This window comes from Microbacterium sp. (genome assembly GCF_035687345.1).
In the GTDB taxonomy this organism is placed as follows: Bacteria; Actinomycetota; Actinomycetes; order Actinomycetales; family Microbacteriaceae; genus Microbacterium.
Genome location: NZ_DASRXZ010000141.1, coordinates 1 through 57,671, shown reverse-complemented (window position 1 = coordinate 57,671; position 57,671 = coordinate 1). Strand labels below are relative to the sequence as shown.

Here is a 57,671-nt window from a genome sequence, read left to right as displayed (position 1 = left end):
TCCGCGAACGCGATGATGTCGTCGAAGCGCCGCTCCACCTCCGCGCGCGACATGCCATGCAGCCCGGCGGTGAGGCGCACGTTCTCGCGCACGGTGAGATCACCCACGAAGCCACCCGTGATCTCGATGAGCGGTGCGACGCCGCCGTGCACGCGCACGCTCCCCTCGTCGGGCAAGAGGACACCTGCGACGAGCTTCAGCAGCGTCGACTTGCCCTGACCGTTGCGGCCGACGACGCCGATCGCCTCGCCGGCGCGCACGTCGAACGTCACGTCGCGAAGCGCCCAGAACTCACCCGGCCGGCTGCGCCGCGACGAGTCCGCGAACAGATCCTTGAAGTTCCGACGCCCGCGACGATTTCGACGGAACCGGATGCCGAGATCGCGCACCTGGATGGCGACGTCGGTCGTGAGAGTCGCGTCGGCCATCACAGCTCCTTCAGCACCGGACGCTCGAGGCGGCGGAACACGAACACGCCGAGGGCGAGGAACGCGAGCGACATCGCGGCGCCCACCACCACGGCGAGCGTGTCCCACACCTCCGGGAAGAGCCCCACCCGGTACAGGGTGAAGATCCCCGACAGCGGGTTGAAGACGGCGAGGGTCGGGAAGATCCCCGGCAGGTCGCCGATGCTGTAGATGACGGGCGATGCGTAGAAGAGCAGGCGCAGGATGAGCTTGGTCGCCCGCTCGAGGTCGGTGTAGAGGGTGCACAGCGGCGCCACGAGCAGTCCGAGGCCGACGAGGAGCGCCGTCTGCAGCAGGACCGCGACAGGGATCCACAGCAGGCCCCAGTTGAGCTCGGCCGGCGTCGCGGAGAACTGCGCGACGATCACGAACAGCGCGAGGACCGGCAGGGAGAAGACGAACTCGAGGCCCTTGCTCAACACGATGCGGTTCACCCAGATCGAGCGCGGGATCGCGGTGGACCGCACGAGGCGCGCGTCCTTGCTGAACGCACGCGTGAAGTCCGACACGGCGGAGTTGAACCACACCCACGGCAGCAGCGCCGTGATGAGGAACACGATGTAAGGCTCCTGGCCGACCGTGCGCTGGAAGACCTGCGTGAAGACGAACCAGTAGATCGCGCTCATCAGGAGCGGATCGAGCACCGACCACAAGTACCCGAGCGCGCTCGTCGCGTACCGGACGCGCAGATCCCTCGCCGACAGCAGCCACAGGGAATGCGCGTAGCGGCGCGGCGATCCGGGTGCGCCGACGGCAGCGGTGGTCACGCGAACGATCCTACGGGCGCGGAGTCACGCGAGCTGATTGTTCCACATCGACAGCGCCGAGCCGATCGCCATGTGCATGTCGAGGTACTGGTATGTGCCGAGGCGCCCGCCGAAGAACACATCCTTCTCGCCCTTCGCGAGCTCGCGGTACGCGAGGAGGCCCGCGCGGTCCTCCGGGGTGTTCACGGGGTAGTAGGGCTCTTCGCCGCGCTCCGCGAAGCGCGAGTACTCGCGCATGATCACGGTCTTGTCGGACGGGTACCGATCCGCGCGCTCGGGATGGAAGTGCTTGAACTCGTGGATGCGCGTGTACGGAACATCCGCATCCGCGTAGTTCATGACCGACGTGCCCTGGAAGTCGCCGACGTCGAGCACCTCGCGCTCGAAGTCGAGCGTGCGCCATGACAGGGCGCCTTCGGTGTAGTCGAAGTAGCGGTCGACAGGCCCCGTGTAGACGATCGGCACCTGCCCGACCGTCGCCTTCTTGCTGAGCGGCTGCGATTCGTCGAAGAAGTCGGTGTCGAGCTTCACCTCGATGTTCGGGTGGTCGGCCATGCGCTCGAGCCACGCCGTGTACCCGTCGGTGGGCAGTCCCTCCCACTTGTCGTTGAAGTACCGGTTGTCGTAGTTGTAGCGCACCGGAAGGCGGCTGATGACCTCGGCGGGAAGCTCCTTGGGGTCGGTCTGCCACTGCTTCGCGGTGTAATCGCGGATGAACGCCTCGTACAGCGGGCGGCCGATGAGGGCGATGCCCTTCTCCTCGAGGTTCGCTGCCTTCTTCGCGTCGAACTCCCCCGCCTGCTCGTGCACGAGCGCGCGGGCCTCGTCGGGCGAGTACGCCGCCTGGAAGAACTGGTTGATCGTTCCGAGGTTGATCGGCAGCGGATACACGACGCCCTTGTGGTTCGTGTACACACGGTGGACGTAGTTCGTGAACGTCGTGAAGCGGTTGACGTACTCCCACACGCTCGGGTTCGAGGTGTGGAACAGGTGGGCGCCGTACTTGTGGACCTCGATGCCGGTCGCCGGGTCGTCTTCGCTGTACGCGTTGCCGCCGATGTGCGGGCGGCGTTCGATCACGGTGACCTTGCGACCGGATGCCGCGGCCCGCTCTGCGATGGTGAGGCCGAAGAAGCCGGAGCCGACGATGAGGAGATCCATGCGGTTGGGGTGCTTTCTGATTCGCTCGGGCGCCCGTGCGGGTCCTAGACGCGGAGATGCGGCGGGCACGAGGGGCCGCCGCGTGACACAAGCTTACCGACGGACTCGGGGCATTCCTGGGAGCCCGCGGGGCGGATCCTCGGTCAGGGTCGGTCGTGTGCGGGAGCCTGGTCCTCGATGTCGGACTCCTCCTCGACTGCGACCATGCCCGACGGCGCCGCCCCCGCCTTGCGGAAGGAGAAGGTCTTGTGGAGCACGTAGGTGACGACGACGAGGAACGCCGTCACGATGAGCTGGCTGATGAGCTTCTCGGTCGCGCTGTCGAAGCCGAGCACCTGGGCCGAGAACCAGCTCAGGGCGAGGTTCGCGATGAAGGAGCCGAGCGTCACCGACGTGAACTTGATGAACTCGCCGATCGGATGCCCCGTGCCGCGGAACACGAAGTGGCGCTGGAGCAGGAACGACGTCAGGTTCGAGACGATCCAACTGAAGGTGATCGCGATCGCGAAGTCGCCGGGCACGCCCCAGGCATCGAGCACGAGCAGCGAGACGGCGTAGAGACCGTACGAGAACGCGGTGTTCAGGCCACCGAAGACGAGGTATCGGACCTCGGGGCGCCTCGAGATCGCCACGACCAGATTGCGCATCGGGGCAACGATACACGCGCTCCCACGGCGCTTCCTGTACGCCTCCCGGGCCGGTCGGAGAGGCGTGCGTTAGGCTCGACCGTTGGCATTCTGCCATCGCCCGCGGACCAGCTTCCCGCCTCTCGGAGCCGACGGCCGCGCGGAAGGAGCCTCGAATCGTGACCGTCCCCGTCCTCAGCGTCGTCGTTCCGGCCTACAACAACGGACGCACCCTCGCCGAGACGCTCGAGTCGGTGCTGGAGCAGCGTGTGGACGGGCTCGAGCTGATCGTCGCCGACCACGCGTCATCCGACGACACCGCAGAGGTCATGCGCGGCTTCGCCGACGATCCGCGCGTCACGCTGCTCGACACTCCGGCCGGCGGCGGCGCCGGGCGCAACTGGAATCGCGTCACCGAGGCCGCGACCGGCGAGTACATCAAGCTGGTGTGCGGAGACGACGTCCTGCGACCCGGTGTGCTCGCACGACAGCTCGAAATCCTCCGATCGACCGGCGCGGTGCTGACCGCGTGCCGTCGCGACGTGGTCGACGCGGACGGCCGCACGCTGATGGCGGGGTGGGGACTGAGAGGTCTCGACGAGCGGATGCCGGGGCGCGACGCCGTCCGCAAGGCTGTGCGCGCCGGGTCGAATCTGTTCGGCGAGCCCGCGTCGGTCATGATGCGCCGGGAAGCGCTGGCCGAGACCGGCGGATGGTTCGACCGCTTCCCCTATCTGATCGACCAGGCGACCTACTCGCGCGTGCTCCTTCGCGGGGACTTCGTCCCCGACCCCGAGGTCGGCGCGACCTTCCGGATGAGCGCCACCCAGTGGAGCGTGGCGCTGGTGCGCGAGCAGTCCGGTCAGGCGCGGGCGTTCCACGCGTGGCTGCGGGCGGAGCATCCGGAGGTCCTGTCGGCGACGGATGTGCGAGTCGGCGACCTGCGGGCCGCGGCGATGGCTCGTGCCCGCCGCCTGTCGTATCGTCTGCTCGAGAGGAGAATGCGGTGACCGACGGAGAGGCGTACGTCCACCGGATCAGCATCGTGATCCCGGTGTACCAGGGTGAGCGCACCCTGCGCGGCGTCATCGACGAGATCCGCCCGCTCACGTCGCCCTTCGTCACCTCGGCCGGTCACACCGCACGTGTGGACGAGGTGGTGCTCGCATACGACCGCGGTCCCGACGACTCGGCCCGCGTCATCCGCGAGCTCGCCGCCGAGAACGCGTGGATCAAGCCCGTCTGGCTCAGCCGCAACTTCGGTCAGCACGCCGCGACGCTCGCGGGCATGGCGAGCTCGGGCGGTGAGTGGATCGCCACGATCGACGAGGACGGTCAGCACGACCCGGGACAGATCCAGGTGCTGCTCGACCAGGCTCTCGCCGACCGTGCCGACCTCGTCTACGCGGACCCCGTGAACCGGGCTCCCCACGGCTTCGTGCGCAACACCGCGTCGAAAGCGTCCAAGCGCACGCTCGAGTCGCTTCTGGGCGGCGGCCCGGCCTCGCACTTCAACAGCTTCCGCCTCGTGCTCGGTGAGATCGGGCGCAGCGTCGCCGCGTACGCGGGCACGGGCGTCTACCTCGACGTCGCCCTGTCGTGGGTCGCGAGCCGCGTCGTGACAGCGCCGATCACGCTGCGCGCCGAGGGCGACCGCCCGTCCGGGTACTCCTACCGCCGTCTGTTCGGCCACTTCTGGCGCATGGTGCTCACGTCGGGAACCCGCGGCCTGCGCCTGGTCACCGCCGTCGGCGTGCTCTTCTTCGTGGGCGGCATCCTGTTCGCGATCTACCTCACGTTCGCGCGGTTCGTCTCGGGCGACATCCCCGAGGGCTGGACGTCGCAGATGGTGCTCACCGCGGTGGGGACGGGCGTGATCCTCGTGTCGCTCGGGATCATCGCCGAGTACCTCGGCGTGGCGGTCAGCACCGCACTCGGCAAGCCCGCGTACCTCATCGTCCGCGATCCGGCGAGTGGACCGCTCGGGCACGCCGACCCGCCTGAGCGCCCGGCGGTCGACCGGGAATGACCCGGGCGCGGCGCTGGATCATCGGCCGAGGCCTCCTCGGGCGGGCGGTGGAGCGAGCGCGACCCGACGAGGCGTTCGCCGTTCGGCTCCCCTGGAACGACCCCGACCGCACCGTCGAGGCGATCGCGGTCGCGTTGCCGGAGTTCGCGGCATCCGATTCGCGCCTCGAGGTCTACTGGTGCGCGGGCCGCGGCGTGACCTCGACCCCGCGCGAACAGCTGGCGGTCGAGGCATCCGTTTTCGATCGCGTCCTCGAGGTGTTCCTCGCGGCGCCGTCCGACGTGAGGTCGCGCCTCGCGTTCTTCCTCGCGTCGTCGGTCGGCGGCGCCTACGCGGGCTCGGGCACGCCGCCGTTCACGGAATCGACGCCGGTCGCGCCGCTGAGCGCGTACGGCGACACGAAGCTGCACATGGAGGCGGCTCTGCGCGAGGCCACAGCGGACGGGCAGTGGCGATCGTTCATCGGCCGCATCACGAACCTGTACGGCGCGGGCCAGGACCTCTCCAAGCCGCAGGGCCTCATCTCGGCCCTCGTGAGGGGTCACCTCAGCGGACAGCCGACGTCGGTGTACGTGCCGCTCGACACGCTGCGCGACTACATCTACGAGGATGACTGCGCCGCCGTCGTCGACGCCGGCATGCGCCGCGTCGCGGCCCAACCCCCCGGGACGACCGTCACGAAGCTCATCGGCGCGATGCGGGCGGTGTCGATCGGTGCGCTGCTGTCGGAGCTCACGCGGCTTCGGCGACGACGGGGGCCGATCGTGTTGGGCGGAGGCGACGCGCGGGGCCAGGCGCTGGATCTCCGCATCCGCTCGGAGGTGTGGACCGACCTCGACGGGCTCGTCCGCACGACGCTGCCCGAGGGCCTCAGTCGCGTGTATCAGGCCCAGTTGCTGGGACGGGCAGCTCCTCACTGAGCCCGAGTCCGTCGGGCGCCGTCTCAGCCCGTCGGCGCCACCGGTGCTGCAAAATCGGCCAGGCCACCAGGATCACGGCGCACAGTGCCGAGGCCGCGATCATGAGCGGCAGCCCGGGCGGACGGAACGAGACCGTGATGACGTCGCCCGGCCGGGCGTCCGACGCGTCGACCGTGAGAAGCCATTCCCGGACGGGATCCGCGTGCTCGGCGCCGTCGATCGTGTAGCCCGGGTAGTCGAGCCGGGCCAGCACGACGCGAGCGTCGTCGCCGATCTCGTCCACACGGAACGAGACCGCGGTCTCGGAGACGTCGACGACGGTGACGGATGTGCCACGCCCCGTCCACGCGACCCCGCCTGCTCCGGGAACCGGCTCGTCGCGCTCGAAGAGCCACGTGAACTCCCCCTCCGAAACGAGGCGCCATCCGTCGGGCGGGACGGGAGCCTCGGGGAAGGTGTCCTTGATGGCGAGGATCGTGCTCACGCCCATGAGATCGGCGACCGGGAGCCCGGTCTCGGCGTCGCGGGTCCACAGTGTGTCGAGGGCATCCGCGCACGTCGCACCGCGCAGGTCCATGCACAGGTCCTTCGAGAAGGTCGAATACGGCAGGACCGTGTAGAGGCTGCTCACGCGCGTGGGGCTCAGGTACCAGAGGTTGCCCATGAGGCGTTCGTCGAAGCTCGCGTCCAGACCGCCGTGCGCGTAGATGTCGCCCACGACGATCGCGTCGTCGGGCGAGTCGGGAAGGATCGACTGCATGCGCGCGACGCTGTCGGGCACCCCGAACTTGGGCAGCGGCGTGTACGGGAAGACCGCCAGCTGCGGGATGATCAGCAGCCCCGACACCGCGACGGCCGCCGCGGCGGCGAGGCCGGTGCGCTGTCCGTCGCGCCGGATGCGCCGGGTGAGCGCGATGTACCCGATCGCGACGATCGCGATCGCCTGCACGACCATCACGAGCGCGAGCCAACGCCATTGGCCCGGCGTGTTGGCGTAGGTGATGCCGGTGGCGATGACCAGGACCAGCAGCGACCACCACACACGACGGCGTGTGACGCGGGCGGGGAAGGCGTGGGTCGCCATGACGGCCAGCAGGACTCCCGCGGTGAGGCACACGTACGGCATGAAGCGGACCGGCCAGCGGATCGCACCGATCTCGCTCGGCCCGATGACGACGACGGTCACGAGCGCGAGGAGCACGAAGAGCGGGATGCACCGACGCACCACGTCGCGCGGCATCGGCAAGAAGAGGGGGATGATCGGCAGCAGCCACGCGACATACACGAGTGGGGCCGCGGTCTCAGGGCCCCACCACGACCCCACGGATGCCGTGGCCGTCGGCGACGCGGCCGACATGAGGTCGCTCAGATCGGCGTTGAGGAACCTCGTGTTGATGACGTGGAATCCCGCACGCTCGGTGACGGGCGCCGTGAGCACACCGGGCAGGTAGACCGCGATCGTGAGGAGGGCTCCCCACGCGGACGCGAGGAGCGTCCGGATCGCGCGCCCGCCGTCGCGCGCGACGATCGCGCGCACGAGACTCTCGACGAGGATCACGACGAGGATGAGGACTCCGAACACGTATCCGAACGTGATGAGCGCGTAGCTCGCGATCAGGTACGGAAGCGGCGAGCGCAGGGATTCGACGGATCGCCGAAGACCCCACCACACCCACGGCAGGACGGCCGCGTTGAACAGGCCGGTCGCCCACGAGGCCGCGTCCATGTAGACCGTGAACCCGCCGAGAGGCACCAGCACGCCCGCGACCGCGGCCCAGGGAGCGCTCGCGCCGAACGAGCGCGCGAGCAGGCAGACGCCGCCAGCCATGAGCATGAGGAACGCGATCTTCACGATCGTGACGTGGACGACCGGGTTCTCGGCCCAGCGGGCGGTCACCGCGATGAGCCAGGTCACGGGGTTGAGCAGTCCCCATTGGCCTTCGGCGAAGTAGTTGCCCGCCTGCCACGCGTGCGGATCCAGGATCGGCAGGCGCCCGCTGAGCAGCCTGTCTCCGAGCTGCCACCACTGCCCGAACGAGCCGACCTCGGAGTCGTCGGCGAAGTAGAAGCGCGGCGTGACGAGCACGCGGGCGGCGCCGAACAGACCGGTGAGCACGACCGAGAGCGCGGCCCAGACGGCGGGCGCCCACCGTGTGCGGGTGCGGGAGGACTGGTCGGTCACGTGGCGGTGCCAATCGGCGTGCGGGCGGGAGGGCTCGACAATGCTAGCAACGGGCACCCGCGCGGCCCGCGCGAAGCCGCACGCCGCGCGGCAACGAGCGCCTGTGAAACGATTGGGGTGTGAAGGGCATCATCCTCGCCGGCGGATCGGGCACGCGGCTGCATCCGATCACCCTCGGCGTCTCCAAGCAGCTCGTCCCCGTGTACGACAAGCCGATGGTCTACTACCCGCTGTCGACGCTCATGCTCGCCGGCATCCGGGACATCCTCGTCATCACCACGCCGCACGACGCGACGCACTTCGAGCGACTCCTCGGCGACGGCTCGCAGTTCGGCGTCTCGATCTCGTTCGCCCAGCAGCCCTCCCCCGACGGTCTCGCGCAGGCGTTCACGATCGGGGCCGACTTCATCGGCGACGACAAGGTCGCCCTCGTGCTCGGAGACAACCTCCTCTACGGCCCCGGACTCGGCACGAAGCTCGCGCGGTTCTCGGACATCGACGGCGGCGCCGTCTTCGCCTACTGGGTCTCCGACCCGCAGGCGTACGGCGTCGTCGAGTTCGACGCCGAAGGTCGGGCGATCTCGCTCGAGGAGAAGCCCGCCAACCCGCGCAGCAGCTATGCCGTCCCCGGCCTCTACTTCTACGACAACGACGTCGTCGAGATCGCGCGCGGGCTCTCCCCCAGCGCGCGCGGCGAGTACGAGATCACCGACGTGAACCGCACGTACCTCGAGCGCGGCAAGCTTCAGGTCGAGGTGCTGCCACGAGGGACCGCGTGGCTCGACACCGGGACCTTCGACCAGATGACGGATGCCGCGGAATACGTCCGCACGATGGAGCGCCGAACGGGCATGAAGATCGGCGCCCCCGAAGAGGTCGCGTGGCGGCAGGGCTTCCTCACCGACGACGAGCTGCGCGCGCGTGCCGAGAAGCTCCTCAAGTCGGGCTATGGTGCATACCTGCTGGCTCTGCTGGAAAGGGGTCGTTGATGGCTCGGCTGCTCGTGACCGGAGGGGCCGGCTTCATCGGCTCGAACTTCGTCCACCACGTGATCGAGCACACCGATCATCACGTCACGGTGCTCGACAAGCTCACGTACGCCGGAAATCTCGCGTCGCTCGCGGGGCTCCCCGAGAACCGGTTCCGGTTCGTCAAGGGCGACATCGCGGATGCGGAGCTCGTCGACGCCCTGTTCGACGAAGTCGACGCCGTCGTGCACTACGCGGCCGAGTCGCACAACGACAACTCGCTCCACGACCCGCGCCCGTTCCTCGACACGAACCTCGTCGGCACGTTCACGCTCCTCGAGGCGGCGCGGCGCCACGACACGAGGTTCCACCACATCTCGACCGACGAGGTCTACGGCGATCTCGAGCTCGACGACCCCGCGCGGTTCACCGAGACGACCCCCTACAACCCGTCGAGCCCGTACTCGTCGACGAAGGCCGGCTCCGACCTGCTCGTGCGCGCGTGGGTGCGTTCGTTCGGCGTGCGCGCGACGATCTCGAACTGCTCGAACAACTACGGTCCGTATCAGCACGTCGAGAAGTTCATCCCCCGCCAGATCACGAACGTGCTTCGCGGCATCCGCCCCAAGCTCTACGGCAAGGGCGAGAACGTGCGCGACTGGATCCACGCCGACGACCACTCGGCCGCCGTGCTCACGATCCTCGACAAGGGGGTCATCGGCGAGACGTACCTCATCGGCGCCGACGGCGAGAAGAACAACAAGGAGGTCGTCGAGCTCATCCTCACGCTCATGGGGCAGCCGGTCGACGCGTACGACCACGTGACCGATCGTGCGGGGCACGACCTGCGGTACGCGATCGACTCGACCAAACTGCGCACCGAGCTCGGATGGACTCCGCAATACCGCGACTTCGAGTCCGGACTGGCTGCGACGATCGAGTGGTACCGCGACAACGAGGCGTGGTGGGCGCCCGCGAAGGACGCGACCGAGGCGTTCTACGCCGCCAAGGGCCAGTGATGACGGAGTTCGGCAAACGCCTGCGCGCCACCGAGACGCCCATCCCCGGGCTCGTGCTGTGGGACCTGACGGTCCACGGCGACAGCCGCGGCTGGTTCAAGGAGAACTGGCAGCGCGAGAAGATGATCGCCGCGGGTCTCCCCGACTTCGGCCCCGTCCAGAACAACATCTCCTTCAACGACGCTGTCGGAACGACGCGGGGCATCCACGCGGAGCCGTGGGACAAGTGGGTGTCGCTGGCGACGGGTCGCGTCTTCGGCGTGTGGGTCGACCTTCGCGAGGGTCCGACGTTCGGGATGGTCTTCACGGCGGAGCTCGACCCGTCGCGCGCGATCTTCGTCCCTCGCGGGGTCGGCAACGGCTACCAGACGCTCGACCCCGACACCGCCTACACGTATCTCGTCAACGACCACTGGTCGCCGGACGCGACGTACACGTTCCTGAACCTCGCGGACGAGAGCGTCGCGATCGACTGGCCCATCCCGCTCGATCGGGCCGAGATCTCCGAGAAGGACCACGCTCACCCGCGACTCGCCGACGTCGAGCCCGTCCCCGCACGCAAGATCCTCGTGACCGGCGCGAACGGGCAGCTCGGGCGCGCTCTCCGCGCGGAGCTGGGCGACGCCTCCCACATCGACTACGTGACGCGTGAAGACCTCGACCTCGCTTCGCCCGAGGTCTTCACGGCGCGGCACTGGCGCGACTACGACACGATCATCAACGCCGCGGCCTACACCGCGGTCGACCAGGCCGAGACGCCCGAGGGCCGCCGCGAGGCGTGGGCGGCCAATGCGACAGCGGTGTCCCACCTCGCACGGATCGCCCTCGAGCACCGACTCACGCTCGTGCACGTCTCGACGGATTACGTGTTCGACGGCACATCCGACCGTCCTTACCACGAGGACGACCCGCTGAGCCCGCTCGGCGTCTACGGGCAGACGAAGGCGGCGGCGGACGCGATCGTGGCGACGGTCCCCCGGCACTACATCGTCCGCACGTCGTGGGTCATCGGCGACGGCCGCAACTTCGTGCGCACGATGCGCGAGCTCGCCGACAGGGGCGTCGATCCTGCCGTCGTCGACGACCAGGTCGGCCGGTTGACGTTCACGGGCGATCTGGCCCGCGGCATCGTGCACCTCATGGCTGAGCGACCCGCACCGGGTGTCTACAACCTCACGGGCGGCGGGGATCCTATGTCGTGGGCGGATGTCGCCCGCGCGGTCTTCGTGTCGACCGGTCACGACCCGCAGCGCGTGCGCCCGGTGTCGACGGAGGAGTATTTCGCCTCTGCGAGCGCACCGGTCGCACCGCGCCCGCGCAACAGCGTGCTCGACCTGTCGAAGATCGAGGCGACCGGATTCGCGGTGCGCGCGGTCGAGGACGTGCTCCGGGAGTACCTGGCGCACTGAGGCTGCGGCACGGCCGCCCACGTTCGGCGGAGGCGGCTTGGGTAGGATCGCCGGGGCACACGAGACGGAGAGGCGTGCAGTGAAGGTTCTGATCACCGGCGGCGCCGGGTTCATCGGCAGCACGGTGGCCAGCGCGTGCGAGCAGGCCGGGCACGAGCCCGTGCTCCTCGACGATCTCTCGACGGGCCTCTCGGCGTTCGCCCTCGGGCGACCGCTGTACGTGGGCGACGTCGGAGACCCCGTGCTCATCTCGCGCGTCGTCTCCGAGCACCCCGACATCGCCGCCGTCGTGCACTGCGCCGCGAAGATCGTGGTGCCGGATTCGGTCGCGAAGCCCCTCGACTACTACGCCAACAACGTCGGCAAGGGCGTCGAGCTCCTTCGGAGCCTTGCTCGGCACGGTCTCACCCGGTTCGTCTTCTCCTCGTCGGCGTCGATCTACGCCGTCAGCGACGACTTCACCGTCGACGAGGACTCGCCCCTCGCCCCGGCCAGCCCTTACGCGGCGACGAAGGCGATGTTCGAGACGATCCTCGAGGACGCGTCGCACGCCGGCGATGTGCGAGCGGTCAGCCTGCGCTACTTCAACCCCATCGGCGCCGACCCCGAACTCCGGACCGGCCTGTCGATCCCCGAGCCGTCGCACGCCCTAGGCCGTCTCATCTCGTCGTGGCGCGCGGGCCGCCCCTTCACCATCACGGGCCACGACTGGCCGACGCCGGACGGCACGGGCATCCGCGACTACATCCACGTGTGGGACCTCGCGCGAGCCCACGTCGCCGCCCTCGAGCGGTTCGACGAGGTCGCGCCGGCATCGAACCCGTACCGGGTCTACAACATCGGCACCGGCAGGGGCGTGACCGTGCGCGAGCTCGTCACCGCCTTCGAGAGCGTCACGGGAGACGCGGTCGACGTCGTCGACGGTCCCCGACGGCCCGGCGACAGCGCGGGGGTCTACACGCGGAGCGAGCGCGCCGCGCGCGAGCTCGACTGGCGTGCCGAGCGGACGCTCGAAGACGGCATCCGCGACTCGCTCGCGTGGGCCGAGCGGCTGCCCGACGTGCTCGGAGCCGCCTCCGCCTGACGACGCCTACGCCGCGGCGCCGGATCCGACGACGATGCGCGGGGTTCCTGCCCAGCGCGCAGCGTCCGTGGCGTTGCGACCGTCGACGAGAAGACGGATGCCGGGCAGTTGCGCGGCCTCGAGCGAGCGGTAGTCCGCGTGGTCGGTCTGGAGGATCGCCACGTCGACCGCGTCGCCGAGCGCGTACGGCTCGAAGCCCATGGCCCGCAGCTCGTCGTCGGAATAGAGGGGGTCGTGGACGCGGACATCCGCTCCGCGCGCCTTGAGCGCCTCGACCGTCGGGAACACGCCGGAGAACGCGGTCTCCTTCACGCCTCCGCGATACGCCGCGCCCAGCACGACGGCCTTGAGCCCCTCCAGGGAGCCGAGGATGCCGGCCGCCTGCGCGACGAGCCGTTCGGGCATCGAGGCGTTGAGGAGCCGCGCGGTGCGCACGATGTCGGCATCCGGGTCGGTCGAGAGGTAGAGCCGGGGGTAGACCGGGATGCAGTGACCGCCGACGGCGATGCCCGGCCGGTGGATGTGGCTGTACGGCTGCGAGTTGCACGCCTCGATGACCTGATACACGTCGATGCCGTGCTCGGCCGCGAACAGCCCGAACTGGTTCGCGAGGCCGATGTTCACATCGCGGTACGTCGTCTCGGCGAGCTTCGCCATCTCGGCGGCCTCCGCGCTGCCGAGGTCCCACACCCCGTTGGGGCGACTGAGGTCGGGGCGCTCGTCGAACTGGAGGACCGCCTCATAGAACTCCCTCGCGCGCCGGGCGCCCGCTTCCGACAGGCCGCCGATGAGCTTCGGGTACTTGCGAAGGTCCGCGAAGACGCGACCCGTCAGCACACGCTCCGGCGAGAACACGAGGTGGAAGTCGGTGCCCTCCACCAGGCCCGAGCCGCTCTCGAGCATCGGCTTCCAGCGCCCGCGGGTCGTGCCGACGGGAAGCGTCGTCTCATACGAGACCAGCGTGCCGGGCGTGAGGTGCTCAGCGAGCGAGCGCGTCGCGGCGTCCATCCACGCGAAGTCCGGTTCCCATGTGGCATCGTTCACGAAGAGCGGGACGACGAGCACGACCGCGTCGGCGCCGGGGATCGCGTCGCCGTAATCGGTGGTCGCGCGCAGGCGCCCCGCGGGCACGAGCTCGGAAAGCTTCTCCTGAAGGTGCGCCTCGCCCGGGAACGGCTCGATGCCGGCGTTGACGCTCTCGACGGTGGCGGGGTTGACGTCGACGCCGATGACGTCGTGACCCGAATCTGCGAACTGGACGGCGAGGGGGAGGCCGATCTTTCCGAGGGCCACGACGGCTATACGCATGGATTCCAGTCTAAGCGGGCGCCGGGCACCCTCGCGGGCACTCACGACGCCGACATGACACGAGCCGTCGGAGGAAGGTCCCGTCCTCCGAGCGCCCGGTGCTCTGAGCACGCCGCCCGCCGCCTCCCCACTTTCTGCGAAGACGGCTTGGGTAGGATCGCCGGGGCACACGAGACGGAGAGGCGTGCAGTGAAGGTCCTCATCACCGGCGGCGCCGGGTTCATCGGCAGCACGGTGGCGAGCGCGTGCGAAGAGGAAGGGCACGAGCCCGTGCTGCTCGACGACCTCTCGACCGGACTATCGGGGTTCGCCCTCAGGCGACCGCTGTTCGTCGGGGACGTCGGAGACCCCGCAGTCATCTCGCGTGTCGTCTCCGAGCACCCCGACATCGCCGCCGTCGTGCACTGCGCCGCGAAGATCGTGGTCCCGGACTCGGTCGCGGAGCCCCTCGACTACTACGCCAACAACGTCGGCAAGGGCATCGAGCTCCTCCGAGGCCTCGCGCGGCACGGCATCACCAGGTTCGTCTTCTCCTCGTCGGCGTCGATCTACGCCGTGAGCGACGGCTACACCGTCGACGAGGACTCGCCACTCGCCCCTCGCCCCGGCCAGCCCTTACGCGAGGACGAAGGCGATGTTCGAGACGATCCTCGAGGACGCCACGCGCGCCGGGGACCTGCGCTCGGTGAGTCTCCGATACTTCAACCCGATCGGCGCCGACCCAGAGCTGCGGACGGGTCCGTCAACGCCCGAGCCATCGCACGCCCTGGGCAGGCTCATCTCGTCGTGGCGCGCCGGTCGCCCGTTCACGATCACGGGGACCGACTGGCCGACGCCGGACGGCTCGGGCATCCGCGACTACGTTCACGTGTGGGATCTCGCCCGGGCACACGTTGCGGCGCTCGAGCGCTTCGACGACGTCGCCCCGGAGTCGGAGCCCTACCGCGTTTTCAACATCGGCACGGGCAAGGGCGTGACTGTTCGCGAGCTCGTGTCCGCGTTCGACCGCGTTGTCGGAGAGCACGTCGACGTGGTCGACGGCCCTCCGCGCCCCGGCGACAGCGCCGGCGTGTACACACGCAGCATGCGTGCCGAGCAGGAGCTTGGATGGCGCGCCGAGCGCACGCGCGAGGACGGCATCCGGGACTCGCTCGCCTGGGCCGAGCGCCTTCCGGCGCTGCTGCGCTTCGAGTCCCGGTGACGCAGCCCGCCGATGGGGAGAGTTGAGATGGAGGATCGACGGATGGCCCGAGCACTCGTCACAGGCGCGACGGGGTTCGTCGGCCGTACCCTCGCGCGCGCACTCGTCCGCGACGGCTGGGCCGTGACGGCGGTCACCCGTTCCAGCTCAGCGACGGAACAGCTCGTGTCCGCCGGCATCCGGTGCGTCGAAGCCGACCAGCCGTCCGCGCTGTACGCGATCGTCGCCGACACCGAGCCGGATGCGGTCTTCCACCTCGCGGCTGCCCAAGCGCGGCGACACACGAGCGCGGACGTCGACACGCTCGTCGAGGCGAACATCACCGTGGGGACTCATCTGCTGCAGTCGCTCGTCGGCCGCGATGTCCCGGTTGTTTGCGCGATGAGCTACTTCCAGTACCGCGACGGCGCGCCCGCCACCCACTCGCTGTACGCCGCGACGAAGCAGGCGTTCTCGAGCATCGCCACCTATTACCGCGAGCGCGAAGGACTCGATGTCCGGGAGGTCGTACTCTACGACAACTATGGCCCGTCGGACACACGGGACAAGTTGGTCGTCGCCTTGATCCGCGCAGCTCACACGGGGGCGGCGGTGCGCACCGGCCCGCTGGATCAGCCGCTCAACCTTCTCCACGTCGACGATGTCGCCAATGGGCTCATCGCCGCGGCCTCACCCGACGAGCCGCAACTCGCGACAGTGCGCGCTCCCGAACTCGCGACCGTCGGCGACGTCGTCGATGCCGTCCAGCGCGCATCGGGCGGCCGACTGATCCACGAGATCGACCCGGCACGCACCGCCTCCTACCTCGCCGCGGAGGCAGGCGACTGGCCCGCTCCGCGCGGCTGGTCGCCCCGCTGGACGCTGGAGGAGGGCATTCGGGCTGTCTACGACGCGGATGCGCGCGGGATCACCAGGAGCGCCACGGAGCCCGACCCGTCGCCCAAAGCTCATTGAGCAGTTGGAACTCGCGGTACGTGTCCATGGGCTCCCAGAACCCGTCGTGCGGGTACGCGGCGATCTGGTTGTCGTCGGCGAGGCGCGTCAGCGGCTCCTGCTCGAGGACGGTCTCATCGCCCTCGAGGTAGTCGAAGATGGCGGGCTCGAAGATGAAGTACCCGATGTTGATCCAGTCGTCGACTTGTGGCTTCTCCTTGAACCGGACCACCGCCCCGTCCTCGGCGAGGTCGAGCACACCGAACCGGCTCGTCGGGCGCACAGCGGTCACGGTGGCGGTCTTGCCGTGAGCCTCGTGGAACTCGACGAGCGCGCGCAGATCGATGTCGGCGATTCCGTCGCCGTAGGTGCAGAGGAACCGCTCGCCGTCGACGAACCGCCGGATGCGGCGGACACGTCCGCCGGTCATCGTGGCCGCCCCGGTGTCGGCGACGGTGACGGACCAGTCCGATTCGTCGTGCTCGCCGTGATAGGTGATCTGGGAGCGGTCGCCGAGCGAGACGGTGAAGTCCTGGTTGTACGGCAGGTAGTTGAGGAAGTAGTTCTTGATGATCTCGGACTTGTAGCCGGAGCACACGACGAACTCGCGGAGCCCCTGCTGACCGAGCAGCTTCATGATGTGCCAGAGCACGGGTCGCCCGCCGATCTCGACCATCGGCTTGGGCCGGAACTCGGTCTCCTCCCGCATCCGCGTTCCGAGCCCCCCGGCCAGCAGCACTGCTTTCACGCCTATTCCTCTCCGCGTCTGTGAGCCCGGCACAGCTTACCCGCTAGCGCCGACGGCTAAGATAAGGCGTTCCCCGCACCCGCTCTGGAAGAGAACCGATGCCTTTGACTGCCCAGCGGGCGAGCATCCTCGAGGATGTCCGCTCCTTCGCCGAGGTGTCCCTCGCGCGGCCCGAGTTTGTCCCTGGCGAGACGCCCGTCCCCGTCTCGGGGAAGGTGCTCGACGGCGATGACCTGGCGGCGCTCGTCGACGCCTCGCTCGACGGCTGGCTCACGGCGGGGCGCTTCCACGACGAGTTCGAGCGTGCGCTCGCTCGGTACGTCGGAAGCCGGAACGCACTTATGGTAAACAGCGGCTCCAGCGCCAACCTCGTCGCGCTGAGCGGGCTCACGAGTCCGAAGCTGGGGCGCCGCGCCCTTCGGCCCGGCGACGAGGTGCTGACCGTCGCCGCGGGCTTCCCAACCACGGTCAACCCGATCATCCAGAACGGGCTTCGCCCGGTCGTCGTCGATGTGTCGCTCGACACCTACGACGCCATCGCAGACCGTCTGCGCGAGGCTGTCGGCCCGAAGACGCGCGCCATCATGATGGCCCACACCCTCGGCAACCCGTTCGACCTCGACACGGTGCTGGAGCTGTGCCGCGAACACGACCTGTGGCTCGTCGAAGACTCGTGCGACGCCCTCGGCTCCACGTACCGCGGCAAGCACACCGGCAGCTTCGGCGACACGGCCACCGTCAGCTTCTACCCCGCACACCACATCACGACGGGTGAGGGCGGCGCCGTCTTCGTGAAGTCACCGCTCGTGCGCAAGCAGGTCGAGTCGTTCCGCGACTGGGGTAGGGACTGCTACTGCGCGACCGGCGAAGACAATACGTGCCAGAAGCGGTTCGAGTGGCAGCTGGGTGGCCTCCCCCACGGCTACGACCACAAGTACATCTACAGTCACATCGGCTACAACCTCAAGGCGACCGACATGCAGGCCGCGCTCGGTCTGTCGCAACTGCAGAAGCTCGACGCGTTCGTGGACGCCCGCAAGGCCAACTTCGATCACCTCACGCGGCGGTTCCAGGGTGTCGAGGGCCTCATGCTCCCGAGCGCGACGCCGCACTCGGACCCGGCCTGGTTCGGGTACCCGATCACACTCGATCCTGAGCACCCCGTGCAGCGCGAGGATCTCATGCGCTTCCTGCGCGATCGAAAGGTCGGGACGAGGCTGATCTTCGCCGGCAACCTCACCAAACAGCCGGCCTACCGCAACGTCGACTTCCGGATCGTCGGCGACCTCACGAACACTGACATCGTGATGAACCGCTCGTTCTGGATCGGCACCTACCCGGGTCTGACCCCCGAGATGCTCGATTTCGCCGCCGATTCGATCATCGAGTTCGTGACGGAAGCGGCTCGCTGACGATGCACGTGCTCGTCACCGGTCACACAGGTTTCAAAGGCGCGTGGCTGACGATGATGCTCCGCGCCGAGGGGCACACCGTCTCCGGGCTCGCCCTCGATCCTGAGCCGGGTTCCCTCTACGAGCAGGCGCGCGTGGGCGAACTGGTCGCGGAAGACCTCCGCGTCGACATCCGCGACGCGCAACGCACCGCCGACGCGATCCGTTCGGCGCGCCCAGACGTCGTCGTGCACTTGGCCGCGCAAGCACTCGTGCGCGAGTCTTATCGCGATCCGCGGTACACGATCGAGACGAACGTCCTCGGCACGCTCAACGTGCTCGAGGCGGTCGCCGCAACGCCCTCGGTGAAGGCCCACCTCGTCGCCACCACCGACAAGGTCTACCAAAACGTCTCGCGACGCGAGGGTTACCGGGAGTCGGACGCACTCGGCGCGGCGGACCCTTACAGCACATCGAAGGCCATGGCCGATCTGCTCACGCAGACCTGGGTCAGCAGCGTCGACGGTCCACCCACCGCGGTCGTCCGCGCCGGAAATGTGATCGGCGGGGGCGACGTGAGTCGGGATCGGCTCCTCCCCGACCTGCTCCGGGCATTCCAGCGCGGCGAGCCCGCGCGCCTGCGCTTCCCTGACGCGGTACGCCCGTGGCAGCACGTGTTGGACTGCCTCTCCGGCTATCGGGCGATCGTGACGGCCCTCCTCGCCGGCGAGGGCCGTGGCGAGTGGAACATCGGACCTGACGAGGAGAGCTTCGTCACCGTGGGCGATGTGGCCACGACCGCCGCGCAGGTGTGGGGTGACTCCGCCTCCTGGACGACCGATGACCGCGAGCATCCGCACGAGGCCGGCCTGCTCGCCCTGGACGCGACGCGTGCCCGGACAGAGCTCGGCTGGCGGGATGCCCTCACCTACCCAGAGTGTCTCGTGTGGACTGTGGAGTGGCAGCGCCGTGCCTGCGCGGGCGAGGACCCTCGGCGCGTCACGATGGATCAGATCACCGCCCATGTCGAGAGGAGCACCGCGTGACGCGGTCCGCCACGCTGACGATCGCCTTCCCGACGTACAACAGGTTCGAGGCTGTCTCCGCCCGCCTGGCCGAACTGTCCGCGATGACGCTGGAGGACGGCATCCGTGTCCTAGTGACCGACAACGCCTCACCAGACGATACGTACCGTCGTCTGCGCGACACCGTGGACGACCCGCGCGTGACCATTCTGCGCAACGACGCGAACCTCGGCTACGCGGGCAACATCCTGCGCATCGCCGAGACGGCGGAGACCGACTTTGTGACGTACGTCTCCGACGAGGACGCCGTCGACCCGGAAGGACTTGCGAAACTCGTCCGGTTCTGCCGCGAGGTCGGACCGGCCTTCGTGAGCCCGCGTGCGCAGACCGGCCAGAACGATTGCTACCGCGGACGACGCGAGACGCGGGAGATCGCCCCGGAGGAGTTCCAGACGGCGGCCTTCTACGTCTCGGGGCTCACATTCGCAAAAGACGTCCTCCGGTCGGCCGCGCCACGTGTGCGCGCGCTCATCCCCACGAATTCCGCCGCGACCGTCTATCCGCAGGTGCTCCTCTCGGCCCTCGCGGTCGCGGGGGGCCGCAGTTGGTTCCTCGACGCGTTGGTCACCAAGCAGGCGATCGTGCTGCCGACCGACATCGAGGACCCCGTCTCGCGCGTCTATAACCAGGTTCCGGCGCGATGGGCGCAGTTCCTGGGCTACGAGGAATTCTTCACGGCGGAGGCGTCGTCGAGCACGCCCGAGATCGCCGAGCGCTACGCGCGCATGCGGGACGCGTGGCGGACGCGCCAATACGCGCTTCTGCTTGACGCCGCCGAGCGGCAGGTGCCGGGGATGAGTGCCGTCCTCCAGGAATCCGCCGCTGCCGCGATCCCGGCTCGACCGGGACTGCGAGCACGCGTGCGGGGTCTGCTACCCCGCTGAGGCATGTGACGCAAGATACCCGTGTGACAGGAGTTACCTGTTCGGGCCTTCTACCGCTACCCTGAGGGAATGCGAACTCGGGGGGGTGAGCAGAATTCGGCGCGGCGTGCCTGGCGTCGGGTCTCTGCTCTTGTTTTGACCGCTGCGGCGACAGTGGCGCTTCTTGTCGCGCCGGCGGTCGTGCCGAGCGCGTCGGCGGCGAATGCGGTGGCCTTCAACCCCGAGCTGATCATCAGCGACGACCAGTTCTACAACGGCAACGCGATGACGGCGGCGCAGATCCAGGCGTTCCTCGACCAGAAGATCGGCACTTGCACGAACGGCAAGTGCCTCAACGTCGCGGTGGTTCCGATCGCCGATCAGCCGCGGCGGGTCTCCGGCAGTACGGGGAATGTGATCTGCGAGGCGATGAGCGGCGGCACGATGCGGGTCTCCGAGCTGATCTACCGGTCTCAGCGCGCGTGCGGGATCTCCGCGAAGGTCATCCTCGTGACGCTGCAGAAGGAGCAGGGGCTCATCACGAGCCGTGCACCGTCGGACTATCAGCTCCGCTACGCAATGGGACAGGGCTGTCCGGACACGACCGGATGCACCACCGCACCCGCAGGGCTCGCGACGCAGATCTACACGGGCACGCGACAGCTGAAGACCTATCGTGCGGCGGGATTCGCGCGACAGCCGGGCGTGCACTACATCGGTTACCACCCGAACGCGGCATGCGGCGGCACGAACCTGAACATCCGCAATTACGCGACCGCTGCGCTGTACAACTACACCCCTTACCAGCCGAACCGCAGCGCCCTCAACAACCTCTACGGCTCGGGCGATGGGTGCGGCTCCTACGGCAACCGCAACTTCTGGCGCGACTACACCGACTGGTTCGGCAGCACCATCTCGATCGATCCCCTCGCCGAGATCGACTCGGCGTACGCGAGCACCGGTGGAGCAAGCGGCCCGCTCGGCACAGCGGGCCCGGCCCCGAGCTGCACCCCCTCCTCCACGTCGTGCATCCGCTCGTATGGCGGCGGTGCGATCTACTGGACGCGAGCGACGGGAGCGGTGCCCGTCTACGGCGTCGTGTGGACCACCTACAGCGCGGCGGGGGGCCACGGCGGAACACTGGGCTTCCCGAGCAGCCCGCAGCAATCGGTGACGGACCGCAACGGCAACGGCATAGCGCAGAAGTTCGCCGGCGGGTATATCCACTCCTCCGCCAGCGGCACCTTCACATCATCGAACGTCATCATGACCGCCTATAGCGCCGAAGGCTGGGTCCGCGGAAGCCTCGGGTGGCCGATCTCGAAGGAGACGTGCCTCAACGACGTGTGCGGTCAGACGTTCGCCGGTGGCTCGCTGTCGTTCATCAAGGGCAAGCCCGCTGCTCGCACGCCCGAGACGACGATCCCCGCCATCCGGGCTGTCTACGACGCGCAGGGCGGCCAGAAGGGGCCGCTCGGGTACGCCGCGCTTCCCGCGCAGGCTGTCGTCGACCCGAACGGGAACGGGTGGGCACAGAAGTTCGCGGGCGGGTACATCCACTCCTCCGCGAAGGGGACGTTCGCATCGTCGGCCGCCATGATGAGCGCCTACAGCGCCGCGGGCTGGATCCGCGGGCGTCTCGGCTGGCCGACCTCAGCGGAGACGTGCACGCCCCTCGGCTGCACACAGCAGTTCGCGGGTGGGAACCTCACGACTCCGGCCGCGGGATCCGACGGGACGACACTGCACCAGTCGATCCTCGACGAGTTCAACGCGCGCGGAGGCAGTGCCGCCCTGGGTCGAGCACTTGATCCCGTGCGCGCAGTCACCGATCCGAAGCGGAACGGCCTCGCGCAGCGGTTCGAGGGCGCCTACATCCACTCGAGCTCGCTCGGGACGTTCACGACGGCGAACGCCTTGATGACCCCGTACAGCGCCGCCGGTTGGGTGCGAGGCGACCTGGGCTGGCCCGCCGGGCCGCAGACGTCGATCTCGGATCCGAACGGGTGGGGGTATGCGCAGAAGTTCGAGGGCGGCTACATCCACTACTCCACCAAGGGCGCGTTCTCGACGACGAACGAGTTGATGAACGCCTATAGTGCGGCCGGCTGGCTGCGCGGTCCGCTGGGGTGGCCCGCCGGGCCGCAGACGTGGGTGACCGATCGCAACGGGAACGGGTACGCGCAGATGTTCGCCGGCGGGTACATCCACTCCTCCGCCCACGGCACCTTCGCCTCGTCGAACACAATCATGACCGCATACAGCGCGGCCGGATGGCTGCGCGGCTCGCTGGGCTGGCCGACCTCGCCCGAGACATGTTCCAACGGCATGTGCGGACAGACCTTCGCAGGCGGCGCGATCCGCTACCCCGAAGGCGGCACCGCGTACGTCGTGCCCGCCGTCTCCAACGCGCAGATCAAGTCGATCTACGACGCCCAAGGCGGCGCGGGCGGACCGCTGGGCTACGCCTTGCTGCCCGCACAGCAGGTCACCGACCCCAACGGCAACGGGTGGGCCCAGAAGTTCGAGGGGGGCTTCATCCACTCCTCCGCCCACGGCACCTTCGCCTCGTCGAACACAATCATGACCGCATACAGCGCGGCCGGATGGTTGCGCGGCTCGCTGGGTTGGCCGACCTCGCCCGAGACGTGTTCGAACGGCGTGTGCGAGCAGCAGTTCCAGGGCGGCACGCTGCGCACGGGCTGACGCCGCGAAGAGCGCCGTGGGAACTCGGATAGCATCGAACGCATGAGAGTTCTGCTCACGGGGGCGGACGGCTTCATCGGATCGCACCTCGCGGAACAGCTCGTTCGCGACGGCCACGATGTCCGCGCCATCGTCCTGTACAACTCGTTCGACTCGCGCGGCTGGCTGGATTCCGCGCCGTCCGAGATAACGTCCGAGATCGAGTTCCTGCCCGGCGACATCCGCGACCCCGCCCTTATGCACACGGCCGTCCGCGATCGCGACGCGGTGCTCCACCTCGCCGCGCTCATCGCGATCCCGTATTCGTACGTGGCACCCGACCTCTACGTGCAGACCAACATCCAGGGCACAGTGAACCTCCTCAACGCGGCGCGCGCGGCCGAGGTCTCCAAGTTCATCCACACCTCCACGAGCGAGGTCTACGGCACGGCACGGTATGTGCCGATGGACGAAGGACACCCCCTGCAGGGCCAGTCGCCTTACTCCGCGTCGAAGATCGCAGCGGACCAGATGGTGAACGCGTTCCATGCGTCGTTCGGCATGCCGACGACGATCGTGCGCCCGTTCAACACGTTCGGACCGCGACAGTCCTCCCGCGCGGTCATCCCGACGATCATCAGCCAGCTCGCAGCGGGCAAGCGGCAGGTGTCGCTCGGCGCCGTGACACCGACGCGTGACTTCACGTACGTGCCCGATACAGTGAGCGGCTTCCTCGCGGCCCTGAACTCGGATGCCGGGATCGGCGAGGTCATCAACCTCGGCGTGGGGTACGAGGTGTCCATCGGCGACACGTTCCGGCTCATCGCCGAGGCCATGGGCGTCGACGCCGAGGTCGTCCAGCAGACGGATCGACTGCGGCCCGCGAAGTCGGAGGTCGAGCGCCTCTTCTCCGACAACAGCAAGGCGAAGCGGCTCCTCGGCTGGCAGCCCGCGTACGACGGCATCGACGGCTTCCGTCGCGGCCTCGCCGAGACGGCGGAGTGGTTCACCGATCCCGCCAACCTCGCCCGCTACCGCACGGACGTCTACACGGTCTAGCGATGTCAGCACCCTCCCCCGCCGAATTCGTCCGGCTCGTCCGCGACGTCATCGGCGACGCACCGCAGGTCGGCCTCCACGTTCCCGACATAGGCGACGAGGAGAAGCGGGTGGTGGCGGACTGCCTCGACTCAACGTTCGTGTCGAGCGTCGGCGCCTACGTCACGCGGTTCGAAGAGGAGATCGCCGCGTACACCGGCGCCGCAGCCGCCGTCGCGGTGTCGAACGGCACGGTCGCACTCCAGGTCGCACTCCAGCTCGCGGGCGTCGGGGCCGGCGACGAGGTGCTCGTGCCGACGCTCTCGTTCATCGCCACCGCAAACGCGGTGCACCACGTGGGCGCGCATCCCGTGTTCCTCGACAGCGAGCACGACACGCTCGGGCTGTCTCCTGACGCCCTGCGCGGCTTCCTCGCGAAGACACACCGCTCAGAGGGGACAATACGCAATCCAGTCACCGGCCGTCGCGTCGCCGCGGTCGTCCCGATGCACACCCTCGGACACCCGGTGCGGATCGCCGACATCGTCCGCATCGCCGACGAATGGGGTCTGCCGGTAGTGGAAGACGCCGCGGAGTCCCTGGGCAGCTTCGTCGACGGCCGTCACACCGGCACGTTCGGGCGGCTCGGCATCCTCAGCTTCAACGGCAACAAGATCCTCACGACCGGCGGCGGCGGCATGATCCTCACCGGCGACGCCGACCTCGCCCGACGGGCACGTCACCTCACGACGACGGCCAAGCTCCCGCACCGCTGGGAGTTCGCGCACGATGAGGCCGGATACAACTACCGGATGCCGAACATCAACGCCGCGCTCGGTGTCGCCCAGTTCGGGCGGCTCCCCCGCTTCCTCGACGAGAAGCGCCTGCTCGCGGAACGCTACCGCGAGGCGTTCGACGGCGTCGAGGGTGTGCGATTCCTCGCCGAGCCCGCGGGCACACGCAGCAACCATTGGCTCTGCGCCGTCGAAGTCGACGGCGGCCGCGACTCCCGCGACGCGTATCTCGCCGCGACGAACGACGACGGCATCCAGACGCGCCCCTTCTGGGGTCTCCTGCACGAGCAGCTCCCATATCGCGCCGAGCACGCCGAGCCGACGCCGGTCGCCCAGTCCCTGTACGACAGCGTCGTATGCCTGCCGAGCACACCCGCCCTGGTCCGCCGATGAGCCGCCGCATCGCCGTCTTCACCGGCACCCGAGCGGACTACGGTCTGCTCCGCGGTCTCATCCGCGAGCTCGCTGATGCCCCCGACGTCGAGTTGCAGCTCATCGTCTCGGGCTCCCACCTCTCGGACGCGCACGGGCGCACGGTGCAGGAGATCGAGCGCGACGGCGTGCCGATCGCCGCATCCGTCCCCATCTGGCGCGACGACGACTCCGCTCCCGCCGCCACGCGCGACGTCGGCGACGCGGTCGGCCGCTACGGTGCGACGCTCGACACTCTGAGCCCGGACGCGCTCGTGGTGCTCGGGGATCGCCTCGAAGCACTCGCGGTGGCGCTGGCGGCGACGATCCTCGGCATCCCGGTGGCGCACGTCCACGGCGGGGAGGTCACCGAGGGAGCCTTGGACGAGTCCCTGCGACACGCCATCACGAAGCTCTCGTACCTGCACTTCACCTCGACCGCGTCACATCGCGATCGCGTCGTGCAGCTCGGCGAAGAGCCGGATCGCGTCTTCTTCGTGGGCGCGCCCATCGTCGATGCCGTGGCCTCGCTCGACATTCTCTCGCGCGATGAGCTGCGCGACCGCTTCGGCATCCGGCTGGCCCGTCCCACGATCCTGGTCACGTTCCACCCCGCATCGGCCGACGTGCTGCCGCCGCTCGAACTGCTCGAGGAACTCCTCGGGGCCCTCGAGGCCGTCACGACCCACGACGTCATCGTCACCGGATCGAATACCGACATCGGTTCGAACGCGGTGCGGGAGCGCATCGCGCGGTTCGTCGCGGAGCATCCGGATCGCGTCGACTTCGTCGAGTCGTTCGGTCAGCTGGGGTACCTGAGCGCGATGTCGGCGAGTGCGGTCGTCGTCGGTAACTCGTCGAGCACGGTGCTCGAGGCGCCGGTGATCGGCGTTCCGTCGGTGCTGGTCGGCGACCGCCAGCGCGGGCGTCCGCTCGCGGCGTCCGTGGCGACCCCCGCGCCGGGTCGCGAGGCGATCGCAACCGCGATCCGCGAGGCGCGCCGGGTCGACGGCGGCGCGACCGAGCTGTTCGGCACACCGGGGTTCGCGAAACGCACGGCCGAGATCCTGCGCACGCACGACCTCCCCCGCTACCCTCGCAAGCCCTTCCACGACGTGCCGTTGAGGAGTTCCGACTGATGCCCACACCGTTCGTCATCGCCGAAGCCGGCGTGAACCACAACGGGTCGCTCGACCGTGCGCTCGAGCTCGTCGACATCGCCGTCGAGGCGGGCGCCGATGCGGTCAAGTTCCAGACGTTCTCGGCGAGCGACCTCGCCGATGCGCAGGCGGATCTGGCCGAGTACCAGCGCACGTCGAGCGACGATTCTCGGACCCAGCTCGACCTGCTCCGCTCGCTCGAGCTGACCCACGAGGAGTTCGCCGCCATCCGCGCGCACTGCAACGAGCGCGGCATCCCCTTCCTTTCGACCGGGTTCGACGTGCCCGAGCTGAGGTTCCTCGTTGACGAGCTCGAGATCCCCATCGTGAAGATCGCGTCGGGCGACCTCACGTTCGCGCCGCTGCTCGTCGCGGCCGGCGAAACCGGGCTTCCCACGATCCTCTCCACCGGCATGGCCGACCTCGACGAGATCGGCCGCGCGCTCCGATTCCTCGCGTTCGGCTACGCGCGCTTCGACGGCGTGATCGACGCCGCGGCGCGGCCCACTGCCGAGGCGCTGGAGTCCGCCTGGCACGCGCGTAACGACCACCGGGAGTTCGCCCAGGCCGTGACGGTCCTGCACTGCACGACCCAGTACCCCGCCTCCCCCGAGAGCCTGAACCTCCGTGCCATGCGGACGATCGCCGAGGAGTTCGGCACACGCGTCGGGTACTCCGACCATTCGCTGGGTTCCACGGCATCCGTCATCGCGACGACCCTCGGCGCAGCGGTGATCGAGAAGCACTTCACGACGGACCGCTCCCTGCCGGGCCCCGACCACTCCGCATCGCTCGACCCCGACGGTCTCCGCGCCTTCGTCCGCGACCTGCGCGACGTCGAGGTCATGCTCGGAAGCCCGGTCAAAGAGTGCCAGCCGGTCGAGGCAGGCAACCGCGACGTCGTGCGGCGCAGCATCTTCGCCGCACGCGACATCGCGGAGGGCGCCACGATCACAGAGGCCGACCTCGTGTGCCGCCGCCCCGCACAGGGGCGTACGGCGTTCGACTTCTGGGAGGTCGTCGGCACGACCGCGACCCGTCCCCACCGAGCAGGCGAGCATGTCGGCTGACGCCTTCGTCGTGCTGATCGGCGCGGGCGGTCACGCGCGCGTTCTGCGAGAGGCCCTGCTTCTCACGGAGACCGAGGTGAAGGGTTTCGTCGCCCCCGAGGATCAGGCCGAGCGGATGCCGGGACTGGCATGGCTCGGAGAGGACGACGTACTGACCCGTCCCGACGCGGTCCTCACCACCGTCAACGCGGTCGGCTCGGTCGGCGACCTCCGCGCTCGCGCCCGCGTCCACGACGCCGTGACCGCAGCGGGCCTCGAACGGCGCACCGTCATCCATCCGGCGGCGATCGTGTCGCCCTCTGCACGCGTGCACGCCGGCGCGCAGATCCTCGCGTCGGCGGTCGTCGGCACGGGGGCCTGCATCGGCGCGGACGCAATCGTCAACACGGCGGCAGTCGTGGAGCACGACGCGACGATCGGCGCGGTCGCGCACATCGCGTCGGGCGCGGTCCTCGCAGGCGGAGTGACCGTCGGCGAGCGGACGCACATCGGGCTGGGAGCGCGGGTGATCCAGGGCGTCCGGATAGGCTCGGACTGCGTCGTGGGTGCCGGCGCCGTCGTGCTGCGAGACGTCGCAGACGGAACCAAGGTCGCGGGCGTTCCCGCGCGCACCCTGTGACCGGGCCGATCGGGAGGAAGAGCTTCGTGGACTTCGCCGCGCTGACCATCACGAGCGACGTGACGCTGCGTGAGGCCATGGAGCGCATCGACCGGGGCGGCGCGCAGATCGTGTTCGTCGTGTCACCCGAGGGGCGACTCGAGGGTGCGGTCAGCGACGGCGACATCCGCCGCGGTCTTCTCAAGGGTGTGCAGCTCGCGGATTCCGTCACGAAGGTCATGAACCGCTCACCGCGGTCGGTCTCCCCGGATGCCGATCAGGAGGCGGTCGACACCCTGCGTCGCGCGCACGGCATCCGCACGGTCCCCGTCGTGAACGACGTCGGAGTGCTCGTGGACGTCGTCACAGGCGACGCGCGCATCTCGACGCCCCTCGCGACCCCCGCCGTGCTGATGGCCGGTGGTCGCGGGCAGCGTCTCTACCCCATCACGAAGGACATCCCGAAGCCGCTCGTGCCCGTCGGCGGGGTGCCGATGATCGACATCATCCTGCAGCGCCTCCACCGCCAGGGATTCCGCCGTGTCCATGTCTCGATCAACCATCTCGGGCACCTGATCGAGGAGCATCTCGGCGACGGGTCGTCGCACGGCCTCGAGATCACCTATCTGCGGGAGAGCGCCCCGCTCGGCACGGCCGGCGCCCTCGCCCAGCTGCGTGGGCGCATGGACGGGCCGTTCGTCGTGATGAACTCCGACCTGCTCACGGACATCGACCTGCGCGGAATGCTGGCGTTCCATCGTCGCACGGCCGACGCTGCGACCATCGGCGTGCGGGACTACAGCTTCGAGATCCCGTACGGCGTCGTCCGCCGCGAGGGCGACCTCGTGACCGCGCTCGCCGAGAAGCCGACGCACCGCGAGTTCGTTAGCGCGGGCATCTACGTGCTCGAGCCGATCGCCCTCGAACTGCTCGAAGAGGACGAGTACTGCGACATGCCGGATCTGCTCGCCCAGCTCATCGACGCCGGCCGCAGTGTCGGCGCCTATCGGATCGACGGCGAGTGGATCGACGTCGGGCGCCCCGAGGACCTGGAACGCGCCCGCTCGAGCGTGGAGGAGCGGCCATGAGGATCTGCTCGGTGACCGTGCGCGCCGGTTCGAAGGGCGTCCCGGGCAAGAACCTGCGGGAGGTCGCGGGCATCCCGCTGTTCGGGCACTCCGTCCGCCAAGCGGCGGCGAGCGGGCTGTTCGACGAGATCGTCGTCTCGAGCGACTCAGAGCGGATCCTCGAGCTCGCCCCGGATTTCGGCGCGACGGGCGTCGTCGTCCGGCCACCCGAGATGGCGACGGATGCCGCGGGCAAGGTGCCGGCGATCGCGCACGCTGTGACGACGACGGAGGAGCGCATCGGAGCACGGTTCGACGTATGCGTCGACCTCGATGCCACGAGCCCCCTGCGCACCGTCGACGACATCCGTCGCGCCGTCGAGATGTTCGAGAACTCCGACGCGGAGTCACTCATCACGGGGGCCGAGGCGCGCCGCAACCCGTACTTCAACCTCGTCGAGGAGCGCCCTGACGGCACGGTGGCCGTGTCGAAGAAGCCCGCGGCGGACGTGCTGAGGCGCCAGGACGCTCCTCGGGCGTTCGACATGAACGGCTCGATCTACGTGTGGCGGCGGGACTCGCTCGTGAACGAGCAGGTCGTGTTCTTCCCGTCCACGATCCTCTACGAGATGCCGCCCGAGCGATCGATCGACGTCGATTCCGAGTTCGACTTCCGCATCGTGACGTGGCTCATGGAGCAACGCACCGATCTCGCGTGAGGCGCGCCATCGCGCGCGCCACGGCGCTCAGCCGCAGACCGGATGCGGCGGATCCGTCGTCGCGCTCACCGCGACAGAGCGCGCGGGCGACGACGGCGTGGCGAACGTGAACACGATCGACCCGGATGCCGTGGGAGCGATGAGGTAGGTTGAGCCGTCGACGGGTGAGGTTCCCTCAGCGGCATCCGGGTACGCAGTCAGCACCTGGGAGCGCGTCGAGCCCACCCCGAGCCCGCGGTCGCCGCGAGGTCCGACGCTCTGCTCGGTTCCGGGTGCACCGCTCCAGACGACACCGACCTCCACGACCGGACCGGATGCCGAGCGGAACTCGCGCGCGAAGTAGAGCGAGTACGACTTGTCCTGCGTGTTGGTGAAGGCGCTCCAGTCGCACTCGACCCCCTGCTCCCACCCGCCCGCGGGCAGGGTCTGGAGGGCGGCGGTGAAGTCCATCCCGAGCCTCACGGGTCCGATGCCATCCGCTGTGATCGTCCAGGCCTCGACCTCGCTGTCGTCGACGAAGCCCCCACTCGGCGTCGGCTCGGGCGACGAGCTCGGCTCCTCAGAGGTTGTCGGCGTCGGCTCGGCCCCGACCGAGGCGGAGGCGCTCGACGAAGGCTCGGGTGTCGCGGACGGCTCCGGTGCACACGCCGCGAGCAGCGCGGCGAGCGTCACGGCGCACACGAGCCCGACGGCACGGGACGCGGCTGCGGTGACTGTGTGCGGCGCGGGGCGGCGGCGAGGGCGAGGGTCCACGGCGTCCTCTCATCAGTGGGCAGGAAGGCTCAGTCTACGGTCGTCCACGCGCCGTTCCGCGGTGCGCGCGCGGGTCGCTCCGCATCCGCGCGGGTAGCCTGGACGGCGGACCGACAGGAGACCCGAATGCCGCATCCGACGCCTCGACTCAGCCCGATCCCGAGGGCAGGAGGCGGCGCATGAGCGGCATCCGATCGGTGCGGGCGCTCATGGAGTTCGAGGACGCGGAGGCAGACCTCCTGCTCGAACCCGTCCCGGGGAGCGAGTCGCTCCTGTGGCCCCTGGGACGATGGCCGGTCCTGAGCGCGCTCACGTCGGGCGAGGTCGGCACGACGGCCGCCGTGCGCGAGCGACAGCCGTTGCGCAATCGCGTGCTCAAGGCGGTCCGGCGCGCCCTTCCGAACCCGCGCCTCGCCCGCCGAGCGCCACGTGCGGACCACCTCTTCCTCGTGAGCGGCTGGACGCGCACGCCCGTCGCCGACGGCTACGAGAACTGGCTCGTCGACGACTTCGCGCGTGCGCTCGGCGAAGACGCGGTGGTGGTGCAGGACGCCTACGTCGACCTGTTGAGCCGCGGCCACGAGCGCCCGACGCTCCCCCGCACGTACACCTACGCACGGGAGGGCGAGCGCGTCGTGCGCGCGACGAAGCCGCTGCGCGAGCACGAGCGTGCGCGCGTCGAGGAGGTCGTCCGAGAGTGGTTCGCGCGCATCGACGTCGAGACCACGACGGCCGCGCGCGACCGCGCGGTCACCGACATCGTCGGGCGGGCGGCCGCCGTGCCCGCCGCCGAGCTGTCGTTCGCGCGCCTCCTGGATCGCGTGCGGCCCCATCGCCTCTACTTGCAGACCGCCGCCTACGGCGAGCGATCGCCTCTCGTGCGCATGGCGCACGCGAGCGGCATCGAGGTGTGGGAGCCGCAGCACGGCTTCCTCGGACCCGACCACGGCGCGTACAACATGGGACGGGCGATGTCGTCCCCCGCGCTACGCGACCACGTCCCCGACACGCTCCTCACGTTCGGCGAGTTCTGGCAGGAGGGCCTGAGCTTCCCGGGTCGCGTGATCCCGGTCGGAAAGCCCTCGCTGGATCGGTTGAGCCGCACGGCTCCCGGGTACGAGGACCGGCCCAAGCGTGTGCTCTTCGTGTCGAACCGCTATCGCCACGACCGCCTCGAGGACGTCGTGCTCGCACTGCGTGCGGCCCTGCCGGACTGGACGATCGCGATCCGGCCGCATCCGACCGAGCGCTCCACCATCCGCGCGAATGTGCCACGGATCGCCGATCTTCCGTGTGTCGAGTTCGATGACACGGCGGATGCGTCGGCCGCGCTGTCCCGCGCGCGGCTCGTCGTCGGGTTCTTCAGCACCATGCTCTACGAGGCACTCGCGTACGGCTGCCACGTCGCGGTCGTCGAGACGCACGCGTCCAAAGCCTACGCGAGCGAGCGCGTCTTCCCGCTGCGCATCAGCGACGAGACGGATGTCTCGGCCGTCGTCGCCGCGACGGCCGGGCCGCCTGCCGCCGCGGAGCGCGAGGCCGCCTCACGCGTGTGGCGGCGCGACCCCGTGCGTGCTTTCCTCGACGCGGCGCGTCTCTGACGTCAGGCGCGCACCTGCAGCTCGGAGATCACGCGCGCGGCTGCGTGGCCGTCGCCGTAGGGCGCGGCATCCGTCTCGTCCGGTCGCGGCCGCGCCGTCGCCGCGGCGATCTCGCCAGCCGTGTTCGCCAGGACGTTCCAGCCGAGCTCGACGGTCTCAACCCACTCGGTCTCCTCGCGCACCGTCGTGCACGGGACACGCAGCAGGAAGGCCTCCTTCTGCAGACCGCCCGAGTCGGTCACGACGCCGGCGGAGCCGAGCATGGCAGCGATCAGGTCGGGGTACGCGAGCGGGGCGTGCGCGATGAGCGAACCCTGCGTGAGCTCGATGCCGTGTGCCGAAGCCTTCGCGATCACGCGCGGGTGCGCGAGGAGCACCACGGGCTTGTCGAGCCCGCCGAGGCCGGTCGCGATCGCCGCGAGGCGCTCCGGGTCATCCGTGTTCTCTGCACGATGGATCGTTGAGACGTAGTGCTCCCCCGGCGTGAGGCCCAACTCCGCCACGAGCGGGGAAGGCTTTCCTGCGACCTGGTCGCGCACCTGGAAGAGCACATCGGTCATGACGTCGCCCACGAGCACCGTACGCTCCACCAGGCCCTCGTCCGCGAGGTGGTCCACGGCGACCTGAGTCGGCGCGAGGAGGAGGTCGGCGGCGTGATCCGTGAGCACGCGGTTGATCTCCTCCGGCATGCGCCGGTTGAAGCTGCGAAGCCCCGCCTCGAGGTGGGCGACGGGCACGTGCAGCTTCACAGCGCTGAGCGCCGCGGCGAGGGTCGAGTTCGTGTCGCCGTACACGAGCACCCAATCCGGGCGCTGCGCATCGACCACGGCGTCGAGGGCGGAGAGCATCGCGCCGGTCTGCACGCCGTGCGAGCCGCTGCCGACGCCCAAGTGCACGTCGGGCTCGGCGATGCCCAGGTCGTCGAAGAAGACGTCGGAGAGCATCGGGTCGTAGTGCTGCCCGGTGTGGACGATCACATGATCGACGCCGGCGGCACGGGCCGCGTGGTCGATCGGGGCGAGCTTGACGAACTGGGGGCGCGCGCCCACGACACTGAGAAGCTTCACCGAACGATCCTACGACGCCGGATCACGCGAGCCCGGCCCCGCGATTGCGGCGGGCTGCCAGGACGGACGCCGCGAGGAACCGGACCGGGGCGTCGCGGCGCAGTGCGCCCCACCACGGCCGCGGCACGAGCGCCGGAGCCTGGAGGTACGACCGACGTCGCTCGAACAGCGCGCGCACCGCCGCGACATCGTGCGACGGAGTGCGAAGCGCGTCGATGAGCCGCGCGTCGAGCCGCGACAGCACCCGCAGCGTGCGCGGCTCGTGCGCGAGCAGGGCGTCCAGCGCCGCGCGGATCGCTTCGAGACTCTCCGGATGCTCCGCACGCCGCGCGCCCGCGCCGAGAACCTGCACGCGCACGAGCTTCGCCACGATCGAGATGCGCGCCGCCGGGCCGAGACCGTCCCAGAACGGCTCACGGAGCAGCGGTTCGACGAATCCGAGTTCTTCCGCCATCGGCCTCGGCTCGCCCGTGACGCGATCCGCCGCGCCTTCGCCCACGAGGTAGGCGGCGTCGCGGTCGGAGCGCGCGATGCGCCGAGCTCCGAACCACAGGCGCAGGCTCGGTGCGATGTCCTCGCCCGTCGCGAGGCCCGCCTGCGGCATGGCGGCCTCCGCGAGCGGGCTCGCCAACAGGCCCATCGTGCTCGTCCGGTACGCGAGGCGGTCGCGCACGGGGTCGAGAACGCGCCGCAACGGCCGCTGGGGCGGGGTGGGGAACGCCGTCCTCGACGTCTCGAGCACCATGGGCGGGATCACCGCCTCCGCGCCGGTACGCCGTGCGGTCTCGAGCCATGAGTCCACCGCGTGAGGCGCGAGGAAGTCGTCCGAGTCGATCTTCGCGAACCACGGGGCCCGCACGCTCCCGAGGGCGTGCCGCAGCGGGCCGGCCGGCGACGGGATGCCGTCGGCGTACGGCTCGACACGCACCGCCGGATGCTCCGCGTAGCGTCCGAGCGCCTTCGCGATCGCATCCGGCTCGATGTTGTGCGCGATGACCCGCAGCAGGACGGGGGCGTCCGTCCGATCCACGACGGAGCCCGCGAGTCGCTCGAGCGGCCGCGACGCCGAATGCGCCGGGACGAGGATCTCGACGAGCGCGCTCATCGCGCGGCGTCCCGCAGGCGCGACATCGCAGTAACCCACCCGGCGGCCTGCGTCGCGGAGCAGAGCACGGGGGCGGCGGCATCCGCTGCCTGCTTCAACTCGCCGACCCGCTCGGGCGTCAAGCCGTCGAGGACGGTGGTCAGGGCATCCGCCGTGAAGTCCGACGTCGTGAGGCCGAATCCGTAGCCCGACATCACGGACGTCATCTCGGGCGAGGGCCCGATGATCAGACCCAGTCGCGCCTGCACATACTCGAAGAACTTGTTCGGCAGCGCGTTGGCGTTGTTGTAGTTCGTCGGGGCGAGCAGGTGCAGACCGACGTCGTAGCCGTTGAGCGTCGCGACGAGTCGGTCGAAGGGGACCGGCTCGCGGAACGTCACGCGGTCCTCGCCGGCGGCGAGCGCCCGCAGCTCTTCGAGGTAACCGGGATCGTTCGGGGGCAGGTAGAGATCGAGCGTGACGTCGGTGCGCGTCGCGCGCACGGCCTCGATGAGCAGTTCGAGGCGTCGGTTCCGCAGCGCGGCACCCGCGTGGACGAGCCGGATCGGCGCTTCGACGGGCTGCGGGCTGAGGTCCGCGAGCGGCGGCGCATTCATGACGACGGCGGGGTCGAGGCCGTATTCGCGCCGGTAGCGGTCGGCTATCGCGAACCCGACGGTGCTCGTCGACGCCGCCTGCGACACGAACGTGCGGAGCTGCCATTTCACGAACGGCGCGACGAACAGCCGGAAGCGCAGCATCTCGGAGTTCTGCAGCGGGGCGAACTCGTGGAGATCCGCGTGGAAGCCGTTGATCGGACGCAGCACGACCGCGACGCCGGCGGCGTCGACGTCGTTCGCGAGCACCGCGTCGAACTCCTCGATCGGCAGGTGCTCGATCGCCCACGCGATCGCCGCGTTCCCGCGGTACGCCCTGCGGTACTGGCGAGCGATCACGAGCGCACGCGGGTAGCGCCAGACGGGGCACTCGTCGGGGACGGAGAAATGACGGATGCTCCCGGCCGGCGTCGGCCCGTAGCCGCAAGTCGACACCTCCCAGTCCTCGTGGAACAGCTCGATCTGCCGCGTCACGCGGGGGTCGGACTCGAGTCGTGAGAACGAGAGGATCAGGAGCTTCTTCATGCCGCCCTACGCTCCACGGCGAGCCGGTAGACGGCATCGTAGGCATCCTGTCGCGCCGCGTCGCTGAACCGCTCCTCGGCGCGGCGTGCGATCGCGTCGCCGTCGGCCGCGAGCGCGAGCGCCGACTCGACCGCGTCGGCGTACGCGGGCGGTGTGTCGGAGTCGACGAGAACGCCATCGGCGGGCCCGATGAACTCGCGGTGCCCGCCCTCGCCTCCGGCGACGACGGGAAGACCGTGGCGCAGCGCCTCCGCGATCGCGACGCCGAACGTCTCGCTCCGGGTGGCCGTGAAGAACACGTCGGCGTCGGCGAGATACGCGGAGACCTCGTCGGGCGCGATCGTCCCCGCCAGACGCACAGCGCCATCGAGGCCCCGTGCCCGCACGTCCTGTTCGACCGCGGCACGAAGCGGGCCATCGCCCACGAGCACGAGGCTCGCGTCGCGGCCGCGACGGCGCAGCTCATCGACGACGGCGACGGCCATCAGAGGCCGTTTGCGCTCGATCAGACCGCCCACGCTCACCAGGCGCACCCTCTCGGCCTCCCCCGCGTGCCTCCGACTCGTCGGAGCGGGGACGGCGTTCGGGATGACCTCGATCGGCCCGCGCCGATACCGCGCGATGAGCCGTGCGAGAGCATCGCTCACGGCGACGACGACCTCGGGTCGGCCGAGCCGACGCACGAGCACGCCGCCCACGAGACGCGCCGCGAGCGGCGCGGTCTCGGGTGCGAGCAGCGCGGACCAGTGCTCCGTGTGCACCCAGGGCAGGCCGACGCCGCGAGACAGCGGCAGAAGCGACGAGATCGACATGCTGTGCACAAGCTCCACCCCCACGGCCGCCTCGCGCACCGCTCGGCGCGCACGCCGCACCGCGATCGGCGAGGAGCGGCGCATCGTCACACGCGTGACGGGCACGCCGTCGTCGTCCTCGACACCCGTCTCGATTCCAGGTTGCGCGAGGTGCAGCACCCGCACATCGTGGCGCTCGCGCAACATCCGCACGTCCCGCTGGATGAAGGCGCCGGACTCGGGGGCGCTCGGGCTGGGGTACCAGGTCGTCACCACGAGCACACGCACTGTTCCACGCTATCGCAGGCCGGAAACGGCGCTTTCGTAGAGCTCCCGCAGCCGCCCCGCCTGGGTGCGCGCGTCGCGCTCGGACTCGACGAACGAACGGGCGTCGCGCGCGGCCGACGCGTATCGTTCGGCGTCGAGCCGCAGCCAGTCCTCGAGCGCCGCGGCGAGTGCGCGAGGATCGCGCTCCGGCACCAGCGTGCCCGTCACGCCGTCCCGCACCATCTCGGGGAGTCCTCCCGTACGCGTCGCGACGACCGGCGTCCCCGACGACTGGGCCTCGAGGGCTACGAGTCCCGCCGACTCCTGCCAGCCTTCGTGCCGTCGCGAAGCGACGACCGACACGCGCGCGGCACGATAGTGCTCGAGCAGCAGCGCACGTGGCAGCAGGCCGAGCGGCGTGATGTGCGGATGCTCAGCGGCGCGCTGATCCACCAGGGGGCGGAGTGGCCCGTCTCCGATCAGCACGAGGCGGTGCGCAAGCCGCGACGCCAACGCGATCGAGGCGTCGAGAACATCGCGGACGCCTTTGTGCTCGACGAGACCGCCGACGAACAGCACGACCGGCTCGGCATCGGCGGATGCGCCGGGCGAGGCATCCGGGGTGAATATCGACGTGTCGACCCCCTGATAGTGCACCTCGACGCGGTCCGCCGGCACTCCCCGGGCGACGGCCTCCCCTGCGAGCCATTCGCTCACCGTGAGGAAGCGTGCGGTGTTCGCGAGCGTCGCGGTGAGGTTCTTACGTGTGATCCGCCCCCACACGCCCTTCGCGGGCCGGTCGAGCGCGAACACGTCGTACCCGTGGAGCGTCGTGAGCATCGGCACGCGATCGTGGCGTGCGACATCGGCCGCGGGAAGACTCCAGGTGGCGAAGTGCTGATGCACGGCGTCGGGGCGGAAGGCGCGGATGCTGCGCCGCACCGCCGCGCGCATGAGCTGGACGCGCACCGTGTCGAGCCTCGACCCCGGGCGAAGCGACATCGCGCTGCGAACGGGGAACGGCAAGGCCTCGTCGAGGGACACCGACGGGGCGAACAGCGAGAAGTCGATCTCGTCCGCGAGGAAGCGCGCATGCTCGACCACGAAGTACGTCGGTGGGATTGAGAGGGGACCCGTTGTCAGCGCGACACGCACCTCAGCTCCCGTCGCCGTGCGCGATCCGGTCGACCGCGTCGCGCCAGATGGCGACCTGCGCGTCGGCTCCGAGCTCGCGCGCGTGCGCGTGCGCGGAGGCCTTGAACGCCGTCACCTTCTCGGGAGTGAGGGCGTCGATCGTGCGGGTGAGGTCGGCCGCCGCGAACCCGTCGGTCACAACGCCGAGGTCGTACTCACGCACGTACTCGCTCATCTCGGGTGACGGCCCGATCAGCACCGCGAGGCGCGCCTGCACATAATCGAACAGCTTGTTCGGCAGCGCCCACATGTTGTTGAAGTTCGTGGGCGGCAGAAGGTGGACGCCGACGTCGTAGGCGTTGAGGGTGCGGATCAACTCCCTGTACGGAACCGGATCGAGCACCCGCACGCGAGTGCTCGCGGCGGTCTGCTGCTTGAGCTCCTCGAGATAATCGGGGTGGTTGGGCGTCAGGTACAGGTCCAGGCGGACGTCGCTCGCGGCGGCCTCGACGGCGCTCACCATCTCGTCGAGATGGCGGTTGCGCAGGCACGCGCCGCTGTGAACGAGGCGCAGCGGCCGGGAGACCGGTGCGGGCGACAGCTCGGCGTACGGCGCGGCGTTGGTGACGAGGACCGGGAGGAACCCGAACTGCCGTTCGTACTCGCGCGCGAGGCCGCGGCTGACCGTGGACCAGCTCTGCGCGCGCGAGACGTAGGTGCGGCACACCCACTCGTGATACGGACGGATGCGTTTCGCCCACAGTGCGTGCTCTTCGTTCAGCCGCGGTGTGTACTCATGCAGGTCGGCATGGACGCCCTTCGAAGGACGGAGCCAGCGCGCGACCCCGACGGCCTCGGTCTCGTTCGCGAGGATGACGTCGTACGTTCCGCGCGGCACGTGCGCGCGCACCCAGCGGATCGCCGACAGGCGCCAGTACGCGATCCGGTACTGCCGCAGCGTGATGAGCCGGCCGTCGAGGTCCTGGTAGTCGGCGGAGCGGGGCATCTCGATGTGCTCGTCGACACCGGGCGGCCGGCCGCCGTACCCGCACGTGGTCACATGGTACGCATCGCGGAATCCCGCGATCTGCTTGAGCACCCGTGCATCCGACTCGATGGGCGAGAACGACAGGATCAGGAGCCGGGGCCGCTCACTCATCGCCGCTCTCCCCGACCAGGCCCGCGAGACGCGCCTGGTGCGCGAACTCCGGGTCGCCCGCGACGACATCCTCGAACCGCCCACGGGCACGCACGACGCCATCGCGCATGAACCAGATCTCGTCGAACTCGCGGATCGTCGAGAGGCGGTGCGCGACGGCGATGACCGTCACGTCGTCGCCGAGTTCCCGGATCGACTCGCTCACGGCCGCCTCCGTCTTCGTGTCGAGCGCACTGGTCGCCTCATCGAGGACGAGGACGAGCGGGTCGGCGAACAGCGCGCGGGCCATGCCCAGCCGCTGGCGCTGACCGCCAGACAGCTGCAGTCCGCGATCGCCCACTCGACTGTGGATGCCCCCCTCGCGCGACTCCACGACGTCGAGCAGGTGCGCGCGCGCGAGCGCGTGTCGCACGCGGTCCTCGTCGATGTCGTCGCTCCACGTGAGGGCGACGTTCTGCGCGATCGTCGCGTCGAACAGTGCGACGTCCTGGGGCACGTAGCCCACCCGCTTGCGCCAGGCCCCCATGACGTCGGTGAGGTCCTGGTCTCCGAGCCTGAGGTGACCCTCGGTCGGGGCGATGAGCCCGAGCAGGAGGTCGATGAGGGTGGACTTTCCGGCGCCGGAAGCCCCGACGATGCCGATACGGGACCCGAGCGCGATCGTGCCGTCGACCCCCGACAGGGCCTCCCGCTCGGCTCCGGGGTAGCGGAAGCGCACGCCTTCGAGGACAAGTTTCGTCGGGTGACCCTGGATCGGCTCCTTTCCGACGCGCTCCGCGTTGGCGACGAAGCGCTCGGCAACCGCGATGTCGCGAAGGACGGCCTCGACATGTGGGATGTTCGCCGTCATGGTCGAGATCAGCGACTGGAACCCGGTCAGCGACGGCACGAGCCGGAACGCCGCCACGCCGAAGAGTGCGAGGGCGGCGATCGCCTCGGCCGGGCCCGCGACCGCGAGCGTGCCTCCGCCGACCAGGAGGAATCCGCCGACGATGCCGGCGTCCAGGACGAACCGCGGCACGGATCCCAGGAAGTTGATGTTCGCGCGCGCCCGCGAAGCCCGCGCGCGATCGTTGCGCACGACCGCCGCGACCTCGGCCGCCTTGTCGCGCAGCGTGATCTCCTTGAGCGCCGAGACCATATCCGACATGAGCGAAGCCACGCGGAACGAGTAATCTCGGTTCACGCGCCCCGCCGTCACCGTGCGGCGCGCGAGGACGAAGAACAGCACGAGCGCGATGAGGCCCAGGTAGACCACGGTGATGGTCGCAGTCAGCGGCTGGACCGCGAAGATGACGACCACGACCAGCACCGCCGTCGTGAGCGTCGACGGCAGGGACATGAACGGCAGCAGGAAGCCCGACGTGACGTTGGCGATGCCCACGTCGGCCATGCGCACGAGGTGCGTCGCGTTGCGGCGCAGCCGCTCCACCCACGGCGCGTGGATATACGACTGGAAGAGCCGGTCGCCGATCTCGAGCTCGAACGACGACATCCGCCGCGTGATGAACCACTGCAAGATCAGCGACGCAGTGGATTTCAGGATGATGAGACCCGAGATGATCGCGATGATCCAGACGTAGCCGTCGGAGCCGATCCGCCCGATCACCGGCAGCGTGACATCGACTCCCGCGAGCATCGACGACAGCGAAGCGGCGAGGAGCATGAGCGCGAGCACGTCGAGTGCCGCGAGCGCCGAGCTCGCGATCATCTGGCGGATGATGTAGCGACGCGCCGTCGGCGGGAGGTGCGGCAGCACCTTCCCGAAGGTTGCGAAGATCGACCTCATCCCCGCGCTCCCGTCGCGGTGTGAGCGCTCGGCTCGGTCATCCGTGTCATGGTCACAGCGGTGTCGATTCGTCCGACCTCGCCGATTCGAGCGCCGCCTCGACCACCTCGAGGGTGCGCAGCCCTTGTCGCATCGTGACGATGTCGGTGGGCATGCCCAGCACGGCATCGCGGAACGCCTCGTGCTCGACGCGCAGCGGCTCGCGCTTGACGAACGCGTAGCGCGTCACGTCACCCTCCGAGACGCCGCGGAACGTCGACACGGACTCCCATTCGAGCGGGATCGTGCCGTTCGCATAGAAGGTCAGGTCACCGGTGGACGTATCCGCGACGAACGAGCCCTTCTCGCCGGTGACGACGGTGAGGCGCTCCTTCATGGGACTCAGCCAATTGACGAGGTGGTTCACGATGACGCCGGATGCGAGGCGGCCCGTGATCGCGATCATGTCCTCGTGCTCGCGTCCCGACTTGAACGTCGTCTGCGCGAAGATGCGCTCGTAGTCGCTCTGCGCCACCCACGCGGTCAGGTCGACATCGTGCGACGCGAGGTCCTTCGCGACACCGACGTCGCCGATCCTCGATGGGAAGGGTCCTTGGCGGCGGGTCTGGATCTGGTAGACGGCACCGAGGTCACCCGCCTCGAGGCGGCGGCGAAGCTCCTGTAGAGCGGGGTTGAAGCGCTCGATATGACCCACGGCGCCGACGAGGCCCGCGCGCTCGAACGCCTCGACCATGCGCTGACCCGCTTCGACGGTGTGCGCGATCGGCTTCTCTACGAGCGTGTGCACACCAGCCGCGGCGAGCTTGAGCGCGGCGTCCTCGTGGAAACGCGTGGGCACAGCGACGACGGCGCAGTCGATGCCGGCGGCGATGAGCGCATCGATGTCAGGCAGGATTTCGAGCTCGCCGGCGACACCGTGCGGATCCCCTCCGGGGTCGGCGATCGCGACGAGTTCGACCCCGTCGAGTTCGCGGAGGACGCGGGCGTGGTGGCGGCCCATCATGCCGACGCCGAGCAGGCCGGCGCGCAGCGCGGCGGCCATCAGGCGCCCGCTCCCGCCACCGCGTTCACGGCCGTGACGATCCGCTCGAGGTCCGCCTGACTGAGCGACGGATGCACCGGCAGCGACACGACCTCGCGCGCGGCCTTCTCCGTCTCGGGCAGGTCCAGCCCGGGGGCGAAGGGGGCGAGCGACGGCAGCCGGTGGTTCGGAATCGGGTAATACACACCGCTGCCGACGTTGTGCTCGTCGCGCAGCGCCTTGACGAACCCGTCGCGATCTTCCGGCACGCGGATCGTGTACTGGTGGTAGACGTGCACCGCGCCTTCGACGACCGGCGGAACGACGACTCCGCGCAGGTTCGCGTCGAGGAAGGCCGCGTTCGCCTGACGCGTCGCGGTCCAGGCGTCGACCTTCGTCAGCTGCACGCGTCCGATCGCGGCGTGGATGTCGGTCATGCGCGCGTTGAACCCGATGACCTCGTTCTCGTACTGGCGCTCCATGCCCTGGTTGCGCAGGAGGCGGGCTGCGCGCGCGATCTCGTCGTCCGCTGCCGCGATCATCCCGCCTTCGCCGCTGGTCATGTTCTTCGTCGGGTAGAGCGAGAACATGGCGAACGCGCCGAAGGTGCCGGCCTGGAGCCCGTCGAGCGATGCGCCGTGGGCCTGCGCCGCGTCCTCGTACAGCGCGAGCCCGTGGGCGTCGGCGATCGCCTGCAGTTCGTGCATGCGAGCGGGGTGGCCGTACAGGTGCACCGGCATGATGCCCTTGGTGCGCTCGGTGATCGCGGCCTCGACCGCCGCAGGGTCGAGCGTGAACGTCTCGGGCTCGATGTCGGCGAACACCGGCGTCGCACCTGTCAGCACGACCGAGTTGCCCGTCGCGGCGAAGGTGAACGACGGGACGATGACCTCATCGCCGGCGCCCACGCCGGCCGCGAGCAGGCCGAGGTGGAGGCCCGCCGTGCCGGAGTTGACCGCGACGACGGGACGCCCGTCGACGAAGTGCTCCGAGAACTCGCGCTCGAAGGCCGTGACCTCGGGCCCCTGGGCGATCATTCCGCTGCGTAGCACGCGGTCAACGGCTTCGCGCTCCTCGTCGCCGATGATCGGCTTTGCGGGCGGGATGAACTCGGTCACGCGTTCTCCTTTGCGAGGGTTCCGTCGGTCTCGACGTAGCGGGTGCCGGATGCCGGGCAGATCCAGGTGCCGTCGCCGTTGCTCTGCAGCGGCAGTCCGGCCTCGCCGACCCAGCCGATGCGGCGCGCGGGCACCCCGGCGACGAGCGCGTAGGCCGGGACGTCCTTCACGACGACCGCGCCGGCGGCCACAGTGGACCACTCGCCGATCGTCACTGGCGCGACACACGTCGCGCGCGCGCCGATCGACGCGCCGCGTTCGATCGTGACGCCTACGGGCTCCCAGTCCGACGTGCTCTTGAGCGACCCGTCGGGGTTTATGGCGCGGGGGTAGGTGTCGTTCGTGAGCACGACGGCCGGCCCGATGAAGACGCCATCCGCGAGCCGGGCGGGCTCGTACACCAGCGCATAGTTCTGGACCTTGCAGTTGTCGCCCATGACAACACCGGTGCCGATGTAGGCGCCGCGGCCGACGATGCAGTTGCGACCGAGGTGCGCGGACTCCCGCACCTGCGCCAGATGCCAGATCGACGATCCGTCCCCGATGACGGCGGAGTCGGCGACGTCCGCCGAATCCACGATGCGCACGGCTGAAGAATTGACCACGGTACAGGCTCCTGCACCGGGGCGGGACGGCGGCCAGCGGTGCTCGACGAGTCTACCTGGCGGCGCGCCGCCCCCCTGTGAGGGTGCTCTGCACGGCATCCGCAGCGCGTCGACCCACCGCCGCGAGCGAGACGTTGTCGCGCGCCCACCGCGCCCGCTCCTGGCGGAGCGCGTCCGACCGGCCGTTCGCGTTCTGCTCGAGCAGTCGTTGCATGGCGGCGGCGACTGAGTCCGCGGTGAAGTCCGCCGTCTCGCCCAGTCCCGCGTCTGCGACCACCATCGCCCCCGCTGCCGCTCCGGCGTAGAGCACGGGAGTGCCGGTCGCAGCGGCGGCGTAGGTCTTGGTCGGGCGCGCGAAGTCGTAGCCCACGCCGGGCACGATGCTCACGAGGGCGCCGACCGCTCCGCGGATCCACCGCGCGCTTTCGGCGGGAGAGACGACGCCGCCGAAGTGCACGCGTGCTGGCAGGAGCCGTTCGGCCGCATCCCGCACGTCCGCTTCGGCGGTTCCCTGTCCGAAGAACCGCAGCTCGACGTCCGCCGCTGCGTCGCCGAGAAGCGCCAGCGCCTCGACGAAGATCTCCGGGCGCTGCCACTCCGACATCGTCCCGGTATAGACGAAGTACGGCCTCTCGTGTTCGGGCGGGTCCACGTCCGGGCGGAACACCTCCGTGTCGACGCCGTTGCCGACCTCGACGACCCGATCGTGGCGCGCGCCGAGCCTCTCGAGCCGTTCGCCGACCTCCGGCGAGACGGCGAGCACGGCGTCGGCGCGTCTGAGCACGAAGGACTCCATCCACCGCATGAGGGCGATGACGGAACGCGACGCCCCCATCGCGATCACGCCGTCCGTCCACACGTCCCCCGGGTAGTAGACGAAACACGCGCGGCGGAGGCGGGCGGCGACGAGCGACACGAGCCCCGTCGTCGGGGGCGCCTCGGCCACGACCGCGTCGGCCCGGCGCGCGAGGAGGCGGAAGAAGAGCGGACCGTCGAAACTCGCATACTGGACATAGCCGCGGATCGCGCCCGAGCGATCACGCAACACGCGCGCACGCGACACCGTGATGCGCTCGTCGGAAGCAGGGGCGACGGATCCGGCCGGCGGCCGGGTGGTGAGGACCGTGACCTCGTGATCGTCGGCGAGCGCGCGGGCGAGAGCCGCGATGCGGAAGGTGGCGGCCGACGGCTCGGGCTCGTAGAGCCGCGACGTCACGACGATGCGGCTCGGTTGTGCGGGGTCGGTCACGGGCGTCCTTCGGGGCTCTGGCTCCGACCAGGCTAATCGGACCTGCGACAATAGAAGCCGTGACTGACACTTCACGGGCCGCTGCCTCGCCCGGCCGAGACCAGGCCGCTTGGGTCGTCATCCCTCTCTACAACGAGGCAACGGTCATCGCGGGGGTCATCGCCGACCTGCACAAGTCCTTCGAGCATGTCGTATGCGTCGACGACGGATCCTCCGACGGGTCCGCCCGAATCGCCGAGACGGCCGGCGCCACCGTCGTGCGCCATCCCGTCAACCTCGGCCAGGGCGCGGCCTTGCAGACCGGGATCGACTTCGCGCTGGCGCATCCGTCGTGCGAATACGTCGTGACGTTCGACGCCGACGGCCAGCACCGCGTCGAGGATGCCGCGGGCATGGTCGCACTCGCGCGCGAACGCGACGTCGCCATCGTCTTCGGCTCGCGCTTCCTCGACGACCGGACCGACCCGGGGCTCGTGAAGCGCATCATCCTGAAGACCGTCGTGTGGGTGTCGAACATGACCACGAGCATCCGGCTCACCGACGCCCACAACGGCTTGCGGGTGATCCGGCGTGACGCCGCCGAGCAGATCGACCTCAAGCAGGACCGCATGGCGCACGCGACCGAGATCGTCCTCCAGCTCGCGCGCACAAGGCTTCCGTGGGCCGAGTACCCCGTCCAGCTGCTCTACACCGACTACTCCAAGGCGAAGGGGCAGAGCGTCCTCAACTCGGTCAACATCCTCGTCGACCTGATTGTGAGGTGAGATCCCATGTGGATCCAGTTGCTTCTGATCGCGGGCGTCGTGGTCATCGGCGCTCTGCTCATGCGCCGCACCGGCGCCGACAGCCACCTCGCGATCCGACGGATGCTGTCGGGGTTGTTCATCCTGGCGGCGATCCTGTCGATCCTCTTCCCGCAGTGGCTGTCGTGGGTGGCGAACCTCGTCGGGGTCGGCCGCGGCACGGATCTGCTGCTCTACGGACTCGTCATCGCATTCCTCGCCTCGCTGTACACGCAGTACCGGCACAACCTCGCGACGCAGCGGCAGGTGACGCTGCTCGCTCGCAAGGTCGCGCTCCTCGAGGCGAAGCAGCACGAGGACTCGGCACCGGCGCCGACCGCATCCGAAGACCGCTGACAGCCGCGAAGACGACTGATCAGTCGCACGCGGTGAGGCGCCAGAGCGACGCATCGCCCTCGCGGGCGACGAGCTCGAAGCCGGGCTGACCTTCGAAGTCCGTCATTCCGGGCAGCACGAAGCGACCGGGCGTCGCCTCGCCCTCGCCGAAGTCGAGGACGAACTCCGGAGAGCCGTACACCTCGAGCGCCTCGCACACCGCGGGGTCGGTGCCCGCGTCGCGGAGCGACTCGCTGATGGTCTTCCATTCGGCCGTGCGCGGATGGGCCCACGTACGCGGGTAGACGTCCCGCCCGCTCAGCATGTAGCCGAAGCCGGAGCCGGTCGAGGGGTTCGCGATGATCACGGCGTCTGCGGGCACGAGATCGTCGAGGCCTTCGAGAAGCGCCCGCTCGTCGGGCGACAGCCAACTGTCGGGACCGCTCGCATACCGAGACTCCTCGTCCCACTCGTTCTCGATGACCTTCGGCATCATGACGATAGGCGCGATCAGGAGAGGGACGATCACGACGACGGCCGCCACGCCCGCGCTGAGCCAACCCGCGAGGTCGGCAGCGCGCGCGGGCTCGCCGCCGTCCGCGGTGGGGGCCGCTGCACCGCGCCGGAGCCTGGCCGCGAGCCATCCGACGATCCACACGAGACCGATCGCCGCGAGCGGGATCACGACGACGGGCAGAAGCGCGGCCATGCGGTACGGATCCGCGTACCATGCCCCGACGAGCCAGCGTCGGAGGAACGGCTGGCCGATGGAGGCGGTGACGATGTAGAGGCCGCTGAGGATGAGCCAACTCGTCGCGAGCCACCGCAGCGTCGGCTCGATCACGGAGCGCACCAGCCCCACGATCATGAGGACGCTGATCCCGACGGCGAACGGGAGCATGACGGGTCCGTTGAGCAGCACGTCGGCGAACACGGCGAGCTTGCCTTCGAAGGGCGGCCAGTGCGATCCGGTCGTCTGTCGGCTCAGGATGAACCACAGCACGAATGTGATGAGCCAGGCGCCCGCGACCGCCGCGATCGCGGCGCGGCGAGGGGCGGGTCGCCGCATCGCCCACGGCAGGGCCCACCAGCTGAAGAACGACACCGCGAGGACGAGCCACGCGAGCAGCGTCGCGGGCTGCGCGAATGCGACCGCGCCGAGCGCACCGGCCAGCAACAGGGCGGTGAGGATCGCGGCACGCGCGCCGTGCCCGTCCACTCCCCCGATCGAGATCCAGCGCGGCGCAGCGACCACGATCGAAACGGCCGCCGGAAGCAGCGCGACACTGACGAGGTTGGGGTAGAGCACGCCCCACTCGAGCATGAGCATCGGGAACGCGATGAGCGCCGACGACAGGACGGCCGCGGCCGCGGCGACGGCATTCGACTTCGACGCCTCGCGCGCGAGCCACGTGAGGCCGAGCGGCCACACGACGACCGCCGTCACGACGGAGACCATGTTTACCGCGACGGGGATCGCCGAGCCCGACACCATCGATGTCAGCGATGCCACGGCATGCCAGGCGCCCGGGTAGAAGAGTCGCGACCCTGTGACCTGAGACAGGTGGAAGGAGGACGCCGAGCCGGTCTCGGCGATCCAGCGGAGGGCGTTGAGGTGGAAGACGGCGTCGTTGGTCTGTGAGATCGCGTCCGGCTCGCCGATGTAGAGCACGACTCGGATGACGCCGAGCACCGCACCCACGACGAGCGCGGTCGTGAGAAGCCACCCCCGTGAGGAGATCGCGGGCGCGAGGCTGACGGGTTTCAGCGCCCGGCCGACCATGAACGCGAGCGCGATCAGGACGAGGCATCCGACCGCCACGCTCAGCGGCGACCACGCGATGCCCACCGCGCCGAGCGCGATCGCCAGCACCGAGAGCACGACGATGCTCGCCGCCGGCGCGAGCGCCCACAGCGCGAGTCCGCGCAGCCGGATGCAGAAGCCGATCGCGAGGCCGGGGAGGAAGATGACCGCGACGGCTGCGAGCAGGCTCGGCGACGCGGCGAGCCAGTCGACGATCACGACTCCACCAGCGCGATGGCTCCCTCGACCGGACCGTCGTAGATCATCTCGCCTTTGTTGATGACGACGCCGCGGGTGCACAGTTCGCGCACCATCTCCATGTCGTGGCTCACGACCACGAGCGTCTTCCTCGCCTGGATGAGCTCCGCGAACTTCTGTCGGCACTTCTCGCGGAAGGGCGCATCGCCCACCGACAGGATCTCGTCGACGAGCAGGATGTCGAGCTCAACGTGGATCGCGACCGAGAAGGCCAGCCGCATGAACATTCCGGACGAGTAGTGCTTGACCTCCTGGTCGATGAACTCCTCGATCTCGCTGAACGCCACGATCTCGTCGTAGCGCGCTTCGATCTCCTTGCGGCTCATGCCAAGAATCGCCGCGTTGAGGAACACGTTCTCACGGCCGGAGAGCTCGGGGTGGAAGCCGGCGCCGACCTCAATGAGGCCCGCGACGCGGCCCCGTGTCAGCACCTGCCCCTCGTCGGGCTGCATGACGCCGGAGATGAGCTTGAGCAGCGTCGACTTGCCCGAGCCGTTGAGACCGAGGATCGCCACCGACTCACCCTCGTCGATGACGAGGTCGAGCCCTTTGAGCGCCTCGAACGAGCTCGACGTCGACCGGCCGCGCACCCACGCGACGACGGTGTCCTTGAGCGAGAACGCGTGGTTGAGGGTGAAGCGCTTGTGGACCCCGTCGACGATGATCGACGGGCGGACAGGTGTCATGGTCTTCCCGGTCATAGATCCTGGGCGAACCTTCCTTCGAGACGACGGAACACCGCCTGGCCGAGCAGCAGAGTGGCGATCGAGATGAGGAACGTCCACAGCGTGTTCAGCGCGAGGTCCGGCGGAAGAGGCAGATCGGTCGAGGTGACGGGGTACCAGAACGCGTAGTGGAAGAGCTCCACCGCCTGCGTGATCGGATTCAGCAGATAGACCTCGAGCAGCCAATCCGGCCACCCCATCATCTTGATTGCGTCCTGCACCATCGTCCAGGAGTAGAGCACCGGCGACGCCCAGGTCGCGAGCAGGAGCAACAGCTCGACGATGTTCTCGGCGTCGCGGTATCGCACGTTCACCGCGCCGAAGAGCAGTCCGAGTCCGAGAGCGAAGAGCATGACGAGCGCCATCCCGGCCAGGATCGCGAGGATCGAGAGGATCGAGATCTGCATGATCCAGCCGAGGAAGAGGCACACCACGAGCAGCAGCCCGACCTGCGGCAGGAAATGCACGAAGGCGACGAACACCGCCGACACCGCGAACAGCTGCCGAGGCAGATACACCTTTCGCACGAGCGGGGCGTTGCCGACGATGGATGTCGTCGCGTTCTTGTAGCCCTCGGAGAAGAGGTTGATGACCACGATCCCCGAGAAGAGGTAGATCGCGTAGTTCGCGATCCCCCGCTCGAGGTTCAGGAACAGGCCCAGGACGATCCAGAACACAAGGAACTGCGCGGCCGGACGCACGTACGACCACGTCCATCCGAGCACCGAGTTGCGGTACCGGGTCGTGACTCCGGTGCGCACCAGGAGGCGGAGCAGGTAGTGCCAGCGAAACACGTCGAGCAGGCCGCCGCTGCGCCCCGGAATGTCGAATTCGGAGCGTGGGACGCGCGCGAAGAGGGCGGGATCGACGGTCACGGATGCTGCCTCGTGTCGGGTATCGGGAATGCAAACTCACTCATTCTAGGGTTCCGTCCCCGACAGTCCGGGGTGTGCATCCGTGCATCCCGCCTCCTCTGGGCCGGCAATCGCCGTCAGTCCTCACAGATCCGCGTGCAGCTGCCACACGCGATCGGCCGCCTCGCGCCAGGAGAACGCCCGCCCCCGGTCAGACGCCAGGACGGCGAAGCGCTCGGCGGATGCCGTCGAGGCGAGGGCTTCCGCCAGGGCCGCCGCGAGACCGTCGGCGAACGAGCCGGACCCATCCGGCTCGACGAGCGCCCCGCCGTCGACCACGACCTCGCGATGCACGTCGGTTCCCGCCGCCACGACCGGAACACCGAGCGCGAGCGCTTCGAGCACGCGCCACGGGAACGCCATGCGGCGCGACGGCGCCACGAGCGCGAGGGCCGCGCCGAACACCGCCGCCCGGTCGTGCGCCTGGAGCGCTCCGCGCACGTGCAGCAGGCGCTCCGGGAGCCCTGCGGCGGCGGCACGGTCGGCCAGGACCGGCTCCTCGCCATCTCCCGCGTCGATCACGACGACGGGCACCTGGAGCTGCGAGCGCGCGACGGCGGCGAAGCCGTCGTCGAGACCGTCTGATTCCGCCGCACCGCCGGCCAGCAGCACGTAGCCCTCCGGCAACCCGAGTTCACGGCGTCGACCGACCTCGTCGGTGGGGACGGCGAACCCGGTCGGTGCGGCGCCGGCGATGACGCGGATGCGGTCGCCCAGGGGCGCCGCCTCGGCGAGCCGCTCCCCCATCGAATGCGTCGGCACGACGACGGCGTCGGCGTGCTTGACCGCGCGCTTGAGCATCGCGCGCTGCCAGCCGGCCTCGGCCCGTGGCAGCTCGCCGGGGTGCGCCCAGGCCCGCAGGTCCCACACCGTGATGACGGTCTGGTCGTGGTCGTGCACGCGGTCGTGCTTCACGAGCGGCGCGAACATCGTCGGCGAGTGGACCATGCCCCCGCTGATGCCCGTCGGGATGCCGAGCTGCAGCGCCGCGGCGAGCTCTCGGCGGGGCAGCCCCGACCGCTGGATGCTCGCGACGCCCGGCACCTCCGCCTCGATGTCGCGCGACGGCCCGGAGGGCACGACGACCTCGACCTCGCACCCCGAGGGGGACGCGATCACGAGCGCGCGGGCGAGATCGCGGGAGGCTTCGGCGAGCGCGGCATCCGTGGGCGCCACGAGCTGATCGAGGATCACCCGCAACGTCGCCGTCATGGTGTCGAGAGTACCCGCGGCAGCGGGGATACAGCCGCAGGACCGGGTCAGTCGGCCGAGGGCGAAGGAGACGGCGGATGCAGCGCGTTGCGCACGAGCTCCTGGATGTATGCGAAGTCCGGCTCGTGCTCGTCGATCCCGCCCTCCGGGGTGAGCTCGATCGTGGTGACCGGCTGCTCCTTCGCCTTGAGCGCGAGGTCGACGAAGTACGGCAGGAGCGACTGCGGCAGATCGGTCTGCACGATGGCGGCGCCCGCGGTGGCGACGTCCTGGAAGCGCGTCAGCACCGTCTGGGGCGTGAACTGCTCGAGGATCGCCTGCTGCAGCTGGCGCTGGCGCTTCATGCGGTCGAAGTCGCTCGTCGTGTACCGCGAGCGGGCGTACCACTGCGCCGTGTCGCCGTCCATGTGCTGCGGGCCCGCCTCGATCCAGCCGATCGCCCACTCCTCGGCGGGCTGGCCCTGGTACGAGGGCCCGCCGCCCTTCGGCAGGCGCTGCTCGACGGTGATGTCGACACCGCCGAGCGCGTCGATGAGGGCCGCGAACCCGTGCATGTCGAGGAAGACGTAGTACGGGATCTCGATCCCGAGCACGCCCTCGGCGGCGTCCTTCGTCGCCTCGATCGCCGGGGCGGAGCCGTTCGCACGCGCGTCGGGGTAGAGCGCGTCGCCGTCCTGGCAGACCTCGACCTCGGTGCGCAGCTGGTTGATGCCGCTCCCCCATCCGCAGTTCGGGTCGGCGTGGCCCTGGTGTCCGTTCGGATAGCGGTCGCGCATCGGGCCCTCGGAGAACGGCACGTTGGGCATGTCGCGCGGGACGCCCGTGATCGTGACCGCGCCCGTGTCTGCGTTGACCGACACGACCGAGATCGAGTCGAAGCGCATCGAATCGCGTCCGTCGCCGCTGTCGGCGCCCAGCAGCAGGATGTTGTAGTAGCCGTCCGACGGCGGCACCGGCGGCCCGCTCGCGCCGAAGACGAGCCCGATCGTGTCGCGCAGCACGCCCGCGGAGTTCGCCGCGTACGCGGCGACGCCTCCCGAGACGACGAGGAGCACGACCGAGAGACCTGCGATGCCGAACCGTGCGCCCGGGCGGGTCTTGACGAGCCGCACGAGCCGCAGGGTGTCGAACGTCAGCACCACCCACAGCACGATGTACGCGATGAGCAGGACCTGCGCCGCGAGCAGTGCGAACCAGTTCGTGGCGATCGTGATGAACACCTGCTGCCACAGCAGCGCGCACAGGCCGCCGAGGATCACGACGGTCCACATCAGGAGCGTCGCGGCGAGCCCGAGACGCCCGAGCCTGCGGTTGCCCGCGAGGATCTGCGCGGATCCGGGAAGCAGGAAGTTGAGCAGGACCAGCCACCAGCCACGACGTGTCATCATCGCGCGCGACGACGCGTCGGGGTGGCGCAGCGGCCTCTCCTCGACGACACGGGCCGGCGGAGGGGCAGCAGTCGCACGCGGAGGGCTCATGACGCTCACAGCGCCTCCTTGAGCCGCCGGTTCTTCTCCTCGACCTGCTGCTCGAGCTCGCGCGCATACGCCTCGACCCGGTCAGCGGTCGCCGCATCCGATGTTCCGAGGATGCGGACGGCGAGCAGCCCCGCGTTCCTGGCCCCGTTGATCGACACGGTGGCGACGGGGATCCCGGCGGGCATCTGCACGATGCTGAGCAGGGAGTCGAGCCCGTCGAGCGTCGCGAGCTGCACCGGCACGCCGATGACGGGTACGGACGTCACGGACGCGAGCATGCCCGGGAGGTGTGCGGCGCCGCCGGCGCCGGCGATGATGACGCGGATGCCGCGCTCACGCGCCTCGCGGCCGTAGCGCATGAGCTTGTCGGGCGTGCGGTGGGCGGAGACCACCTCGACCTCGTGCGGGATGACGAAGTCGCTCAGCACCTGAGACGCGTCGCTCATGACGCGCCAGTCCGAATCGGAGCCCATGACGACCCCGACGAGGGGCGCATCGGAGGAATGCAGGGGTCGGGTCACCCGACCAGGCTATTGGCGATGGCTGGAAGAACCCCGCAACGGCGCGGGATTTGCGGCGTGCGTCGCCGATCAGTCCGCGAAGTGCTCCGCTGCGGCCCGCGCCTCGTATGCGACGTCGTCGAGGTCGTCCCCCGCGACGTTGATGTGGCCGACCTTGCGGCCCGGACGCGGATCTTTGCCATAGGTGTGGATCTTCGCCGTCGGGTGCTCGGCCATCGCGGACGCGAACCGCTCGTCGATCGAGGCTTTCTGGGGCCCGCCGAGGATGTTGACCATGACCGACCACGCGGCCAGCGGCGAGGGGTCGCCGAGCGGAAGGTCGAGCACGGCGCGCAGGTGCTGCTCGAACTGGCTCGTGACGGCGCCGTCCTGCGTCCAGTGGCCGCTGTTGTGGGGGCGCATCGCGAGCTCGTTGACCAGCACCCGCTCGTCGATCGTCTCGAAGAGCTCGACCGCGAGCATGCCGGTGACGTCCAGGCCCTCGGCGATCCCGACGCCGATCGACGCGGCGACCTCGTCGAGGCGCTCGGGCGAATGCGGCGCGGGTGCGACGACCTCGGCGCACACGCCGTCGCGCTGCACAGTCTCGACGACGGGGTACGTGCGCACCTCGCCGGAGGGGCGGCGCGCGACCTGCTGGGCGAGCTCGCGGCGGAAGTCGACGAGCTCCTCGACGAGCAGCGCGCCGCCGCGGGCGTCCTCGGCGAGGGTCGCGAACCAGTCCTCGGCCTCGGTCGCCGAGCGCACGACGCGCACGCCCTTGCCGTCGTAGCCGCCGCGCGGCGTCTTCACGACCGCAGCGCCGTCGTGCGCGTCGAGGAACTCCTGCAGACCGGCGGCGCTCGTGACGGCGGCCCACTCCGGCTGGGGCATGCCGAGCTCGTCGAGCCGGGCGCGCATCGCGAGCTTGTCCTGCGCGAACCGCAGCGCCCCGGGCCCCGGCCGCACCGCGATGCCCTCGTCGACGAGGACGGCGAGCACCTCCTGCGGCACGTGCTCGTGGTCGAACGTGAGCACGTCGACGTCGCGCGCGAACGCGAGCACCGTGTCGGCGTCGCGATAGTCGCCGACCGCCGTCGCGGCGAGGGCGGCGGCCATGCCGGGCTGCTCGGCGAGAACGCGCAGCTCGACGCCGAGCTCGACGGCGGGGGCGATCATCATGCGGGCGAGCTGTCCGCCGCCGACGACTCCGACTCGAAGCGCCATGGGGTTCCTTTCGACCCACCCATCATTCCAGGCGGCCCGTCGTGCGACGGGCCGGGTGATGCGGATGCCGCGTCAGCCGCGCTCGGGAGGCGAGTCGGGTGCGAGCGGCAGGGGCTGAGCATCGCGGTGCGCGAGGATCTGGTTGACCTCGACCTGATCGACGAGGACCTCGTGCACGAGCTCGGCACTGGGGATGTCGACCATGCGGAGCGGTTCGTCCACGCCGTTCGAGAGCGTCAGGGTGCCGGCGCCCCACATGCGCTGCAGGATCCCGCGACGCAGGTCGATCGAGTAGCCGCGCACGTGTTCGAGCTCGCGGGTCGCGCGGCGGAACAGTCCCCTGCGGGCGATCACGCGACGCGTCGTGATGAGGTACGTGCGCGACCACCACGCGGCGAAGGGGAGCACGACGGCGACGAGGAGGATCGCGGCGGCGGCGAGCAGCAGCATCCAGTTCTGGAACGGCGCCGGCAGGTTGCCGTAGAAGTAGCCCACGGCTCCCGCGACCGCGATGAGGACCAGGGCCGACCAGAAGAGCCGGCGGGCGTGCCCGCGGAAGCGCGCGACTCGGAGCTCGGGAGTCGGCGCGCCCGGGGCGGGGGTGATGGGCCTCCCGCCGTACCCGATCGGCTGCGTCATGCCTCCATTCTCCCGGCACCGCCCCGCTGGGACGGCATTTCACGCGTGATCCCGCGTAACCTCGCGTCGCGCAGCGGGACGGTCAGCGCACGTGCACGACGTCGCCCGCGGCGACCGCGGTCTCGGTGAGACCGGTCATCACCACGAGCCGACCATCGGGATCGATGCGCTGCGCACGCCCCTCGAGCGTCGTACCGCCGGGCAGGGAGACCGCGACCTCGCGTCCGAGTGTCGCGCAAAGCGCCTCGACCTCGGCGAGGACGCCCGCGCCGGCGGCGTCGCCGTGCGCCGTCTCGAGCGCGCGGAGCTGCTCGTCGAGCGCGGTGAGGTAGTCGGCGAGGAGACGGTCCTCGTCCGCCTCGAGCCCCGCGATCGCGAACGAGGTCGCGGTCGGAACCGGGAGCTGCTCCGCCGTCATGCGCGTGTTGACACCGGCGCCGACGACGACGGCATCCGGATGCCCCGGCACCACCTCCGCGAGGATCCCGCACAGCTTCGCGCCGTCGAGCAGCACGTCGTTGGGCCACTTGACGCGCGCGTCGTGTCCCGCGCCGACGACCTGCGCCGCCACCGCTCGCGCCATCGCAGCGCCCGCCACGAGGGGGATCCACCCGCGGCTGCGCGTCGGCAGCGCGCCCACGCGCACGAGCACCGATACCGCGAGGCCCGAGCCGGGCGGCGCCTCCCACGACCGGTCGAGCCGGCCCCTGCCCGAGCGCTGGTCGTCGGTGACGATCACCGAGAGATGCGGCCATTCCTTCGGAGCATCCGCGGCGGCGTGCGCGAGGTCGGCGTTCGTCGACCCGGTCGACACCAGGACTTCGAGCCGTGCGGCGACGGAGGATGCGAGGGCGAGGGATGAAGCAGCGAGCGGCATGGCGCTCACGGTACCTCGCGCGTCAGCGGTTGCGCAGTCCGGTGTAGTGGATCCACAGGCGGCGCGACCCGTACTGCACCTCGTACCAGACCCGGACCGTGTTGTGCACGGCGAGCGGATAGCGCGCCGGAACAGTCGCCACCACAGCGCCGTTGGGCGAGGCTCGCAGGAGCGAAGGCGTCCTGGTCTCCATCTGCTGAGCCGGATAGGTGGCGGCGGTGCCGAACGCTCCGTTCAGATGCGTGTAGACGACGCGCGACATGGCGCGCAGGGCCTCCTGGGGTGGAGCGGCGTCGCCGATGATCGCGATCGAATAGCTCGCCCACGTCCCGTGGATGAGCGCGGTGTCACCCTGCATGAGACCGGATGCGATCCAGAGCGCACCGGGTTTGCTGGCCTGCGAGATGCCGGGCGGGATGCCCGACGCGATGCGCGATCGCCAGATCTGGGACCGCATGATTGCGAGGATCTGGTCCGAGTTGGCCTTCGACAGGATCGACCCGTTCGCGAGTCGCTCGATCATCCATGCGAGGTCGTTGGTCGTCGTGCGGTTCCCGGCGTAGAGGACGTCCGCGCCGTACGGCACATTGCCGTAGACCGTGTTCGTGAAGCCGGCGGCGCGGATCATCCGGTTCAGCTCGGGGATGGTGATGAAGTGGACGATGTCGGTGTGGCAGAAGTTGTCCGACACGTACAGCATCACGTGGATGCAGACGCCGAGCTTGACCCCCGAGCGCAGCATCGTGCTCCAGGAGGCACGCCCCTCGTCGATGAGCTTGTACGCCGCCCACGCCGCGAAGATCTTCATCATGCTCGCCGGCTCCCGACGGACTCCGCCGTTGACCTCGGTGATCTGAGCGAGCTCACCGATCTGCCGGACGGTCACGCTCGTGATGCCGGGGTATTGAGACATCACCGATCGCAGTGCCGAGTTGAGCGCGGACTGAAGCCGGGGCTTCTCGACGTTGCAGCTCGTGTTCGATTCGACTGCGGCCGCGAGTGCGAGGGAGTCGGCGACGGCGAGCACATGACCGGTGGTGCCGGCGATCCGCGATGACATCGTTTGCGGTACGCATTCGCGGTACGGGAAGTACAGCGGTTGCCGGAGCACACTCGCCGTCATCCCCGCGAGGCCGACGTCTGACCCACGATCGACGTTGACAAGGACGGATGTTGCGGGCGACGGCACCTCGGACGCCACCAAGTTCGACAGCGCCCGCGCATCGATGTGCGCGGTCCGGGACACTTGGAACCCTGCCGCGCGGAGCGCAGGCTCGTAAGCGGGGATCATCGCGGCGGCCGCGCTGCGCACGATGACGATCGAACGGGTCCCCGCCGCCCGAAGGAGTTCGATGGTCGCCGCGTCCGGCGGCGCACCGTGTCCGTACACGACGAGCACCCGCTTCCCGTGCGCGGCGCCCAGTACCGACGCGAGCGGTGCGTCGTAATGCGTCAACCCACCGGCGATGTAGACGGTGTCCGCTGCCGACGTCTGCTGTGCGAAGATGAGCCGCGACGTCTCGTAGAGGTTCGCCCCGCCCAGTCGCGTCACATTCGGGGTGACCGCGCGCGCGGCGTTGACGACGGCATCCGAAACGTACGCGGGGCCGCCCACCACCAGGATCGACGACGGCGCCAGTCTACGCAGCTCGTTCATCACGACCCCCGGGATCGCACCCGGCTGGACGTACAGGATCGGAGCCTCGCGATCGGCCGCGAGGGCCGACGCCGTCGAGGCGAAGATCGGGTACAGACCGGGCGCGAGGATGACCGTGCTCGCACCGCCGGGAAACAGCGCGCGAGACGCGTTCGTGGACGCGACGTACTGATCGGATCCGGTCGTGATGCGCGTCGCACCGGGAACGGGGACGGCGCTGATCCCGAGGCGCTCCTCCGGGGCGACTTCGTCGGGTTCCGGCACGACAGGGATCGGCGTCACGTCCGGGCTCGGCTCATTCGTCGGGGTGGGCGAAGGCTCCTCCGTCGTCGGCGTCGGTGTCGGCGACGGCTCCTCCGTGGGCGTCGGACCGGGATCGTCCGTCGGCGTGGGCGTGGGCGGCGGTGTCGGCGAAGCGTCCGCGGTCGGAGTCGGGGTCGGCGACACGGTCTCCGCAGCAGCAGGAATGCCGAGAGAGGAGACCACGAGGGCGATCGATGCCACAACGGTCGCCACTGCGACCGCCGCCCCCTTCATCGCACCGCTCCGAGCCGTCACTGCCACGTGACGATACCGTGAATGCCGCTCGCGTCAACGAGGATCCGCCATGAGACTCTTCTCATAACGGGTCGCCTAGATGTACTGCCCAGGGAGGTTGTTTGATCTGGCTTCCCTGATGTGACGAGAACCTCCCGGCAGAGTGGAGCTGCTACCGCATCCGCTCTGAACCAGGAGGTTCTCGTGTCTCACGCTAACGCGGCGCTCACCCCGCGCCAAAG

At 69.6% G+C, this 57,671-nt stretch carries 52 protein-coding genes and 1 pseudogene (1 of these 53 running past the window's edge); 24 read left to right on the top strand and 29 right to left on the bottom strand.

Annotation, left to right across the window (positions count from 1 at the left end; all coding sequences use genetic code 11):
- The 4 genes from VFF97_RS16730 to VFF97_RS16715 form a co-directional block, all read right to left on the bottom strand.
- Positions 1–428, bottom strand: the 5' portion of a protein-coding gene (locus tag VFF97_RS16730; protein WP_325034639.1) for an ABC transporter ATP-binding protein. It extends 331 nt beyond the left edge of the window; 428 of the gene's 759 nt are visible here — the first part of the coding sequence; its start codon is at positions 426–428; its stop codon lies off the left edge, out of view.
- On the bottom strand, positions 428–1,234 hold the full coding sequence (locus VFF97_RS16725) for an ABC transporter permease (RefSeq protein ID WP_325034638.1): 807 nt from the start codon (positions 1,232–1,234) through the stop codon (positions 428–430). Before VFF97_RS16725 ends, VFF97_RS16730 begins: the two co-directional genes overlap by 1 nt.
- Before the next feature lie 24 nt (positions 1,235–1,258).
- Positions 1,259–2,395 carry a UDP-galactopyranose mutase gene (glf, locus tag VFF97_RS16720; RefSeq protein ID WP_325034637.1) on the bottom strand — a complete coding sequence of 379 codons (1,137 nt, stop codon included), beginning with the start codon at positions 2,393–2,395 and terminating at the stop codon, positions 1,259–1,261.
- A 143-nt stretch (positions 2,396–2,538) separates the two neighbouring features.
- Positions 2,539–3,042: a GtrA family protein gene (locus tag VFF97_RS16715; RefSeq protein ID WP_325034636.1), complete on the bottom strand. Its 504-nt coding sequence runs from the start codon at positions 3,040–3,042 to the stop codon at positions 2,539–2,541.
- 158 nt (positions 3,043–3,200) lie between these two features.
- On the opposite strand from VFF97_RS16715, the gene VFF97_RS16710 reads away from it, so the two are divergent.
- Genes VFF97_RS16710 through VFF97_RS16700 form a run of 3 tightly spaced genes read left to right on the top strand, consistent with a single transcriptional unit; the run spans position 3,201 to position 5,970 of the window.
- A complete protein-coding gene (locus VFF97_RS16710) occupies positions 3,201–4,031 on the top strand; it encodes a glycosyltransferase family 2 protein (RefSeq protein ID WP_325034635.1) in 831 nt (276 codons plus the stop codon).
- Positions 4,028–5,050, top strand: coding sequence for a glycosyltransferase (locus VFF97_RS16705; protein ID WP_325034634.1), 1,023 nt, complete (start codon positions 4,028–4,030; stop codon positions 5,048–5,050). The genes VFF97_RS16710 and VFF97_RS16705 overlap by 4 nt, the downstream gene beginning before the upstream one ends.
- On the top strand, positions 5,047–5,970 hold the full coding sequence (locus tag VFF97_RS16700) for an NAD-dependent epimerase/dehydratase family protein (RefSeq protein WP_325034633.1): 924 nt from the start codon (positions 5,047–5,049) through the stop codon (positions 5,968–5,970). Before VFF97_RS16705 ends, VFF97_RS16700 begins: the two co-directional genes overlap by 4 nt.
- On the opposite strand, the gene VFF97_RS16695 is transcribed toward VFF97_RS16700, so the two are convergent.
- A complete protein-coding gene (locus VFF97_RS16695) occupies positions 5,921–8,152 on the bottom strand; it encodes a hypothetical protein (protein WP_325034632.1) in 2,232 nt (743 codons plus the stop codon). The genes VFF97_RS16700 and VFF97_RS16695 overlap by 50 nt on opposite strands.
- A 119-nt stretch (positions 8,153–8,271) precedes the next feature.
- Between VFF97_RS16695 and rfbA the strand changes: the two genes are divergently transcribed.
- The 4 genes from rfbA (at position 8,272) to galE (ending at position 12,632) form a co-directional block, all read left to right on the top strand.
- Positions 8,272–9,141: a glucose-1-phosphate thymidylyltransferase RfbA gene (gene rfbA, locus VFF97_RS16690; RefSeq protein ID WP_325034631.1), complete on the top strand. Its 870-nt coding sequence runs from the start codon at positions 8,272–8,274 to the stop codon at positions 9,139–9,141.
- Positions 9,141–10,139: a dTDP-glucose 4,6-dehydratase gene (gene rfbB, locus VFF97_RS16685; protein ID WP_325034630.1), complete on the top strand. Its 999-nt coding sequence runs from the start codon at positions 9,141–9,143 to the stop codon at positions 10,137–10,139. The genes rfbA and rfbB overlap by 1 nt, the downstream gene beginning before the upstream one ends.
- Complete coding sequence (rfbD, locus tag VFF97_RS16680) at positions 10,139–11,548, top strand: dTDP-4-dehydrorhamnose reductase (RefSeq protein WP_325034629.1); 1,410 nt, start codon at positions 10,139–10,141, stop codon at positions 11,546–11,548. Before rfbB ends, rfbD begins: the two co-directional genes overlap by 1 nt.
- A 79-nt stretch (positions 11,549–11,627) precedes the next feature.
- Positions 11,628–12,632 (top strand): UDP-glucose 4-epimerase GalE, encoded by a 1,005-nt coding sequence (gene galE / locus VFF97_RS16675; RefSeq protein WP_325034628.1) that lies wholly within the window; start codon positions 11,628–11,630, stop codon positions 12,630–12,632.
- 6 nt (positions 12,633–12,638) lie between these two features.
- Here the strand turns inward: galE and VFF97_RS16670 are convergent, their stop codons facing one another.
- On the bottom strand, positions 12,639–13,940 hold the full coding sequence (locus tag VFF97_RS16670; RefSeq protein ID WP_325034627.1) for a nucleotide sugar dehydrogenase: 1,302 nt from the start codon (positions 13,938–13,940) through the stop codon (positions 12,639–12,641).
- A 54-nt stretch (positions 13,941–13,994) separates the two neighbouring features.
- Between VFF97_RS16670 and VFF97_RS16665 the strand changes: the two are divergent.
- From VFF97_RS16665 to VFF97_RS16655, 3 genes and pseudogenes are all read left to right on the top strand, one after another.
- Positions 13,995–14,483, top strand: a pseudogene (locus tag VFF97_RS16665) (NAD-dependent epimerase/dehydratase family protein); the annotation flags it as partial.
- A 91-nt stretch (positions 14,484–14,574) separates the two neighbouring features.
- The gene (locus VFF97_RS16660) at positions 14,575–15,141 is read left to right on the top strand and encodes an NAD-dependent epimerase/dehydratase family protein (RefSeq protein ID WP_325034626.1); all 567 of its coding nucleotides are present in this window, start codon (positions 14,575–14,577) and stop codon (positions 15,139–15,141) included.
- 42 nt (positions 15,142–15,183) lie between these two features.
- Positions 15,184–16,095: an NAD(P)-dependent oxidoreductase gene (locus VFF97_RS16655; protein ID WP_325034625.1), complete on the top strand. Its 912-nt coding sequence runs from the start codon at positions 15,184–15,186 to the stop codon at positions 16,093–16,095.
- Here the strand turns inward: VFF97_RS16655 and rfbF are convergent.
- Positions 16,049–16,822: a glucose-1-phosphate cytidylyltransferase gene (rfbF, locus tag VFF97_RS16650; RefSeq protein ID WP_325034624.1), complete on the bottom strand. Its 774-nt coding sequence runs from the start codon at positions 16,820–16,822 to the stop codon at positions 16,049–16,051. The genes VFF97_RS16655 and rfbF overlap by 47 nt on opposite strands.
- A gap of 98 nt (positions 16,823–16,920) precedes the next feature.
- Here rfbF and rfbH point away from each other — a divergent pair, with 98 nt between their 5' ends.
- From rfbH to VFF97_RS16595, 11 genes are all read left to right on the top strand, one after another.
- A complete protein-coding gene (gene rfbH, locus VFF97_RS16645) occupies positions 16,921–18,234 on the top strand; it encodes a lipopolysaccharide biosynthesis protein RfbH (RefSeq protein ID WP_325034623.1) in 1,314 nt (437 codons plus the stop codon).
- Between the two features lie 8 nt (positions 18,235–18,242).
- Complete coding sequence (rfbG, locus tag VFF97_RS16640) at positions 18,243–19,259, top strand: CDP-glucose 4,6-dehydratase (RefSeq protein WP_325034622.1); 1,017 nt, start codon at positions 18,243–18,245, stop codon at positions 19,257–19,259.
- Positions 19,256–20,182, top strand: a complete 927-nt coding sequence (locus VFF97_RS16635) for a glycosyltransferase family 2 protein (protein ID WP_325034621.1) — start codon at positions 19,256–19,258, stop codon at positions 20,180–20,182. The genes rfbG and VFF97_RS16635 overlap by 4 nt, the downstream gene beginning before the upstream one ends.
- Before the next feature lie 153 nt (positions 20,183–20,335).
- The gene (locus VFF97_RS16630; protein ID WP_325034620.1) at positions 20,336–22,867 is read left to right on the top strand and encodes a hypothetical protein; all 2,532 of its coding nucleotides are present in this window, start codon (positions 20,336–20,338) and stop codon (positions 22,865–22,867) included.
- A gap of 42 nt (positions 22,868–22,909) precedes the next feature.
- Positions 22,910–23,905 carry a GDP-mannose 4,6-dehydratase gene (locus VFF97_RS16625; RefSeq protein ID WP_325034619.1) on the top strand — a complete coding sequence of 332 codons (996 nt, stop codon included), beginning with the start codon at positions 22,910–22,912 and terminating at the stop codon, positions 23,903–23,905.
- A gap of 2 nt (positions 23,906–23,907) precedes the next feature.
- Positions 23,908–25,071, top strand: coding sequence for a LegC family aminotransferase (locus VFF97_RS16620; RefSeq protein ID WP_325034618.1), 1,164 nt, complete (start codon positions 23,908–23,910; stop codon positions 25,069–25,071).
- Complete coding sequence (gene neuC, locus VFF97_RS16615; protein WP_325034617.1) at positions 25,068–26,228, top strand: UDP-N-acetylglucosamine 2-epimerase; 1,161 nt, start codon at positions 25,068–25,070, stop codon at positions 26,226–26,228. Before VFF97_RS16620 ends, neuC begins: the two co-directional genes overlap by 4 nt.
- On the top strand, positions 26,228–27,319 hold the full coding sequence (locus VFF97_RS16610; protein WP_325034616.1) for an N-acetylneuraminate synthase family protein: 1,092 nt from the start codon (positions 26,228–26,230) through the stop codon (positions 27,317–27,319). Before neuC ends, VFF97_RS16610 begins: the two co-directional genes overlap by 1 nt.
- Positions 27,309–27,938, top strand: a complete 630-nt coding sequence (locus VFF97_RS16605) for an acetyltransferase (protein WP_325034615.1) — start codon at positions 27,309–27,311, stop codon at positions 27,936–27,938. The genes VFF97_RS16610 and VFF97_RS16605 overlap by 11 nt, the downstream gene beginning before the upstream one ends.
- A 26-nt stretch (positions 27,939–27,964) precedes the next feature.
- On the top strand, positions 27,965–29,005 hold the full coding sequence (locus VFF97_RS16600; RefSeq protein ID WP_325034614.1) for a nucleotidyltransferase family protein: 1,041 nt from the start codon (positions 27,965–27,967) through the stop codon (positions 29,003–29,005).
- Positions 29,002–29,703: an acylneuraminate cytidylyltransferase family protein gene (locus VFF97_RS16595; protein ID WP_325034613.1), complete on the top strand. Its 702-nt coding sequence runs from the start codon at positions 29,002–29,004 to the stop codon at positions 29,701–29,703. Before VFF97_RS16600 ends, VFF97_RS16595 begins: the two co-directional genes overlap by 4 nt.
- Before the next feature lie 27 nt (positions 29,704–29,730).
- Here VFF97_RS16595 and VFF97_RS16590 read toward each other — a convergent pair whose 3' ends face one another.
- Complete coding sequence (locus tag VFF97_RS16590; RefSeq protein WP_325034612.1) at positions 29,731–30,456, bottom strand: hypothetical protein; 726 nt, start codon at positions 30,454–30,456, stop codon at positions 29,731–29,733.
- 179 nt (positions 30,457–30,635) lie between these two features.
- On the opposite strand from VFF97_RS16590, the gene VFF97_RS16585 reads away from it, so the two are divergent.
- Positions 30,636–32,057, top strand: coding sequence for a hypothetical protein (locus VFF97_RS16585; RefSeq protein WP_325034611.1), 1,422 nt, complete (start codon positions 30,636–30,638; stop codon positions 32,055–32,057).
- Between the two features lie 2 nt (positions 32,058–32,059).
- Here the strand turns inward: VFF97_RS16585 and wecB are convergent, their stop codons facing one another.
- The 11 genes from wecB to VFF97_RS16530 form a co-directional block, all read right to left on the bottom strand.
- Positions 32,060–33,124, bottom strand: a complete 1,065-nt coding sequence (gene wecB, locus VFF97_RS16580; RefSeq protein ID WP_325034610.1) for a non-hydrolyzing UDP-N-acetylglucosamine 2-epimerase — start codon at positions 33,122–33,124, stop codon at positions 32,060–32,062.
- A 22-nt stretch (positions 33,125–33,146) separates the two neighbouring features.
- The gene (locus tag VFF97_RS16575; RefSeq protein ID WP_325034609.1) at positions 33,147–34,229 is read right to left on the bottom strand and encodes a glycosyltransferase family A protein; all 1,083 of its coding nucleotides are present in this window, start codon (positions 34,227–34,229) and stop codon (positions 33,147–33,149) included.
- Positions 34,226–35,350 carry a glycosyltransferase family 1 protein gene (locus VFF97_RS16570; protein ID WP_325034608.1) on the bottom strand — a complete coding sequence of 375 codons (1,125 nt, stop codon included), beginning with the start codon at positions 35,348–35,350 and terminating at the stop codon, positions 34,226–34,228. The genes VFF97_RS16575 and VFF97_RS16570 overlap by 4 nt, the downstream gene beginning before the upstream one ends.
- Positions 35,347–36,429 (bottom strand): glycosyltransferase family 4 protein, encoded by a 1,083-nt coding sequence (locus VFF97_RS16565; protein ID WP_325034607.1) that lies wholly within the window; start codon positions 36,427–36,429, stop codon positions 35,347–35,349. Before VFF97_RS16565 ends, VFF97_RS16570 begins: the two co-directional genes overlap by 4 nt.
- Positions 36,430–36,438: 9 nt before the next feature.
- Positions 36,439–37,512, bottom strand: coding sequence for a glycosyltransferase (locus tag VFF97_RS16560; RefSeq protein WP_325034606.1), 1,074 nt, complete (start codon positions 37,510–37,512; stop codon positions 36,439–36,441).
- Positions 37,513–37,564: 52 nt separating this feature from the next.
- Entirely contained in the window at positions 37,565–38,701 is a 1,137-nt protein-coding gene (locus VFF97_RS16555) for a glycosyltransferase family 1 protein (protein WP_325034605.1), read from the bottom strand.
- Positions 38,694–40,490 (bottom strand): ABC transporter ATP-binding protein/permease, encoded by a 1,797-nt coding sequence (locus VFF97_RS16550; protein WP_325034604.1) that lies wholly within the window; start codon positions 40,488–40,490, stop codon positions 38,694–38,696. Before VFF97_RS16550 ends, VFF97_RS16555 begins: the two co-directional genes overlap by 8 nt.
- 52 nt (positions 40,491–40,542) lie before the next feature.
- Positions 40,543–41,532, bottom strand: coding sequence for a Gfo/Idh/MocA family oxidoreductase (locus VFF97_RS16545; protein ID WP_325034603.1), 990 nt, complete (start codon positions 41,530–41,532; stop codon positions 40,543–40,545).
- A complete protein-coding gene (locus VFF97_RS16540) occupies positions 41,532–42,629 on the bottom strand; it encodes a DegT/DnrJ/EryC1/StrS family aminotransferase (RefSeq protein WP_325034602.1) in 1,098 nt (365 codons plus the stop codon). Before VFF97_RS16540 ends, VFF97_RS16545 begins: the two co-directional genes overlap by 1 nt.
- Positions 42,626–43,216 carry an acyltransferase gene (locus VFF97_RS16535; protein ID WP_325034601.1) on the bottom strand — a complete coding sequence of 197 codons (591 nt, stop codon included), beginning with the start codon at positions 43,214–43,216 and terminating at the stop codon, positions 42,626–42,628. Before VFF97_RS16535 ends, VFF97_RS16540 begins: the two co-directional genes overlap by 4 nt.
- A 70-nt stretch (positions 43,217–43,286) precedes the next feature.
- Positions 43,287–44,483, bottom strand: a complete 1,197-nt coding sequence (locus tag VFF97_RS16530; RefSeq protein ID WP_325034600.1) for a glycosyltransferase — start codon at positions 44,481–44,483, stop codon at positions 43,287–43,289.
- A gap of 59 nt (positions 44,484–44,542) precedes the next feature.
- Here VFF97_RS16530 and VFF97_RS16525 point away from each other — a divergent pair, with 59 nt between their 5' ends.
- Positions 44,543–45,247: a glycosyltransferase family 2 protein gene (locus VFF97_RS16525; protein ID WP_325034599.1), complete on the top strand. Its 705-nt coding sequence runs from the start codon at positions 44,543–44,545 to the stop codon at positions 45,245–45,247.
- 6 nt (positions 45,248–45,253) lie between these two features.
- A complete protein-coding gene (locus VFF97_RS16520; RefSeq protein WP_325034598.1) occupies positions 45,254–45,622 on the top strand; it encodes a DUF2304 domain-containing protein in 369 nt (122 codons plus the stop codon).
- 19 nt (positions 45,623–45,641) lie between these two features.
- Here VFF97_RS16520 and VFF97_RS16515 read toward each other — a convergent pair whose 3' ends face one another.
- The 10 genes from VFF97_RS16515 to VFF97_RS16470 all read right to left on the bottom strand — a co-directional run bounded on the left by VFF97_RS16515 (position 45,642) and on the right by VFF97_RS16470 (position 57,174).
- On the bottom strand, positions 45,642–47,624 hold the full coding sequence (locus VFF97_RS16515) for a DUF6541 family protein (protein WP_325034597.1): 1,983 nt from the start codon (positions 47,622–47,624) through the stop codon (positions 45,642–45,644).
- A complete protein-coding gene (locus VFF97_RS16510; protein ID WP_325034596.1) occupies positions 47,621–48,364 on the bottom strand; it encodes an ABC transporter ATP-binding protein in 744 nt (247 codons plus the stop codon). The genes VFF97_RS16515 and VFF97_RS16510 overlap by 4 nt, the downstream gene beginning before the upstream one ends.
- Positions 48,361–49,263, bottom strand: a complete 903-nt coding sequence (locus tag VFF97_RS16505) for an ABC transporter permease (protein ID WP_325034595.1) — start codon at positions 49,261–49,263, stop codon at positions 48,361–48,363. The genes VFF97_RS16510 and VFF97_RS16505 overlap by 4 nt, the downstream gene beginning before the upstream one ends.
- 123 nt (positions 49,264–49,386) lie before the next feature.
- The gene (locus VFF97_RS16500; protein ID WP_325034594.1) at positions 49,387–50,514 is read right to left on the bottom strand and encodes a glycosyltransferase; all 1,128 of its coding nucleotides are present in this window, start codon (positions 50,512–50,514) and stop codon (positions 49,387–49,389) included.
- A gap of 47 nt (positions 50,515–50,561) precedes the next feature.
- On the bottom strand, positions 50,562–52,001 hold the full coding sequence (locus VFF97_RS16495) for an LCP family protein (protein ID WP_325034593.1): 1,440 nt from the start codon (positions 51,999–52,001) through the stop codon (positions 50,562–50,564).
- Positions 51,998–52,465: a 5-(carboxyamino)imidazole ribonucleotide mutase gene (gene purE, locus VFF97_RS16490; protein ID WP_325034641.1), complete on the bottom strand. Its 468-nt coding sequence runs from the start codon at positions 52,463–52,465 to the stop codon at positions 51,998–52,000. Before purE ends, VFF97_RS16495 begins: the two co-directional genes overlap by 4 nt.
- Before the next feature lie 117 nt (positions 52,466–52,582).
- Positions 52,583–53,719, bottom strand: coding sequence for a 5-(carboxyamino)imidazole ribonucleotide synthase (locus VFF97_RS16485; protein ID WP_325034592.1), 1,137 nt, complete (start codon positions 53,717–53,719; stop codon positions 52,583–52,585).
- Between the two features lie 72 nt (positions 53,720–53,791).
- Positions 53,792–54,358 carry a PH domain-containing protein gene (locus VFF97_RS16480; protein WP_325034591.1) on the bottom strand — a complete coding sequence of 189 codons (567 nt, stop codon included), beginning with the start codon at positions 54,356–54,358 and terminating at the stop codon, positions 53,792–53,794.
- 82 nt (positions 54,359–54,440) lie between these two features.
- Positions 54,441–55,235 (bottom strand): biotin--[acetyl-CoA-carboxylase] ligase, encoded by a 795-nt coding sequence (locus VFF97_RS16475; protein WP_325034590.1) that lies wholly within the window; start codon positions 55,233–55,235, stop codon positions 54,441–54,443.
- Between the two features lie 22 nt (positions 55,236–55,257).
- Positions 55,258–57,174: a serine hydrolase gene (locus VFF97_RS16470; protein WP_325034589.1), complete on the bottom strand. Its 1,917-nt coding sequence runs from the start codon at positions 57,172–57,174 to the stop codon at positions 55,258–55,260.
- Positions 57,175–57,671 lie beyond the last annotated feature (497 nt).

Bases quoted from the DNA above. Each gene is read 5' to 3' on its own strand.
- glf (WP_325034637.1), bottom strand. From the start codon at position 2,395: ATGGATCTCCTCATCGTCGGCTCCGGCTTCTTCGGCCTCACCATCGCA.
- VFF97_RS16715 (WP_325034636.1), bottom strand. From the start codon at position 3,042: ATGCGCAATCTGGTCGTGGCGATCTCGAGGCGCCCCGAGGTCCGATAC.
- VFF97_RS16700 (WP_325034633.1), top strand. From the start codon at position 5,047: ATGACCCGGGCGCGGCGCTGGATCATCGGCCGAGGCCTCCTCGGGCGG.
- rfbB (WP_325034630.1), top strand. From the start codon at position 9,141: ATGGCTCGGCTGCTCGTGACCGGAGGGGCCGGCTTCATCGGCTCGAAC.
- rfbD (WP_325034629.1), top strand. From the start codon at position 10,139: ATGACGGAGTTCGGCAAACGCCTGCGCGCCACCGAGACGCCCATCCCC.
- VFF97_RS16670 (WP_325034627.1), bottom strand. From the start codon at position 13,940: ATGCGTATAGCCGTCGTGGCCCTCGGAAAGATCGGCCTCCCCCTCGCC.
- VFF97_RS16660 (WP_325034626.1), top strand. From the start codon at position 14,575: ATGTTCGAGACGATCCTCGAGGACGCCACGCGCGCCGGGGACCTGCGC.
- VFF97_RS16655 (WP_325034625.1), top strand. From the start codon at position 15,184: ATGGCCCGAGCACTCGTCACAGGCGCGACGGGGTTCGTCGGCCGTACC.
- rfbH (WP_325034623.1), top strand. From the start codon at position 16,921: ATGCCTTTGACTGCCCAGCGGGCGAGCATCCTCGAGGATGTCCGCTCC.
- VFF97_RS16625 (WP_325034619.1), top strand. From the start codon at position 22,910: ATGAGAGTTCTGCTCACGGGGGCGGACGGCTTCATCGGATCGCACCTC.
- VFF97_RS16620 (WP_325034618.1), top strand. From the start codon at position 23,908: ATGTCAGCACCCTCCCCCGCCGAATTCGTCCGGCTCGTCCGCGACGTC.
- neuC (WP_325034617.1), top strand. From the start codon at position 25,068: ATGAGCCGCCGCATCGCCGTCTTCACCGGCACCCGAGCGGACTACGGT.
- VFF97_RS16610 (WP_325034616.1), top strand. From the start codon at position 26,228: ATGCCCACACCGTTCGTCATCGCCGAAGCCGGCGTGAACCACAACGGG.
- VFF97_RS16605 (WP_325034615.1), top strand. From the start codon at position 27,309: ATGTCGGCTGACGCCTTCGTCGTGCTGATCGGCGCGGGCGGTCACGCG.
- VFF97_RS16595 (WP_325034613.1), top strand. From the start codon at position 29,002: ATGAGGATCTGCTCGGTGACCGTGCGCGCCGGTTCGAAGGGCGTCCCG.
- VFF97_RS16585 (WP_325034611.1), top strand. From the start codon at position 30,636: ATGAGCGGCATCCGATCGGTGCGGGCGCTCATGGAGTTCGAGGACGCG.
- VFF97_RS16575 (WP_325034609.1), bottom strand. From the start codon at position 34,229: ATGAGCGCGCTCGTCGAGATCCTCGTCCCGGCGCATTCGGCGTCGCGG.
- VFF97_RS16570 (WP_325034608.1), bottom strand. From the start codon at position 35,350: ATGAAGAAGCTCCTGATCCTCTCGTTCTCACGACTCGAGTCCGACCCC.
- VFF97_RS16555 (WP_325034605.1), bottom strand. From the start codon at position 38,701: ATGAGTGAGCGGCCCCGGCTCCTGATCCTGTCGTTCTCGCCCATCGAG.
- VFF97_RS16550 (WP_325034604.1), bottom strand. From the start codon at position 40,490: ATGAGGTCGATCTTCGCAACCTTCGGGAAGGTGCTGCCGCACCTCCCG.
- VFF97_RS16545 (WP_325034603.1), bottom strand. From the start codon at position 41,532: ATGGCCGCCGCGCTGCGCGCCGGCCTGCTCGGCGTCGGCATGATGGGC.
- VFF97_RS16520 (WP_325034598.1), top strand. From the start codon at position 45,254: ATGTGGATCCAGTTGCTTCTGATCGCGGGCGTCGTGGTCATCGGCGCT.
- VFF97_RS16510 (WP_325034596.1), bottom strand. From the start codon at position 48,364: ATGACCGGGAAGACCATGACACCTGTCCGCCCGTCGATCATCGTCGAC.
- VFF97_RS16500 (WP_325034594.1), bottom strand. From the start codon at position 50,514: ATGACGGCGACGTTGCGGGTGATCCTCGATCAGCTCGTGGCGCCCACG.
- purE (WP_325034641.1), bottom strand. From the start codon at position 52,465: ATGGGCTCCGATTCGGACTGGCGCGTCATGAGCGACGCGTCTCAGGTG.
- VFF97_RS16485 (WP_325034592.1), bottom strand. From the start codon at position 53,719: ATGGCGCTTCGAGTCGGAGTCGTCGGCGGCGGACAGCTCGCCCGCATG.
- VFF97_RS16480 (WP_325034591.1), bottom strand. From the start codon at position 54,358: ATGACGCAGCCGATCGGGTACGGCGGGAGGCCCATCACCCCCGCCCCG.
- VFF97_RS16475 (WP_325034590.1), bottom strand. From the start codon at position 55,235: ATGCCGCTCGCTGCTTCATCCCTCGCCCTCGCATCCTCCGTCGCCGCA.